This window comes from Franconibacter helveticus LMG 23732, assembly GCF_000463115.2.
GTDB classification, from domain to species: Bacteria; Pseudomonadota; Gammaproteobacteria; order Enterobacterales; family Enterobacteriaceae; genus Franconibacter; species Franconibacter helveticus.
The window spans coordinates 319,719-376,728 of the sequence record NZ_AWFX01000049.1 but is presented as its reverse complement, the minus strand read 5'-3'; the positions used below and the strand labels follow the sequence as shown (position 1 = coordinate 376,728).

53 protein-coding genes, 4 tRNA genes and 2 other RNA genes (1 of these 59 running past the window's edge) are annotated in these 57,010 nt (G+C 56.6%); 14 read left to right on the top strand and 45 right to left on the bottom strand.

The features are described from left to right. A protein-coding gene (locus DW56_RS16830) for a putative acyl-CoA thioester hydrolase (protein ID WP_024562006.1) crosses the window boundary here: on the top strand, window positions 1–809 show its 3' portion. It extends 502 nt beyond the left edge of the window; 809 of the gene's 1,311 nt are visible here — the last part of the coding sequence; the start codon falls outside the window, past its left edge; its stop codon occupies window positions 807–809. Window positions 810–885: 76 nt separating this feature from the next. On the opposite strand, the gene pgl is transcribed toward DW56_RS16830, so the two are convergent. Then, entirely contained in the window at window positions 886–1,881 is a 996-nt protein-coding gene (pgl, locus tag DW56_RS16825; protein WP_024552458.1) for a 6-phosphogluconolactonase, read from the bottom strand. A gap of 155 nt (window positions 1,882–2,036) precedes the next feature. On the opposite strand from pgl, the gene DW56_RS16820 reads away from it, so the two are divergent. Further along, window positions 2,037–2,855 (top strand): pyridoxal phosphatase, encoded by an 819-nt coding sequence (locus DW56_RS16820; RefSeq protein ID WP_024552457.1) that lies wholly within the window; start codon window positions 2,037–2,039, stop codon window positions 2,853–2,855. Here DW56_RS16820 and modC read toward each other — a convergent pair whose 3' ends face one another. The 4 genes from modC to DW56_RS21855 form a co-directional block, all read right to left on the bottom strand. Further along, entirely contained in the window at window positions 2,856–3,914 is a 1,059-nt protein-coding gene (gene modC, locus DW56_RS16815) for a molybdenum ABC transporter ATP-binding protein ModC (protein ID WP_024552456.1), read from the bottom strand. Between the two features lies 1 nt (window position 3,915). Further along, window positions 3,916–4,605 (bottom strand): molybdate ABC transporter permease subunit, encoded by a 690-nt coding sequence (gene modB, locus DW56_RS16810; protein ID WP_024552455.1) that lies wholly within the window; start codon window positions 4,603–4,605, stop codon window positions 3,916–3,918. Further along, window positions 4,602–5,378 carry a molybdate ABC transporter substrate-binding protein gene (gene modA, locus DW56_RS16805; RefSeq protein WP_024552454.1) on the bottom strand — a complete coding sequence of 259 codons (777 nt, stop codon included), beginning with the start codon at window positions 5,376–5,378 and terminating at the stop codon, window positions 4,602–4,604. The genes modB and modA overlap by 4 nt, the downstream gene beginning before the upstream one ends. Before the next feature lie 129 nt (window positions 5,379–5,507). Beyond that, entirely contained in the window at window positions 5,508–5,657 is a 150-nt protein-coding gene (locus tag DW56_RS21855) for an AcrZ family multidrug efflux pump-associated protein (protein ID WP_024552453.1), read from the bottom strand. Window positions 5,658–5,788: 131 nt separating this feature from the next. Between DW56_RS21855 and modE the strand changes: the two genes are divergently transcribed. The 7 genes from modE to gpmA all read left to right on the top strand — a co-directional run bounded on the left by modE (window position 5,789) and on the right by gpmA (window position 13,761). After that, on the top strand, window positions 5,789–6,580 hold the full coding sequence (modE, locus tag DW56_RS16800; RefSeq protein ID WP_029590039.1) for a molybdenum-dependent transcriptional regulator: 792 nt from the start codon (window positions 5,789–5,791) through the stop codon (window positions 6,578–6,580). A 76-nt stretch (window positions 6,581–6,656) separates the two neighbouring features. After that, window positions 6,657–8,126, top strand: coding sequence for a molybdate ABC transporter ATP-binding protein ModF (gene modF, locus DW56_RS16795; RefSeq protein WP_024552451.1), 1,470 nt, complete (start codon window positions 6,657–6,659; stop codon window positions 8,124–8,126). A 417-nt stretch (window positions 8,127–8,543) separates the two neighbouring features. Beyond that, entirely contained in the window at window positions 8,544–9,560 is a 1,017-nt protein-coding gene (gene galE, locus DW56_RS16790) for a UDP-glucose 4-epimerase GalE (protein WP_024552450.1), read from the top strand. Between the two features lie 9 nt (window positions 9,561–9,569). Further along, window positions 9,570–10,616: a galactose-1-phosphate uridylyltransferase gene (galT, locus tag DW56_RS16785; protein WP_024552449.1), complete on the top strand. Its 1,047-nt coding sequence runs from the start codon at window positions 9,570–9,572 to the stop codon at window positions 10,614–10,616. Between the two features lie 2 nt (window positions 10,617–10,618). Continuing rightward, window positions 10,619–11,767, top strand: a complete 1,149-nt coding sequence (galK, locus tag DW56_RS16780; RefSeq protein WP_024552448.1) for a galactokinase — start codon at window positions 10,619–10,621, stop codon at window positions 11,765–11,767. After that, window positions 11,761–12,801, top strand: a complete 1,041-nt coding sequence (gene galM, locus DW56_RS16775; RefSeq protein WP_024552447.1) for a galactose-1-epimerase — start codon at window positions 11,761–11,763, stop codon at window positions 12,799–12,801. Before galK ends, galM begins: the two co-directional genes overlap by 7 nt. A 207-nt stretch (window positions 12,802–13,008) precedes the next feature. Beyond that, window positions 13,009–13,761 (top strand): 2,3-diphosphoglycerate-dependent phosphoglycerate mutase, encoded by a 753-nt coding sequence (gpmA, locus tag DW56_RS16770; RefSeq protein WP_024552446.1) that lies wholly within the window; start codon window positions 13,009–13,011, stop codon window positions 13,759–13,761. 197 nt (window positions 13,762–13,958) lie between these two features. Here gpmA and aroG read toward each other — a convergent pair whose 3' ends face one another. Continuing rightward, a complete protein-coding gene (gene aroG / locus DW56_RS16765) occupies window positions 13,959–15,011 on the bottom strand; it encodes a 3-deoxy-7-phosphoheptulonate synthase AroG (protein ID WP_024552445.1) in 1,053 nt (350 codons plus the stop codon). A 328-nt stretch (window positions 15,012–15,339) separates the two neighbouring features. Here aroG and DW56_RS16760 point away from each other — a divergent pair, with 328 nt between their 5' ends. Further along, the gene (locus DW56_RS16760; RefSeq protein WP_024552444.1) at window positions 15,340–15,783 is read left to right on the top strand and encodes a protein YbgS; all 444 of its coding nucleotides are present in this window, start codon (window positions 15,340–15,342) and stop codon (window positions 15,781–15,783) included. Between the two features lie 141 nt (window positions 15,784–15,924). Then, window positions 15,925–16,875, top strand: a complete 951-nt coding sequence (gene zitB, locus DW56_RS16755) for a CDF family zinc transporter ZitB (protein ID WP_024552443.1) — start codon at window positions 15,925–15,927, stop codon at window positions 16,873–16,875. Here zitB and pnuC read toward each other — a convergent pair. The 21 genes from pnuC to mngA form a co-directional block, all read right to left on the bottom strand. Continuing rightward, a complete protein-coding gene (gene pnuC, locus DW56_RS16750; RefSeq protein WP_024552442.1) occupies window positions 16,872–17,591 on the bottom strand; it encodes a nicotinamide riboside transporter PnuC in 720 nt (239 codons plus the stop codon). The two genes, zitB and pnuC, sit on opposite strands and share 4 nt — an antisense overlap. 79 nt (window positions 17,592–17,670) lie before the next feature. Then, entirely contained in the window at window positions 17,671–18,714 is a 1,044-nt protein-coding gene (gene nadA / locus DW56_RS16745; RefSeq protein ID WP_024552441.1) for a quinolinate synthase NadA, read from the bottom strand. A 274-nt stretch (window positions 18,715–18,988) separates the two neighbouring features. Continuing rightward, window positions 18,989–19,121: non-coding RNA, RtT sRNA (locus tag DW56_RS21850), on the bottom strand. A gap of 22 nt (window positions 19,122–19,143) precedes the next feature. Continuing rightward, window positions 19,144–19,268: non-coding RNA, RtT sRNA (locus DW56_RS21845), on the bottom strand. A 30-nt stretch (window positions 19,269–19,298) separates the two neighbouring features. Then, window positions 19,299–19,374 (bottom strand) — tRNA-Lys (locus tag DW56_RS16735). 141 nt (window positions 19,375–19,515) lie between these two features. Further along, window positions 19,516–19,591: transfer RNA gene (locus DW56_RS16730), tRNA-Lys, on the bottom strand. Between the two features lie 4 nt (window positions 19,592–19,595). Continuing rightward, window positions 19,596–19,671: transfer RNA gene (locus DW56_RS16725), tRNA-Val, on the bottom strand. A gap of 34 nt (window positions 19,672–19,705) precedes the next feature. Next, window positions 19,706–19,781 (bottom strand) — tRNA-Lys (locus DW56_RS16720). 164 nt (window positions 19,782–19,945) lie between these two features. Further along, window positions 19,946–20,734 carry a cell division protein CpoB gene (gene cpoB, locus DW56_RS16715; RefSeq protein WP_024552440.1) on the bottom strand — a complete coding sequence of 263 codons (789 nt, stop codon included), beginning with the start codon at window positions 20,732–20,734 and terminating at the stop codon, window positions 19,946–19,948. 9 nt (window positions 20,735–20,743) lie between these two features. After that, window positions 20,744–21,265, bottom strand: coding sequence for a peptidoglycan-associated lipoprotein Pal (pal, locus tag DW56_RS16710; protein WP_024552439.1), 522 nt, complete (start codon window positions 21,263–21,265; stop codon window positions 20,744–20,746). 34 nt (window positions 21,266–21,299) lie between these two features. Next, window positions 21,300–22,592 carry a Tol-Pal system beta propeller repeat protein TolB gene (tolB, locus tag DW56_RS16705; protein ID WP_024552438.1) on the bottom strand — a complete coding sequence of 431 codons (1,293 nt, stop codon included), beginning with the start codon at window positions 22,590–22,592 and terminating at the stop codon, window positions 21,300–21,302. A gap of 129 nt (window positions 22,593–22,721) precedes the next feature. Then, complete coding sequence (gene tolA / locus DW56_RS16700) at window positions 22,722–24,047, bottom strand: cell envelope integrity protein TolA (RefSeq protein ID WP_024552437.1); 1,326 nt, start codon at window positions 24,045–24,047, stop codon at window positions 22,722–22,724. 41 nt (window positions 24,048–24,088) lie between these two features. Beyond that, on the bottom strand, window positions 24,089–24,517 hold the full coding sequence (tolR, locus tag DW56_RS16695; RefSeq protein ID WP_024552436.1) for a colicin uptake protein TolR: 429 nt from the start codon (window positions 24,515–24,517) through the stop codon (window positions 24,089–24,091). 3 nt (window positions 24,518–24,520) lie between these two features. After that, window positions 24,521–25,213, bottom strand: coding sequence for a Tol-Pal system protein TolQ (gene tolQ / locus DW56_RS16690; RefSeq protein ID WP_024552435.1), 693 nt, complete (start codon window positions 25,211–25,213; stop codon window positions 24,521–24,523). After that, window positions 25,210–25,614, bottom strand: coding sequence for a tol-pal system-associated acyl-CoA thioesterase (gene ybgC / locus DW56_RS16685; RefSeq protein ID WP_024552434.1), 405 nt, complete (start codon window positions 25,612–25,614; stop codon window positions 25,210–25,212). Before ybgC ends, tolQ begins: the two co-directional genes overlap by 4 nt. A gap of 135 nt (window positions 25,615–25,749) precedes the next feature. Further along, entirely contained in the window at window positions 25,750–26,043 is a 294-nt protein-coding gene (gene ybgE, locus DW56_RS16680) for a cyd operon protein YbgE (RefSeq protein WP_024552433.1), read from the bottom strand. Further along, the gene (gene cydX / locus DW56_RS16675) at window positions 26,043–26,156 is read right to left on the bottom strand and encodes a cytochrome bd-I oxidase subunit CydX (protein WP_049292487.1); all 114 of its coding nucleotides are present in this window, start codon (window positions 26,154–26,156) and stop codon (window positions 26,043–26,045) included. Before cydX ends, ybgE begins: the two co-directional genes overlap by 1 nt. A 14-nt stretch (window positions 26,157–26,170) precedes the next feature. Next, a complete protein-coding gene (gene cydB, locus DW56_RS16670; protein WP_024552432.1) occupies window positions 26,171–27,310 on the bottom strand; it encodes a cytochrome d ubiquinol oxidase subunit II in 1,140 nt (379 codons plus the stop codon). 14 nt (window positions 27,311–27,324) lie between these two features. After that, window positions 27,325–28,932 (bottom strand): cytochrome ubiquinol oxidase subunit I, encoded by a 1,608-nt coding sequence (gene cydA / locus DW56_RS16665; protein WP_029590034.1) that lies wholly within the window; start codon window positions 28,930–28,932, stop codon window positions 27,325–27,327. 665 nt (window positions 28,933–29,597) lie between these two features. Further along, complete coding sequence (mngB, locus tag DW56_RS16660; protein ID WP_024552430.1) at window positions 29,598–32,237, bottom strand: mannosylglycerate hydrolase; 2,640 nt, start codon at window positions 32,235–32,237, stop codon at window positions 29,598–29,600. Window positions 32,238–32,249: 12 nt separating this feature from the next. Continuing rightward, the gene (gene mngA / locus DW56_RS16655; RefSeq protein WP_024552429.1) at window positions 32,250–34,172 is read right to left on the bottom strand and encodes a PTS 2-O-a-mannosyl-D-glycerate transporter subunit IIABC; all 1,923 of its coding nucleotides are present in this window, start codon (window positions 34,170–34,172) and stop codon (window positions 32,250–32,252) included. A 189-nt stretch (window positions 34,173–34,361) separates the two neighbouring features. Here mngA and DW56_RS16650 point away from each other — a divergent pair, with 189 nt between their 5' ends. Further along, window positions 34,362–35,078 carry a GntR family transcriptional regulator gene (locus DW56_RS16650; RefSeq protein ID WP_024552428.1) on the top strand — a complete coding sequence of 239 codons (717 nt, stop codon included), beginning with the start codon at window positions 34,362–34,364 and terminating at the stop codon, window positions 35,076–35,078. Window positions 35,079–35,153: 75 nt separating this feature from the next. Here the strand turns inward: DW56_RS16650 and sucD are convergent, their stop codons facing one another. The 8 genes from sucD to sdhC all read right to left on the bottom strand — a co-directional run bounded on the left by sucD (window position 35,154) and on the right by sdhC (window position 44,929). Beyond that, window positions 35,154–36,023 (bottom strand): succinate--CoA ligase subunit alpha, encoded by an 870-nt coding sequence (sucD, locus tag DW56_RS16645; RefSeq protein WP_024552427.1) that lies wholly within the window; start codon window positions 36,021–36,023, stop codon window positions 35,154–35,156. Beyond that, on the bottom strand, window positions 36,023–37,189 hold the full coding sequence (gene sucC / locus DW56_RS16640; protein ID WP_024552426.1) for an ADP-forming succinate--CoA ligase subunit beta: 1,167 nt from the start codon (window positions 37,187–37,189) through the stop codon (window positions 36,023–36,025). Before sucC ends, sucD begins: the two co-directional genes overlap by 1 nt. A 102-nt stretch (window positions 37,190–37,291) precedes the next feature. Continuing rightward, window positions 37,292–38,521, bottom strand: a complete 1,230-nt coding sequence (gene odhB / locus DW56_RS16635) for a 2-oxoglutarate dehydrogenase complex dihydrolipoyllysine-residue succinyltransferase (protein WP_024552425.1) — start codon at window positions 38,519–38,521, stop codon at window positions 37,292–37,294. Between the two features lie 14 nt (window positions 38,522–38,535). Next, on the bottom strand, window positions 38,536–41,343 hold the full coding sequence (gene sucA / locus DW56_RS16630) for a 2-oxoglutarate dehydrogenase E1 component (RefSeq protein ID WP_024552424.1): 2,808 nt from the start codon (window positions 41,341–41,343) through the stop codon (window positions 38,536–38,538). A gap of 341 nt (window positions 41,344–41,684) precedes the next feature. Beyond that, window positions 41,685–42,401: a succinate dehydrogenase iron-sulfur subunit gene (locus DW56_RS16625; RefSeq protein WP_024552423.1), complete on the bottom strand. Its 717-nt coding sequence runs from the start codon at window positions 42,399–42,401 to the stop codon at window positions 41,685–41,687. A 16-nt stretch (window positions 42,402–42,417) separates the two neighbouring features. Beyond that, the gene (gene sdhA, locus DW56_RS16620; protein ID WP_024552422.1) at window positions 42,418–44,184 is read right to left on the bottom strand and encodes a succinate dehydrogenase flavoprotein subunit; all 1,767 of its coding nucleotides are present in this window, start codon (window positions 44,182–44,184) and stop codon (window positions 42,418–42,420) included. Beyond that, a complete protein-coding gene (gene sdhD, locus DW56_RS16615) occupies window positions 44,184–44,531 on the bottom strand; it encodes a succinate dehydrogenase membrane anchor subunit (RefSeq protein WP_024552421.1) in 348 nt (115 codons plus the stop codon). Before sdhD ends, sdhA begins: the two co-directional genes overlap by 1 nt. Next, window positions 44,525–44,929, bottom strand: coding sequence for a succinate dehydrogenase cytochrome b556 subunit (gene sdhC / locus DW56_RS16610; RefSeq protein ID WP_024552420.1), 405 nt, complete (start codon window positions 44,927–44,929; stop codon window positions 44,525–44,527). Before sdhC ends, sdhD begins: the two co-directional genes overlap by 7 nt. 639 nt (window positions 44,930–45,568) lie before the next feature. Here sdhC and gltA point away from each other — a divergent pair. Continuing rightward, window positions 45,569–46,855, top strand: a complete 1,287-nt coding sequence (gene gltA, locus DW56_RS16605) for a citrate synthase (RefSeq protein ID WP_024552419.1) — start codon at window positions 45,569–45,571, stop codon at window positions 46,853–46,855. A 56-nt stretch (window positions 46,856–46,911) separates the two neighbouring features. On the opposite strand, the gene nei is transcribed toward gltA, so the two are convergent. The 4 genes from nei to DW56_RS16585 all read right to left on the bottom strand — a co-directional run bounded on the left by nei (window position 46,912) and on the right by DW56_RS16585 (window position 50,597). Beyond that, entirely contained in the window at window positions 46,912–47,703 is a 792-nt protein-coding gene (gene nei / locus DW56_RS16600) for an endonuclease VIII (RefSeq protein ID WP_024552418.1), read from the bottom strand. Window positions 47,704–47,864: 161 nt separating this feature from the next. Next, the gene (locus DW56_RS16595) at window positions 47,865–48,860 is read right to left on the bottom strand and encodes a DUF2891 domain-containing protein (protein ID WP_024552417.1); all 996 of its coding nucleotides are present in this window, start codon (window positions 48,858–48,860) and stop codon (window positions 47,865–47,867) included. A 31-nt stretch (window positions 48,861–48,891) separates the two neighbouring features. After that, a complete protein-coding gene (locus DW56_RS16590) occupies window positions 48,892–49,878 on the bottom strand; it encodes a DUF979 domain-containing protein (RefSeq protein ID WP_024552416.1) in 987 nt (328 codons plus the stop codon). Beyond that, complete coding sequence (locus tag DW56_RS16585; protein ID WP_024552415.1) at window positions 49,875–50,597, bottom strand: DUF969 domain-containing protein; 723 nt, start codon at window positions 50,595–50,597, stop codon at window positions 49,875–49,877. The genes DW56_RS16590 and DW56_RS16585 overlap by 4 nt, the downstream gene beginning before the upstream one ends. Window positions 50,598–50,863: 266 nt before the next feature. On the opposite strand from DW56_RS16585, the gene DW56_RS16580 reads away from it, so the two are divergent. Then, window positions 50,864–51,412 carry a winged helix DNA-binding protein gene (locus tag DW56_RS16580; protein ID WP_024552414.1) on the top strand — a complete coding sequence of 183 codons (549 nt, stop codon included), beginning with the start codon at window positions 50,864–50,866 and terminating at the stop codon, window positions 51,410–51,412. 36 nt (window positions 51,413–51,448) lie between these two features. Here DW56_RS16580 and pxpA read toward each other — a convergent pair whose 3' ends face one another. The 6 genes from pxpA to DW56_RS16550 are packed head-to-tail and all read right to left on the bottom strand — an operon-like array spanning window position 51,449 to window position 56,918. Beyond that, the gene (pxpA, locus tag DW56_RS16575) at window positions 51,449–52,186 is read right to left on the bottom strand and encodes a 5-oxoprolinase subunit PxpA (RefSeq protein ID WP_024552413.1); all 738 of its coding nucleotides are present in this window, start codon (window positions 52,184–52,186) and stop codon (window positions 51,449–51,451) included. Continuing rightward, complete coding sequence (gene pxpC, locus DW56_RS16570; protein ID WP_024552412.1) at window positions 52,176–53,108, bottom strand: 5-oxoprolinase subunit PxpC; 933 nt, start codon at window positions 53,106–53,108, stop codon at window positions 52,176–52,178. The genes pxpA and pxpC overlap by 11 nt, the downstream gene beginning before the upstream one ends. Continuing rightward, on the bottom strand, window positions 53,102–53,758 hold the full coding sequence (gene pxpB / locus DW56_RS16565) for a 5-oxoprolinase subunit PxpB (RefSeq protein ID WP_024552411.1): 657 nt from the start codon (window positions 53,756–53,758) through the stop codon (window positions 53,102–53,104). Before pxpB ends, pxpC begins: the two co-directional genes overlap by 7 nt. 12 nt (window positions 53,759–53,770) lie before the next feature. Then, on the bottom strand, window positions 53,771–54,514 hold the full coding sequence (locus tag DW56_RS16560) for a type 2 GTP cyclohydrolase I (protein WP_024552410.1): 744 nt from the start codon (window positions 54,512–54,514) through the stop codon (window positions 53,771–53,773). Between the two features lie 10 nt (window positions 54,515–54,524). Continuing rightward, on the bottom strand, window positions 54,525–55,949 hold the full coding sequence (gene phrB, locus DW56_RS16555) for a deoxyribodipyrimidine photo-lyase (RefSeq protein ID WP_024562008.1): 1,425 nt from the start codon (window positions 55,947–55,949) through the stop codon (window positions 54,525–54,527). A gap of 12 nt (window positions 55,950–55,961) precedes the next feature. Continuing rightward, window positions 55,962–56,918, bottom strand: a complete 957-nt coding sequence (locus DW56_RS16550; protein WP_024552041.1) for a YbgA family protein — start codon at window positions 56,916–56,918, stop codon at window positions 55,962–55,964. Window positions 56,919–57,010 lie beyond the last annotated feature (92 nt).

Sequence of the window (57,010 nt, the reverse complement as noted above, 5' to 3'; positions counted from 1 at the left end):
CGGGCGGCAAATATATGCCGGGCAAACCGTCATGGTATATGTTCGACAACTGCCAGAACCGCCGCTCCGCCACCGTGGGCGTGATGTGCTCCGCCGTGGTCTGGTCACAAAACAACGGCCTGCAACTGCAAAACCTGACCATCGAAAATAACCTCGGCGACAGCGTGGACGCAGGCAATCATCAGGCCGTGGCGCTGCGCAGCGATGGCGATCGCGTGCAGATTGATAAAGTGAATATTCTGGGCCGCCAGAACACGTTCCTTGTCACCAACAGCGACGTGCAGAACCGTTTTCTGACCAACCGCCTGACCCGCACGCAGGTAACGAATAGCTATATTGAAGGCGATGTAGACGTGGTTGCCGGTCGCGGCGCGGTGGTGTTCGACAACACCGAATTCCGCCTGGTTAACTCCCGCACCCAGCAGGAAGGGTATGTCTTCGCGCCAGCAACGCAGCCGAACCTCTTCTACGGCTTCCTCGCCGTTAACAGCCGCTTCACCGCTTCCGGCAACAGCGTGGCGCAGCTGGGCCGCGCGTGGGACGTTGAAGCAAGCGAAGGCGGCTATACGCCAGGCCAGACCGCTAACGGCCAGGTGGTTATCCGCGACAGCGTAATCAACGAAGGTTTCAACGTGGCGAAGCCGTGGGGCGACGCGCTCGGCTCTAAGCGTCCGTTCACCGGCAACACCGGCGCAGCGGATGACAAAGGCAACGTACAGCGCGACCTTAACGACGCGAACTTCAACCGTATGTGGGAGTTCAACAACCGCGGCGCAGGCAGCCAGGTTGTGGCGGAGCCTAAGAAATAAGCTAAAGAAAAAGGGGGAAATATCCCCCTTTTTTATTGCTTTTTTATTGCTTTTTTATTGCCTTTTTAAAGCGGCATTACCCGGCGTTAATGGTGACCCACATCGGCCCCTGGCCTACGGCGTAACGCGCTTTTTCCTGCAACAGCCCCTGCGCGCCTTCAATCGCATACAGCGCGATATGGTGCGATTTCTGACCGGCGGCAATCAGGTACTTCCCGCTGTGATCGATATTAAAGCCGCGCGGCTGGGTTTCGGTCGGCTGGTGCCCTTCCACCGCCAGCACGCTGCCATCTTCCGACACGCTGAAAATGGTCAGTACGCTCGCGGTGCGATCGCAGGCATACAGATGGCGGCCATCCGGCGTGATGTGAATATCTGCCGCCCAGCGCGTATCGGCAAAACCGGCAGGCATCATATCCAGCGTCTGCACGCACTCGATATTGCCGTGCGGATCGCTCAGCGCCCAGACATCTACCGAGCTGTTGAGTTCGTTAACGCAATAGGCGAATTTGCGGTTCGGGTGGAAGACCATATGGCGCGGGCCTGCTCCCTCAACGGTTTTTACTTCCGCTGGCGTTTGCGCCACCAGCGTACCGTCTTCGCTCAGGGTAAACAGGCAGATACGATCCTGCTTGAGCGCCGGCACCCACAGCGTGCGGTTATCCGGCGAAATATTGGCGGAGTGGCAGCCTTCCAGCCCTTCGGCCACATCGGCAGCCTCGCCCGGCAGGCCGTCTGTTAAGCGGATAACCGCCACGCTGCCGGCGTTATAGGAGGCGCTGAACAGAAAGCGCCCGCTGTGATCGGTGGAGATATGGGTTGGGCTACCCGGCAGCGGCGCTTCGCCCGCCTCGCTCAGCGTGCCGTCGTCCGGCGCGATGCGGTAAGCGATAACGCGAAACTCAGGGCGCACGCCGACATACAGAAAACGCTTGTCCGGGCTGACGACCATCGGCTGCACCTGGCCTGGCGCGTCCACTACCTGCAATAATGTCAGATCCCCTTCGGGGTTAAGCCGCCAGACGTGGATCTGCTGGCTTTCCGGGCTGGCGGTATAAACGGTCTGTTTCATGAATACTCCTTTCCTCACTGCAACTTGAAGGTCTGCCACAAAGGGTAGCGTGTTTTAGCAAGCGATGCCGAAACGCGCCGCGGGGTTTCGCCCGCTGCGGCTTGCGGTGTACCATCAGGGCAACCTGTATGATTCGACAACTTCTGGAAACGTAAATGACGTACCGTGTAATTGCCCTGGATCTGGACGGCACCCTGCTGACCGCGCAAAAAACGCTGCTGCCGCAGTCGCTTGAGGCGCTTAAGCGCGCACAGGAAGCGGGTTATCAACTGCTTATCGTCACTGGCCGCCATCACATCGCCATTCATCCTTTTTATCAGGCACTGGCGCTGGATACACCTGCAATTTGTTGTAATGGCGCCTATTTGTATGATTATCCAGCGAAAAAGGTCATTTCCGCTAATCCGCTCGCGCCGGAGAAAGCGCTGCGGCTGATTGATTTGCTGGATGAACATCACATTAACGGGCTGATGTATGTGGACGACGCGATGCTGTATGAGAACCCGATGGGCCACGTGATGCGTACTGAAAACTGGGCGAAAAGCCTGCCGGAGCATCAGCGTCCTGTCTTTCGCCAGGTGCCTTCGCTGCGTGAGGCAGCGAGGGAAGTGGAATCTATCTGGAAATTCGCCCTCACGGACGGCGATATTCCGCGCCTGCAAACCTTCGCCCTCACGGTGGAAAAAGAGCTGGGCGTAGAGTGTGAATGGTCCTGGCACGATCAGGTGGACGTGGCGGCCCGCGGCAACAGCAAAGGCGCGCGTCTTGCTGAATGGGTCGCCTCGCAGGGGTTGCAGATGGAGCAGGTTGTGGCCTTCGGCGACAACCACAACGACATCAGCATGCTCAAAGCGGTGGGGCTAAGCTTCGCCATGGGCAACGCCGACGAGGTGGTTAAAGCGAGCGCGACCCACGTTATCGGCCCGAATACCGAGCCGGGCATCGCCCAGGCGATTTATCAGTACCTGCTTTGATCAGGTGGTAATCGACACGCTCTTAATCTGCGCGTACAGCCACAGGCCCGGTTTGATGGCCAGTTCATCCCGCGCCCACGGGCTGATGCGCGCCCACAGCGTGCGTGCGCCGACCTCAAGCTGCACTTCCACCTGGCCTTCATCGTCATAGCACTGCACGACTTTCGCCCGCAGCACGTTGCGAATGCTGCTGTGCGGCGAAGGTTGCAGCACCAGCGAAACGTCAGAAGCCTGAATGCGGATGCGCAGCGCCGTCTGCGAGGGCCTGTCGATGCGGTTGACCCACAGGTGCTGGTCGCCCAACGCCAGCGCCGTCATGGCGTAATGCGGGTGCTGCTCCAGCACCGTCACGCGCAACACGCTGCTTTGCTGCTCTTTCGGCAGCCACGGATTCATGACCCGGCTGCCCCATACCTGCTCCAGGCTGCCGAAGGCTTTCACTTCGCCGTTATCCAGCACCAGTACTTTGTCCGCCAGATGCAGAATCTCCTCCAGCGAATGGCTGACGTAAAGCATTGGCGTGTTGACCTCGCGGGCGAGGCGTTGCAGGTAGGGCAGTAACTCGCGTTTACGGGGAAGATCGAGCGAGGCGAGCGGTTCGTCCAGCAGCAGCAGTTCCGGTGCGGTAAGCAGCGCGCGGCCAATCGCTACCCGCTGCTTTTCGCCCCCCGACAGGCTGCCTGGAAAGCGTTCCAGCAGCGGCTCAATGCCAAGCAGCGCCACCAGCTTATCAAACTGCCCGGCCATGCTTTTCGCCATGCCGTACTTCAGGTTGCCGCGCACCCGGTAGTGCGGAAAAAGCCGCGCGTCCTGGAAAACGTAGCCGATGCGCCGCTTTTCCGGCGGCAGAAAAATATTCTGCGCCGTGTCGCTCAGTACGCGCTTGTTAAGCGCGATCCGGCCCTGCTCCGGGCGCGTGAGGCCGCTGATGGCGTTGATTAATGACGTTTTGCCTGCGCCGGAAACGCCAAACACCGCCGTGATGCCGCTGCCTGGCAACGTTTCATTAAGCGTTAACCTGTGCGCGCCCAGCGTCTGGGTGAAGTTAAGCTCCAGCATCTTATCCCCCAATCCGTTGACGGCTGCGGCGCGCCAGCCACTCGGAAACGAGCAGCGAACAGAGCGCCAGCACAATCGAAATCACGCACAGGCGGGCCGCCGCCCCTTCCCCGCCGGGCGTCTGGATAAGCGTGTACATGGCTGATGGCAGCGTGCGGGTTTCGCCAGGAATATTGGAAACAAACGTAATGGTGGCGCCAAACTCACCGAGCGAGCGGGCAAACGCCAGCACCGTGCCGACGATGATCCCCGGCAGCGTCAGCGGCAGCGTGATGGTGAAGAAAACCCGCCAGCGCCCCGCGCCCAGCGTGCGCGCCGCCTGTTCAAGCTTCAGGTCCACCCCTTCGAGCGCAAGGCGAATAGCGCGCACCATCAGCGGAAAAGACATCACCGCCGCCGCCAGCACCGCCCCGTGCCAGCTAAACGCAAAGGTGAAGCCGAACCAGTCGTAGATTCGCTCGCCGAGAAAACCACGGCGGCCAAACGCTATCAGCAATAAATAGCCGACAACCACTGGCGGCAGCACCAGCGGCAGATGAATAAGGCTGTCGACCAGCGCCTTGCCGGGAAACGTGCAGCGCACCAGCAGCCAGGCGAAAAGCACCCCAAAGGGCAAACTAAAAAGTACCGCAAGGGAAGAGACTTTCAGGCTCAGCAGCACCGCCTGCCATTCGGGGTCCGTCAACATCATTGGCTGGTTGTGAATCCGTAACGTTTAAAGATGGCAGCGGCCTGCGGCCCCTGCAAATAATTGTAAAAGGCGCTCACCGTGGGGTTGTTGTGCCCTTTGACTATCGCCAGCGGGTATTCCACTTTCTGGTGCGAGCTCTCCGGGAAGGTGCCAACCACTTTCACCCCTTTGCTGGCAACGGCGTCGGAGCCGTAAACGATGCCGAGCGGCGCCTCATTGCGCTCTACCAGCGCCAGCGCGTTACGCACATCTTCCGCGGGAGCGAGTTTCGGCGAGAGCGTTTCCCAGGCGCCGAGTTTCTGCAACGCCTCTTTCGCGTAAATGCCGGCGGGCACGTGCGCCGGGTCGCCTGTTGCCAGACGCCCGCCCTTGAGAAGGCTTAGCCAGTCGGTTTTATCGTTAATCGCGATCTCGCCTTGCGGGCTGGCTTTCGGCGCCACCACTACCAGGCTGTTGCCAAGCAGCGTTTTACGGCTGGGCGTGTCGATCGCTTTTTTATCTACCGCGTAGTCCATCCACTTCTGGTCGGCGGAGATAAAAATATCCGCTGGCGCGCCCGCTTCTATCTGGCGGGCAAGCGTTGAAGAAGAGGCGAAAGAAGAGACCACATCCACCTTCTGCTCTTTATTGTATTGCGCGGCGATATCCTGCATCGCGTTGGTGAGCGAGGCGGCGGCGAATACCGTTACCTTGCCATTCTCAGCCAGCGCGTGCCCGGTAAACGTAGCGGCCAGCGCAACGCCAAGCGTGAGTTTTGCCCAAAACTGTGCCATATGCTTCTCCTGTGAGTGTCGTTATATACGCAATAATATAACGGTCATCCACGGTTTTTCATAGTGATTATCGGCGAAGCGGGAGGGAGCTTTAGAGTAAAACGCCCGGCTTAACCGGGCGTTTCGAAATCAGCGATGCTGTTTTGAGCGGTCTTTATGACCCACAGAAGAGAAGACGTTGAACACTTCACCCAGTGCGTAAATCGCGCCCAGGATTATCGCCATCACGACGGGAACCATGATGACGGCGAAAACCAGACTTTTCAACAACTCGAGCATGGTTGTCTCCTGAAAATGAACAAAGGGTTATTCTAGCGGCATTCATGCAAAACGCACTGCTCTTTTGTGCCATTTGCGCCCGCTCACCGCTTTCCGCCACAATAGCCTTTTTGCTTGCGCAGGATGACCTTATGCACGCCGACATTCTTCTTACGCTGAAACTTCAGGACCGCCTGTTTGCCGATCCGCGCCGTATCGCCCTTCTTAAACAGATAGAACAGACCGGCTCGATTAGCCAGGGGGCGAAGCTCGCGGGCATTAGTTATAAAAGCGCCTGGGATGCCATTAGCGAGATGAACCAGCTTAGCGATCAGCTGCTGGTGGAGCGCGCGACCGGCGGCAAAGGAGGCGGCGGCGCAGAAGTGACGCGCTACGGCCAGCGCCTTATTCAGCTTTACGATCTGCTCGGGCAGATCCAGCAAAAAGCCTTCGATGTGCTGAGCGACGACCGCTTGCCGCTCGACAGCCTGCTTGCGGCTATTTCCCGCTTTTCCCTGCAAACCAGCGCCCGCAACCAGTGGTTTGGCACCGTGGTGAAGCGCGAACGCGAAGCGGTGCAGGAACAGGTGGAAATTTTGCTGGCGGACGGCGTAACGCGCGTTAAAGCGGCCGTTACCGCGCAAAGCGCCGCCCGGCTGGCGCTGGATGAAGGCCGCGAAGTGCTGATACTGCTCAAGGCGCCCTGGGTGCAGCTTACCCGCAATGATGACGAGGCGCGACAGGCCGATAACCAGCTTCGCGGCGTCATTGCCACCGTTTTCCACGACGGCGCCCACAGCGAAGTGTTGCTGCATTTGCCGGACGGGCAAACGTTATGCGCTACCCTGCCCGCTGCGCAGGCGCAGGCGCTGGCATTACAGGAAGGCGAAACAGTTACCGCCTGTTTCAATGCCGATAAAGTTATCGTTGCCACGCTCTGCTAAAACGCCGCCAGCGATTGACAACAAGGCCGACAGAACGTATCCCTGTAGTTTTCCGCTGCAATAAATGGGATAACAGATGTCATCATTGCAAATTTTGCAAGGCACGTTTCGCCTGAGCGATACGCGCGTCCTCGAACTTTCCGACCTGACCCTGCGCGCCGGCGAAAGCTGGGCGTTCGTCGGCGCCAACGGCAGCGGCAAGTCGTCGCTGGCCCGGGCGCTGGCGGGCGATCTTCAGCTTCTTAAAGGCGAGCGCCGCTGTGATTTCTCACGCATCGCCCTGCTCTCCTTCGAGCGGCTGCAAAAACTGGTGAGCGACGAATGGCAGCGCAACAATACCGACCTGCTTAGCCCGGGCGAAGAGGATACCGGGCGCACCACCGCGCAAATCATTCAGGATGAGGTAAAAGACGACGCCCGTTGCCGCGAACTGGCTGCGCTGTTCGGCATCGAGCCGCTGCTGGCGCGCCGTTTTAAATACCTTTCGACCGGCGAAACGCGCAAAACGCTGCTCTGCCAGGCGCTGATGTCGCAACCTGACCTGCTGATTTTCGACGAGCCTTTCGACGGTCTGGATGTCGCCTCGCGCGAACAGCTGGCTCATCTGCTCGGCACGCTTAACGAGCAAGGCTACACGATCGTCTTGATCTTAAACCGCTTTGATGAGATCCCCGATTTTGTGCAAAACGCGGGCGTGCTGGCCGATTGCGCGCTCATCGACACCGGCCCCAGGGCGAAGCTGCTGGAGCAGGCTTTAATCGCCCAACTGGCGCACAGCGAAACGCTGGCGGGAGTCAGCCTGCCGCAAGCGGACGATCCGGCGGCGCGCCATACTTTGCCTGAAGGCGAACCGCGCATCGTGCTGCGTAACGGCATCGTTTCTTATGACGACAAGCCTATCCTCAATAATCTGAGCTGGACGGTGAACCCCGGCGAACACTGGCAGATTGTCGGCCCTAACGGCGCGGGAAAATCAACGCTGCTGAGTCTGATTACCGGCGATCACCCCCAGGGCTACAGCAACGATTTAACGCTGTTTGGCAGACGGCGCGGCAGCGGCGAAACCATCTGGGATATTAAAAAACATATTGGCTACGTCAGCAGCAGCCTGCATCTGGATTACCGCGTCAGCACCAGCGTGCGCAACGTTATTCTTTCCGGCTATTTTGACTCCATCGGCATTTATCAGGCGGTTTCCGATCGCCAGCAGAAGCTGACCCGCCAGTGGCTCGATATACTCGGCATGAGCAACGCCGCCGCCGACGCGCCTTTCCACAGCCTGTCCTGGGGACAACAGCGCCTTGCGCTTATCGCCCGCGCGCTGGTGAAACACCCGACGCTGCTGATTCTGGATGAGCCGCTACAGGGTCTTGACCCGCTGAACCGCCAGCTGGTGCGCCGCTTTGTCGATATTCTGATTGGCGAGGGCGAAACGCAGCTGTTATTTGTCTCTCACCACGCAGAAGATGCGCCGCAATGTATTACCCACCGGCTGACGTTTGTGCCGGACGGCAAGGGTTATCGCTATGAGCTGGGCCCCAAATAATGGCAGGCCCGGGCGCTAACCGTTTATGTTTTAATTACCCGCCAGGACGCTGAAAAGCGTGAATCACAGGCCGTCACTTTTTAATCGGGTGCGGCCAAACCTCATTTATGGCAAGCAAAACCTCTGTCGCCAGGCGCGCTGACTCATTTTTGTATTTTGGTCTGATTGTCTGGCTGTCATTAATGGCCTTTAATCTGCATCAACAACGGACCGCATTTCGTTAACCCGTCGGGCGGCGGTTCGCTTTTAAGATTTTTCACAACGGGGTCAGAATGCCGCGTCGGACGGGGCTTTCACGGGAGAATAAAACCGCCGGGAATCCAGTGTAAACGATTTCACTAATTTATCGCATATCACACTTTTTGCCTCTCTGTTATGCTAAGGTTAATAGATACCATAAGCCTAATGGAGCGAAAAATGCGAGTTCTGGTAACAGGTGGTAGCGGTTACATTGGCAGCCATACGTGCGTGCAATTACTGCAAAGCGGTCACGACGTCATCATTCTTGATAACCTGTGCAACAGTAAGCGCAGCGTACTGCCGGTGATTGAACGTCTTGGCGGCAAACATCCGCTGTTTATCGACGGCGATATTCGCAACGAAGCGCTGCTTTCTGAAATTTTTCACGATCACCAAATCGACGCGGTGATCCATTTCGCCGGTCTGAAGGCCGTTGGCGAATCGGTCAGCAAGCCGCTTGAATATTACGATAATAATGTTAACGGCACCCTGCGTCTGGTCTCCGCCATGCGCGCGGCTAACGTCACCAATTTTATATTTAGCTCTTCCGCCACCGTTTATGGCGATCAGCCGCAAATTCCTTATGTGGAAAGCTTCCCGACCGGCACGCCGCAAAGCCCATACGGCAAAAGCAAGCTCATGGTCGAGCAGATCCTGGCGGACATTCAGAAAGCGAACCCGGACTGGAGCGTGGCGCTGCTGCGTTATTTCAACCCGGTTGGCGCCCATCCGTCAGGCGATATGGGCGAAGATCCGCAGGGCATTCCAAACAACCTGATGCCGTACATTGCGCAGGTCGCCGTAGGCCGCCGCGAGTCGCTCGCTATTTTCGGCAATGACTATCCAACGAAAGATGGCACTGGCGTGCGCGATTATATCCACGTCATGGATCTTGCGGATGGCCACGTCGCCGCCATGCAGAAGCTGGCAGGCAAAGCCGGCGTGCATATTTACAACCTCGGCGCAGGCGTTGGTCACAGCGTGCTGGATGTCGTGAACGCCTTTAGCCAGGCGTGCGGGAAGCCTGTCGCTTACCACTTTGCGCCGCGTCGCGACGGCGATCTTCCCGCCTACTGGGCAGACGCCAGCAAAGCCGATACCGAACTGGACTGGCGCGTAACCCGCTCGCTTCAGGAGATGGCCGATGACACCTGGCGCTGGCAGTCGCGCCACCCGCAGGGATATGAGGAGTAAGCCGCAGAGATGGAAACGTTCAACCCTGTCGATCACCCGCATCGTCGTTATAACCCGCTGACCGGGCAATGGATCCTGGTTTCTCCTCACCGCGCCAAACGCCCCTGGCAGGGCGCGCAGGAAACGCCGGCTAAACAGACGCTGCCAACCCATGACCCGGATTGCTTTTTGTGCCCGGGCAATACCCGCGTGACCGGCGATAAAAACCCGGATTACACCAGCACCTATGTTTTTACCAATGACTTCGCCGCGCTGATGACCGACACGCCGCAAGCGCCGCAGAGCACCGACCCTCTGCTGCGTCTTGAAAGCGCACGGGGCACCAGCCGCGTGATTTGCTTCTCGCCCGATCACAGCAAAACGCTGCCTGAACTCTCGCTTTCTGCGCTGGAAGAGGTAGTGAAAACCTGGCAGCAGCAAACCGCAGAGCTTGGCGAAAGCTACCCCTGGGTACAGGTTTTCGAAAATAAAGGCGCGGCGATGGGCTGTTCCAACCCGCATCCTCACGGCCAGGTATGGGCGAACAGCTTCCTGCCTAACGAAGTGGCGAAAGAAGATGCGCTGCAACGCGACTACTTCGCGCAGCAAGGTTCGCCAATGCTGGTGGATTATGTGCAGCGCGAGCTTGCCGACGGCAGCCGTACCGTAGTGGAAACCGAACACTGGATCGCCGTTGTGCCTTACTGGGCGGCCTGGCCGTTTGAAACGCTGCTGCTGCCGAAAACGCACGTGCTGCGCATTACCGATCTCAGCGAGGCCCAGCGCAGCGATTTGGCGCTGGCGCTGAAGAAACTGACCAGCCGCTATGACAACCTGTTCCAGACCTCTTTCCCCTACTCTATGGGCTGGCACGGCGCGCCGTTTAACGGCGAAGAGAATCCGCACTGGCAACTGCACGCCCATTTTTATCCGCCGCTGCTGCGTTCTGCTACGGTGCGTAAATTTATGGTGGGTTATGAGATGTTAGCGGAAACCCAGCGTGACCTGACGGCGGAACAAGCCGCCGAGCGCCTGCGTGCGGTCAGTGACATTCATTTTCGCGAATCAGGAGAATAATAATGAGTCTGAAAGAGAACACCGAAACGCTGTTTGCTGAAAAATTTGGCTACCCCGCCACCCATTTTGTACAGGCGCCGGGACGCGTTAACCTGATTGGCGAACACACCGACTATAACGATGGCTTCGTGCTGCCCTGCGCAATTGATTATCAGACGGTAATCAGCTGCGCCAAACGCGACGATCGCCGCGTGCGGGTTATCGCTGCGGATTATGAAAATCAAAGCGATGAATTTTCACTTGATGAAGCCATTCTGAGCCATGAAAGCCAGCAGTGGTCTAACTACGTTCGCGGCGTGGTTAAACATCTGCAACAGCGCGACGGCAGCTTTGGCGGCGTGGATATGGTTATCAGCGGCAACGTGCCGCAGGGCGCGGGCTTAAGCTCTTCCGCCTCCCTGGAAGTGGCGGTCGGCACGGTATTCCAGCAGCTTTATCACCTGAACCTTGACGGCGCGCAAATTGCCCTTAACGGACAGGAAGCGGAAAACCAGTTTGTTGGCTGCAACTGCGGCATTATGGATCAGCTTATTTCCGCCCTCGGTAAAAAAGATCACGCGCTGCTTATCGACTGCCGCTCGCTTGGCACTAAAGCGGTGCCGATGCCAAAAGGCGTCGCTGTGGTTATTATTAACAGTAACTTTAAGCGCACGCTGGTGGGCAGCGAGTACAACACCCGCCGCGAGCAGTGCGAAACCGGCGCTCGCTTCTTTACGCAGAAAGCGCTGCGCGATGTGAGCCTCGATCAGTTCAACGCCGTAGCGAATGAGCTGGACCCGGTGGTGGCCAAACGCGTTCGCCATGTGCTGACAGAAAACGCCCGTACCCAGGAAGCGGCGCAGGCGCTGGAAAAAGGCGACCTTAAGCGGATGGGCGAACTGATGGCGGACTCCCACGCCTCTATGCGCGACGATTTTGAAATCACCGTGCCGCAAATCGACACGCTGGTCGATATTGTGAAAGCCGCGATTGGCGACGAAGGCGGGGTGCGCATGACGGGCGGCGGCTTCGGCGGCTGCGTCGTCGCGCTGGTGCCTGAAAACCTGGTGCCTGCGGTGAAAGAGGCCGTAGCGAGCCAGTATGAAGCGAAAACCGGGATTAAAGAGACCTTTTATGTGTGCAAACCTTCAGAAGGAGCAGGTCTGTGCTAAAAGAGACACCGCAACTCGCCCCTGACGGGCAGCCTTACCGCCTTTCCACCCTGCGCAACAGCGCGGGGATGGTAGTGACGCTGATGGACTGGGGCGCCACCCTGCTTTCCGCTCGCGTGCCGATGAACGACGGCACCGTGCGTGAAACGCTGCTGGGCTGCGCCAGCCCGGAAATTTATCCGCAACAGGATGCTTTCCTTGGCGCCTCGATAGGCCGTTACGCTAACCGCATTGCCAACGCGACCTTTCAGCTGGATGGTCAAAGCGTCTCTTTGCTGCCATCCCAGGGAGAAAACCAGCTGCACGGCGGGCCGGAAGGCTTCGACAAACGCCGCTGGCGCATTGTGCGCCAGAACGAGCATGAGGTGCTTTACAGCCTCGACTCGGCGGACGGCGACCAGGGTTTCCCGGGCGAATTGCGCGCGACCGCGCATTTCCGGCTAACGGATGAAAACGCGCTGTGCATTGAGTACCGCGCCAGAGTGAATAAACCTTGCCCGGTAAACCTCACTAATCATGCCTACTTCAACCTGGATGGCGCGCAGGACGATGTGCGCGAACACCGCTTGCAGCTTTTCGCTGACCACTATCTGCCCGTAGATGCTCAGGGCATCCCGCGCAGTGGGCTAAAAGCGGTGGACGGCACCAGTTTCGATTTCCGCCAGCCGAAGAAAATCGCTGCCGATTTTCTGGCCGATGAAGATCAGCAGTTGGTTAAAGGTTATGACCACGCCTTTTTGCTCCAGGCGCAGGGCGACGCCAGCCAGCCTGCGGCGCAGGTCTGGTCGAGCGATGACAAGCTGCAAATGAGTGTCTATACCACCGCCCCCGCCCTCCAGGTCTATACGGGGAATTTCCTTACTGGCGTACCCGCTCGCGAGCAGGGTAATTATCAGCCTTACCAGGGGCTGGCGCTGGAGAGCGAATTTTTACCTGACAGCCCGAACCATCCGGAATGGCCGCAGCCGAGCTGCATTCTGCAACCGGGCGAAGACTACCTTAGCGTCACGGAATACCATTTCCTGCCGCTATAACAGCAAGGCCCTCTGCGGAGGGCTTTTTTTCGCCACATTGCTGATAAACCCGCCATCTCGCCCTAAAAAACTAACCCCTGCTTCACAACCGCCTTACACTACGCCGCTATTTTCGCTATGTTAAAGGTTTAGCGTTGCCGCTGGCTTCAACACGGCAATATAATGATAACTGTTATCATTCAATCAGGCTTATGAAGGAGTAATACTATGGCTGTTACTAAGCTGGTTCTGGTTCGTCACGGTGAAAGCCAGTGGAACAACGAAAACCGCTTTACCGGTTGGTACGATGTTGACCTGTCTGAGAAGGGCGTGAGCGAAGCCAAAGCGGCGGGCAAACTGCTGAAAGATGAAGGCTACAGCTTTGATTTTGCTTATACCTCCGTGCTGAAACGTGCCATCCACACGCTGTGGAACATCCTGGACGGGCTGGATCAGGCCTGGCTGCCGGTTGAAAAATCCTGGAAACTGAACGAACGCCATTACGGCGCGTTGCAGGGCCTGAACAAAGCGGAAACCGCTGAGAAATACGGCGACGAGCAGGTTAAACAGTGGCGTCGCGGCTTTGCGGTAACCCCGCCGGCCCTGACGAAAGATGACGAGCGCTTCCCGGGCCATGACCCGCGTTACGCGAAGCTGACCGAGCAGGAGCTGCCGCTGACTGAAAGCCTGGCGCTGACCATCGATCGTGTTATTCCTTACTGGAACGAAACTATCCTGCCGCGCCTGAAAAGCGGCGAGCGCGTTATTATCGCAGCCCATGGCAACTCCCTGCGCGCGCTGGTGAAATACCTGGACAACATGAGCGAAGAAGAGATCCTCGAGCTGAACATCCCGACCGGCGTGCCGCTGGTATATGAGTTCGACGAAAACTTTAAGCCGATTAAACACTACTATCTGGGCAACGCAGAGGAAATCGCAGCGAAAGCCGCAGCCGTAGCGAACCAGGGTAAAGCGAAGTAATTCGCGAGATAAGATGGACAAAAGGCGCGGTGAAAACCGCGCCTTTTTATCAGGGTGAGAGCATGACCAGTAACGTTGCGCTTACCGGCCCGGTGATGATGGCCTGAGACCATGTTCAGAGCTTTAGCGCCACTCGCCTTTTCTCTTCATCGTTGCACACAAGCCGGATCAATCTCACCACCGCTCCAGATGCAGCCTTAACCGCGACGCGCCTTCACCGCGTCGGCAAGCTGACGCAGGATCGTCTCGGTATCTTCCCAACCGATACAGGCATCGGTGACGCTTTTCCCATAAACCAGCGGTTCACCGCTCTCAAGGCTCTGGTTGCCTTCTACAAGATGGCTTTCAATCATCACGCCGATAATCGCGTTTTCGCCACTCGCTATTTGCTGGCACACATCCGCGCCCACTTCCATTTGCTTTTTGTATTGCTTGCTGGAGTTCGCGTGGCTGAAGTCAATCATCACCTGCGGCGCCAGGCCCGCTTTAGTCAGCCCGTCTTTCACTTGCGCAACGTGGCTGGCGCTGTAGTTAGGCTCTTTGCCGCCGCGCAGAATAATATGGCAGTCGCCATTGCCGCTGGTATTCACAATGGCGGAATGGCCCCACTTCGTCACCGAAAGGAAGCAGTGCGGCGCGCCCGCTGCATTAATGGCGTCGATAGCCACTTTGATGGTGCCGTCGGTGCCATTTTTAAAACCCACCGGGCAGGAAAGGCCAGAAGCCAGTTCGCGGTGCACCTGAGATTCCGTGGTACGCGCGCCAATAGCGCCCCAGCTCATCAGGTCCGCCATGTATTGCGGGGTGATCATATCGAGAAACTCTCCCGCAGCGGGCAAACCGGTATTATTGATATCCAGCAGTAACTTACGCGCGATCCGCAGACCATCGTTGATCTGGAAGCTGTTATCCATGTGCGGATCGTTGATAAGCCCTTTCCAGCCAACCGTGGTGCGCGGCTTTTCGAAATAGACGCGCATAACCACTTCCAGCTCGCCTTTCAGCGCTTCACGCAGTTTCAACAGGCGAGACGCATACTCTTTCGCCGCTTGCGGATCGTGAATGGAGCACGGGCCGATAACCACCAGCAGGCGGTCGTCGTTACCCCGCAGGATTTTATGGATGGCCTGGCGGGCGTGAGAAACGGTCTGCGCCGCTTTTTCCGTCGCCGGGAATTTCTCTAACAGGGCGACAGGAGGGAGTAATTCGTTAATTTCTTTGATACGTAAGTCGTCGTTCTGATAATTCATGATCGTTCCGGTCGTACTCTATAGTTTTTGATAAGTTTCAATACCCCCAATCTATCTTGTCGCGCCAGAAGTGTAAACGCGCTTTTACACTTTGGCAGGAAAATTCCTGGAAATGCGCGATTGTTCGCCATCAGGTAGCGAAAAAAGAGATCCCGGCTACACTTTTTAACTGTTAACACTATGTTTTTACTTTATTTCCCGATCACATTCTGCTTTACGAAGCGGAAGTGGTTATTTCAACCACCTTATGGGTGCTGAGCAAACAAACCTGTCTCAGTGCACTGTTGGAAGCGATGTCCAACAACTACGATCAGAACAGGAGCATGCAATGAATAAATTAGCCTCTTTAATCCTGACGACGACAATTATGGCTAGCGGCGCGGCATTTGCGGCTTCCGGCGGTTCAGCAGCAGGCGGCGCAGGCGGTAATAACAATGGACAAGCTAACTCCAGCGCCGAAGCGGGCCAGGTCGCACCGGATGCGAAACAAAACCTTGCGCCGAATGGCGTGAACAACAACAACATTAATAGCGGTAGCGGTACTACCGGAACCACTGGCGGTGCGATGGGTTCCGGCACGGGTACCAACTCCAGCAGCAACACTAACTCTGGCTCTACCGGCACCCTCTCCGGTGACGGCATGACCACTGACGAAGTGCATAAAAACACCATGTGTAAAGACGGTCGTTGCCCGGACGTGAATAAGAAAGTGGAAACCGGCAGCGGTAACAACAACGACGTCAACACCAAAACTGACGGCACGACGCACTAAACCGCCAGACTATAGCAAGTCGCCGAAGGAGAGCTTATGCTCTCCTTTGTTTTTTCTGTTTTTGACGCGCGCTGGCGCCTGGCAGACTGAAAGAGCATCATAAAGTTAAAACGAAAACAGCACATCAGAGGCTTATTTGCTATGGCGCATTCCCATTCTCACTCCCCTGCTTCGCATTCGCAGGATGCTAACGCTCGCAGGCTTTTTATCGCTTTTGCCATTACGGCCGCCTTTATGGTGCTGGAGGTTATTGGCGGACTGCTTTCCGGCTCGCTGGCGCTGCTGGCGGATGCAGGCCACATGCTGACGGACGCCGCCGCCCTGCTGGTGGCGCTACTGGCCGTGCGGTTCGCCCGCCTTCCGCCTAATTCGCGACACACTTTCGGCTGGCTGCGCCTGACGACGCTCGCGGCTTTTGTGAATGCGCTGGCGTTGCTGGTGATTACCGTGTTGATTGTCTGGGAAGCCATAGAGCGTTTTTATGCGCCCCGCCCTGTCGCAGGCGGCGCCATGCTCGCCATCGCCTTCGCCGGGCTTATCGCTAACCTGCTCTCTTTCTGGATTTTGCATCGCGGCAGCGAAGAGAAAAACATGAACGTTCGGGCAGCGGCGCTGCACGTGCTGGGCGATTTACTGGGTTCTGTGGGCGCTATTGTCGCGGCGCTCATTATTCTCACCACCGGCTGGACGCCCATCGACCCCATTCTGTCGATTCTGGTCTCCTGCCTGGTGCTGCGTAGCGCCTGGAGTTTGTTGAAAGAGAGTCTGAACGAATTGCTGGAAGGCGCGCCGAAAACCCTGGATGTCCGCGCCCTAAAGCGCGAGCTTTCCAACGCTATCCCGGAAGTGCGCGACGTGCACCATGTTCACGTCTGGCTGGTGGGCGAGCGGCCATTAATGACGCTTCACGTGCAGGTCATTCCCCCGCACGATCATGACGCCCTGCTTGGCCGCATACACCACTTTCTTTCGCATAAGTATCAGGTTGAACACGCCACCGTTCAGATGGAATACCAGCCCTGCGCTGGCATAGATTGTCATCTTAACGAGCCGCAGGCAGCGCATTCGCACCACCACGGCCATCATCATTAATGCGCCAGCGCGCGTGACCCTTGCTCGCGCGCGCTTTTCATCCACATACGGCTGCCATTCAGCGCGATAAACGTCAGCAGCAGGTATTCAAGCGACATAGCGTAAACACCCTGGCGTGCGAAAATCACCACGCTAATCACGTTGATGATCACCCACAGCAGCCAGTTTTCCACATATTTGCGAGTCATCAGGATCTGCGCCACGATGGAAAGCACCATCAGACAGGAATCCCAGAACGGGAAGGCGTCCGGCGCAAGCGTCGGCATGGTGACATTCAGCCCAAACGTCTGCATGGCTGTCACAGCCACGCGTGTCAGTACAGCAAAGACCGGATCTATCCAGACAGTCATGGCGCCAATCGCTATGACGCATGCTGCCAGCCAGGCTATTGCCTTAGGCACAGGTAGCCAGCGTATGCGCAACGCCGCCTGGTTATCGGCGGTTTGCCGTGACCAGGCGTACCAGCCATAAATATTGGCGGCAAAAAAGAAAAGCTGAAGCAGCAGGCTGGCATAAAGCTGGATCTGGAAAAAGATAATCGCGAAAAGCGTTACGTTGATTAAACCAAACGCGTAGTTACTGATTTTTTCAAGACTCGCCAGCCAGATACAAAGCAACCCGGCAAGGGTGCCCACCGCCTCTATCCACGACAGGTTATAACCGCCCGTGCCGAGCGGGATGTGAACGAGAATATTGTTAACGCTAAAAAAATCCATATCTTCCCCTGAGCGAAAACCGCTTTTGCGTTACCTGGCCTGTAAGTTGGCCTGACAGGCTGTTGATATAAAACCGAACCTAGCCCCGAAGTGTAGCGGCAAAATCCAGCATGCGGTTAAGCGGCAACAAAGCCCCTTCACGCAGTTTTGCGTCAACATGGATTTCATGCATCGCTCCACCTTGTTCCAGGCCCTCAGCGATAGCTTTTAAGCCGTTCATCGCCATCCATGGACAATGGGCGCAGCTGCGGCAAGTTGCCCCTTCGCCGGCAGTCGGTGCTTCAAATAACTCTTTATCCGGCACCGCCTGCTGCATTTTGTAAAAAATCCCGCGATCGGTCGCCACGATAAGCTGCTTATTCGGCAACGTTCTGGCGGCGTTGATAAGCTGGCTGGTGGAGCCCACCGCATCAGCCATATCTACGACCGCCTGCGGAGATTCAGGATGCACCAGCACAGCCGCCCCGGGATAGAGCGCTTTCATGCGCGCCAGCGACTGTGTTTTGAACTCATCATGCACGATACAGGCGCCCTGCCAGCAGAGCACATCTGCGCCGGTTTGCTTTTGCACATAGTTTCCAAGATGGCGATCCGGCGCCCAGATAATCTTTTCGCCAAGGCTGTCGAGATGTTCAATCAGTTCAACGGCGATGCTTGAGGTGACGACCCAGTCCGCCCGGGCTTTAACCGCAGCAGAAGTGTTAGCGTAGACCACCACGGTGCGATCCGGATGCGCGTCGCAAAAAGCGCTGAATTCATCAACCGGACAGCCTAAATCCAGCGAGCATTCCGCCTGCAAGGTAGGCATGAGGATCGTTTTTTCCGGGCTAAGAATTTTGGCCGTCTCGCCCATAAAACGAACGCCGGCAACCAGAAGGGTCTTCGCAGGATGTTTAGCCCCAAAGCGGGCCATTTCCAGCGAATCGGAGATGCAGCCCCCAGTCTCCTCAGCCAACGCCTGAATTTCCGGGTCGGTGTAATAATGCGCGACCATGACGGCGTCGCGCTCTTTAAGCAGGCGCTTTATTTTTTTGCGGTAGAAATCTTTCTCGTCTTGTTTCAGTGGCGCAGGTTTAGGCGGAAAGGGATAAATAGCGGCTTGCGGATCGAACATCACGCTCATCATGCTCTCTCGTTTTACTGGCTTAACAAAATTGCCTTTCTCAAGCGCGATAAGACAAAGATAAGCCATGGATGTTTTATATACTAAACAAGATAGCGGATTGGCAATGAAAAGTCACTTTCTATTCATCGAAACCGTTTTAGCCGGGTACGTTTCGCTTGTGCGAGCCCCAACGCCGGAGAAGCGTGAAAAGAGAGGCGTTTTCAACGAGACGACAGTAATGCTGCTTGAGAGGTTAGTTGCGTTCTGGACAGCCAAAAGCCGCTTTTTACACTGGTGGGTCGTGCAGGATAACTCGCTTCGCTCGCCCTTCGGGCCGCCGCCGCAAGCGGCGTTGTTGTCTCACTACGTTCGACCCGAACCTGCGCAGGGCCGAATCTTCCTGACGTACAGACAGCAAAAAGGCGCCTTTAGGGCGCCTTTTTACACTGGTGGGTCGTGCAGGATAACTCGCTTCGCTCGCCCTTCGGGCCGTCGCCGCAAGCGGCGTCGTTGTCTCACTTCGTTCGACCCGAACCTGCGCAGGTTCGAATCTTTCTGACGTACAGACAGCAAAAAGGCGCCTTTAGGGCGCCTTTTTACACTGGTGGGTCGTGCAGGATTCGAACCTGCGACCAATTGATTAAAAGTCAACTGCTCTACCAACTGAGCTAACGACCCCTTGCGGGTATTGCATGAAATATTTACTGCTATGCCACTGATTAAGTGGTGGGTCGTGCAGGATGGCTCGGCTTCGCCTCGCATGCCGTTGCTGCGCAACGTTATCCTTCACGATTTCGCTATTCAAACTACTTTAGCGAGTGGTGGGTCGTGCAGGATTCGAACCTGCGACCAATTGATTAAAAGTCAACTGCTCTACCAACTGAGCTAACGACCCGAAGTGGTGGGTGATGACGGGATCGAACCGCCGACCCCCTCCTTGTAAGGGAGGTGCTCTCCCAGCTGAGCTAATCACCCGATACTACGCTGGAAAGGTGTTTCCACCTTTAAGTGGTGGGTCGTGCAGGATTCGAACCTGCGACCAATTGATTAAAAGTCAACTGCTCTACCAACTGAGCTAACGACCCACTTTTTTGCCGCTACAGGCTTGTTTCATATCCCGTGGCAACGGCGGCATATATTACTGATTTAAGAATCTGACGCAACATAAATTTCGATACAGATCACTTAACTGCTTAGTAATCGCACGGCAAGACCAGAAAAACAGCGCTTACTGGTCAAGCCGTACGCATCACATTGCATTCAGACGTTTTTGCGCCTGTTTTGCGCCGTCGGTACCAGGATATTTGGTAATAACTTGCTGATAAACCGCCTTCGCTTTTGCCGTATCGCCTTTGTCCTGCATGATGACGCCTACCTTAAACATGGCGTCAGCCGCTTTCGGCGATTTAGGGTAATTTTTCACCACCGAGGCAAAGTAAAACGCGGCGTCATCTTTTTTACCCTTGTTGTAATTCAACTGCCCGAGCCAGTAATTCGCATTAGGCTGGTAGGTTGAATCCGGGTATTGCTTGATGAAATTCTGAAACGCGGCGATGGCTTCATCCTGGCGCGACTTATCCTGCACCAGCGCGATAGCGGCGTTGTAATCGGTATTAGCATCGCCGCTTTGCACTGGCGCCGCCGCGGCTGGCGCACTCGCAGAAGGATTCGGTGCCGCAGCCGCGCTGCTTTGCTCGCCGCTTGCGCCCTGCGTAGCGGCCGCCCCACCGCTGCTCAGACTGTCAATCTGCAAAAGGATTTGCTTTTGACGTTCGACAATTTGATTCAGCTGATACTGGTTTTCCTGAATCTGACCGCGCAGGGAATCAATATCGGACTGATTATCGGAAAGCTGCTGCTGGAGTTGAGTTAAGAGTTGGCTGTGAGCGTTAGAAATACGCTCAAGTTGTGTGACGCGGTCTTCGACCGAGCCTGAGCCGACGCTACTGATTGGCGCCTGAGCAAAAGCGGCCCAGGGGGCCGCTATGCCAACCAGCAACGACAGACCCAACAGGTGATGTCTGAAGTTACTGCTCATGCGATTCTCTTAGTAAACCAGTACGGCGCGACGGTTTTTAGCGTAAGCCGCTTCGTCGTGACCCAGTACTGCGGGTTTTTCTTTACCGTAAGAAACGATGGAGATCTGATCAGCGGAAACGCCTTTACCTTGCAGGTACATTTTAACGGCGTTAGCACGACGTTCACCCAGGGAGATGTTGTACTCCGGAGTGCCGCGCTCATCCGCATGACCTTCTACGGTGACTTTGTAAGACGGGTTGCTACGCAGGAAGTTAGCGTGCGCATCCAGCATCGCAGCAAAGTCAGAACGAATGTCATACTTGTCCAGATCGAAGTAAACAATGTTGTTCTGTTGCAGCTGCTGCATCTGCAAACGAGCCTGCTCTTCAGAAGACATGTTGCCGCCGCCGTTAGCATCCATACCAGTGCCGGCACCCAGCATGCCTTCGCCGCTCTGGTCGTTGCTTGCGTTCTTGTTGGAAGAACACGCCGCGATTGCCATAACAGGCAGAGCCAGCATCAGCCCTTTCAGCACTTTGTTCAGTTGCATTTCTTTGATTCCTTTAATAATCAATTATTTATTATCACAGATACGGCGACCAGGCCGGGAATTTAACCTGACCATCAGTTGCCGGAAGACGCGCTTTGAAACGCCCATCTGTAGAAACCAGATTCAGCACGGATCCCATCCCCTGAGAAGAGCTGTAGATTACCATGGTGCCGTTAGGTGCCAGACTCGGCGTTTCATCCAGGAACGTTGACGACAAAGTTTGTACGCCACCCGTTGCCAGATCTTGTTTAGCGATGTTCTGAGCGCCGCCGTTGGAGCTCACCATCACCAGGAATTTACCGTCAGAGCTGACATCCGCATCCTGATTCTGAGAGCCTTCCCAGGTCAGACGCTGCGGCGCGCCGCCATTAACGTTAACTTTATAAACCTGCGGACGACCTGCCTGGTCGGAGGTATAGGCCAGAGTCTGGCTGTCCGGGAACCAGGTCGGTTCGGTGTTATTGCTGCGGCCATCCGTCACCTGACGAATCTGGCCAGAGCCGATATCCATCACATAGAGGTTCAGGCTACCGGTTTTAGAGAGCGCGAAAGCGAGCTTGCTGCCATCCGGCGAGAAGGCCGGCGCCCCGTTGTGACGCGGGAACGAAGCAACCTGACGCACAGCGCCGTTGGAAAGCGTCTGGATAACCAGCGCGGAACGGCCGCTCTCAAATGTCACGTAGGCAAGCTTGCTGCCGTCCGGGGACCATGCCGGAGACATCAGCGGTTGCGGAGAACGGTGAACAACGAACTGGTTATAGCCGTCGTAATCCGATACGCGAAGTTCATAAGGGAACTGGCCGCCATTGGTTTGCACTACATAGGCGATACGGGTGCGGAATGCGCCTTTAATGCCCGTCAGCTTTTCAAAGACTTCATCGCTTGCGGTGTGGCCCGCATAACGCAGCCACTGCTTGTTCACTTTATAGGAGTTCTGCGCAAGCACGGTGCCCGGCGCGCCGCCGGTATCCACGAGCTGATAAGCAACCGTGTAACTGCCGTCGCCGTTCGGGGTAACCTGGCCGACTACAACCGCATCAATACCGAGCGCCGACCAGGCGGCAGGCTGCACTTCCTGTGCGGAAGCAGGCTGCTGCGGCAGACGAGAGCGGTCGAGCGGGTTGAATTTACCGCTGTTGCGAAGGTCGGCTGCCACAATGCCGCCGATATCTTCAGGCGCGGCGCCAGGACCTGCCCATTTAAACGGCGCAACGCCGATAGGACGCGCCGAGTCTACCCCCTGGGTAATCTCAATACGGACTTCTGCGTGCAGCACCGCTGCCCACAGCATTAAAACACTGAATGCTAATCGTAATGCCTGCTTCATCGTATCTCCCTTATCTGGACGCGACGCCCACGATAACTTAGCAGAAGGTTAACAAACTTCATTTCAAACACTCTCACCTCTGAGACTCACCTTAGTACGATTTTCCCCGCTTGCGCGGGGAAATTGTGATTAAGGCTTAAAGTCCAACGGTGCGTTTTTAAAGACTTCATAGACAGCCTGGCTTGGCGGCTTCGGAATTCTCGCCTGGCGAGCGGCTGAAATCGCCGCCTGGCAGAGCGCCGGGTCGCCGCCTTCTGACTGAATATCAAGCAGCAGCCCATCGGGCGCCAGTTTTATACGCAGCGTACAGGTTTTGCCTGAGTACGAAGACGCATCGTAAAACTTGCTCTCAATGGCAGATTTGATCTGCGAAGCATAGCTGTTGATTTCAGCGCCAGAAGCGCCATTGTTTTTACTATTACCCGTCCCGGCAGGCGCTGCATTAGTTCCCTTAGCCCCGCCGCCGGATTTCGGCGCATTCTTACCAGAGCTGAGATCGCCAAGCAAGTCATCAACGCCCGCTGCCGCTGCGGCTTTTTCCGCTGCGGCTTTCTTCGCGGCGGCGGCTTTGTCTGCGGCCGCTTTCTTCGCGGCAGCCGCTTTTTCAGCCGCCGCTGCTTTTTCTGCGGCGGCTTTTTCCGCAGCCGCTTTCTCAGCCGCTGCGGCCTTTGCAGCGGCCGCTTTTTCAGCTTTTTCGGCGGCGGCTTTCTCCGCGGCGGCTTTCTTCGCAGCTTCCGCGGCCGCTTTTTTCTCCGCCTCTTGCTGCGCTTTTTTAGCGGCCGCTTCCTGGGCTTTCTTCTCAGCGGCTTTCGCCGCTTTCGCCGCCTCTTCCTGCGCTTTCTTTTGTGCGTCGGCAGCGGCTTTTGCAGCCTCTTCCTGCGCTTTTTTCTGAGCATCAGCGGCCGCTTTCTTCGCGGCTTCTTCCGCGGCTTTCGCCTGCGCATCCGCCTTCGCTTTAGCTTCCGCCGCCGCTTTAGCCTGTGCTTCGGCTTGTGCTTTAGCGTCTGCCGCCGCTTTCGCCGCCGCTGCCTCGGCTTGCTTCTGCTGTTCCTGCGCACGCTTCGCCGCCTCTTCAGCCTGCTTCTGCTGTTCGGCTTGCTGGCGCGCTTGTTCCTGCGCTTCGAGACGCTCTTTTTCAAGCTGCTTCAAACGCTCCTGCTCGGCGGCCTGCTTCTCCTGAAGCTCTTCCGCCTGCTGTTGCGCCTGCTTTTCACGCTGCTCGGCGGCGCGGCGCGCGCTCGCCTGTTGTTGTTGCTGACGATTATATTGCTGCACCACCGCGCCAGGATCGACCATTACCGCATCAATGGCCGACCCACCGCCGCCGCCGGCAGCTTCGTCAATGTGCTCATCAAACGAGCTCCAGACCAGCAGTGCAATCAGCAAGACGTGCAGCACTACTGAAATGATTATCGCTCGTTTCAGCTTATCGTTTTGTTCGGTTGCCTTTGACACTCTCGGTTCCCAAAAAACTGTTCACCCGTTGCACACAACGCTTAGATTGGCTGCGTCATTAAACCGACAGATTTCACACCCGCCTGATGCAACAGGTTCAGCGCTTTAATAATTTCATCGTAAGGGACATCTTTAGCGCCACCGATAAGAAAGACCGTTTTCGGATTCGCCTGCAAACGACGCTGAGCTTCCGCCACTACCTGTTCGGAAGGCAGTTGATCAAGACGATCTTTTTCCACCACCACGCTGTACTGCCCTACCCCGGACACTTCAATAATGACCGGTGGGTCATCGTTGGTGCTGACCGTTTTAGAGTCCGTGGCGTCCGGCAGGTCCACTTCAACGCTCTGGGTGATTATCGGCGCTGTTGCCATAAAGATGAGCAGCAGCACCAGCAATACGTCCAGCAGCGGCACGATGTTGATTTCAGACTTAAGATCGCGACGACCCCGTCCACGTGTTCTGGCCATGGTTTACCCCTTGCTGCTTTCGCTGCTGGTAAATGCCTGACGATGCAAAATAGCCGTGAACTCTTCCATGAAGTTGTCGTAATTCAGTTCCAGCTTGTTTACACGCTGGTTCAGGCGGTTATAAGCCATAACGGCGGGAATAGCCGCAAACAAACCGATAGCGGTTGCGATCAACGCTTCTGCGATGCCCGGCGCCACCATTTGCAGCGTCGCCTGCTTCACAGCGCCAAGGGCGATAAAAGCGTGCATGATGCCCCAGACGGTGCCGAACAGACCGATATAGGGACTAATGGAGCCGACAGTGCCGAGGAAAGGAATATGTGTTTCCAGCGTTTCCAGTTCACGGTTCATGGAGATGCGCATGGCGCGCGACGCGCCCTCGACAATCGCCTCTGGCGCATGGCTGTTAGCACGGTGCAGGCGAGCGAACTCTTTAAAACCCGCGTAAAAGATTTGCTCTGAACCGCTCAGGTTTTCACGGCGGCCCTGGCTTTCCTGATAAAGACGAGAAAGTTCGATACCCGACCAAAACTTGTCTTCAAACGCTTCCGCTTCGCGGCTCGCCGCGTTAAGAATGCGCGTTCTCTGAATGATAATGGCCCAGGATGCGATAGAAAAACCAATCAAAATCAACATGATAAGTTTAACCAGAAGGCTCGCCTTCAGGAACAAATCAAGGATATTCATGTCAGTCACTGCTTGAACTCCGCGACAATAGACTTGGGAAGCGCTCGAGGCTTCATTATGAGTGGATCAACGCAGACAATTTTAACCTCGGCTTCGTTGAGGAGAACATTGTCGGCATTGACTATCCGCTGCGTGAAGATCAGTGAAGTCCCACGCATCGATGTAATTTCAGTCTGGATTTCGAGTAAATCGTCGAGTCGGGCAGGCGCAAAATACTCAAGCGTCATCTTGCGTACGACGAAGGCCACGCGCTCAGCCAGCAATTCCTGCTGACTAAAGTGGTGATGGCGCAGCATCTCTGTGCGTGCTCTTTCATAAAAAGCGACATAACTGGCGTGATAAACCACACCACCGGCATCGGTATCTTCGTAATAGACACGGACCGGCCATCGAAACAGCGTTGTGCTCACTCTACATCCCGGTAATGCAATTAAACGGTGCTTACTATACGCAAGAGGTTGTAGGTTTGGAATGGGTTGAAGTAAACGGAGAGTAAATATTTATGGGTCGTTAACGACCCATAAATAACAGTGGTGAGTTGTTGCTCAGAAGAAGAAAAACAGCAGCCCGGCAAGCAAAATCAGGTCTGCGATAAGCGGGGAAAAGAGCCCCTGCCAGCGAGGGGTACGAAGCCGGAATCCCGTGCCGTGGATCACCCCTGCGCAGACGGCCCAGATGATCAGCAGACCATGCCAGATTTCAAGCTCGCTGGTCTTCGCCGCAAAGCGGCTCGGATCCCAGAACACGCAGCCGGCAAGCGCCAGCGCCATTATCAAGGAAAGAGCCCGCAAGGGGCCCTTATCCATTACTGCGTAAAGCGTTGTGATGAGGTTATTCATCAATGCTCTTCTTTGCCGGCTTTGGTCGCTTCAACATGTTCAAGCGCCAGCGCGGTGATGATCCCAAAAGCACAGGCAAGAAGCGTTCCTAAAATCCATGCGAAATACCACATAATCAGCTCCTTACTTAGTACAGAGAGTGGGTGTTGCTTTCAATATGCTCTTTGGTGATGCGGCCGAACATTTTCCAGTAGCACCAGCTGGAGTAGAGCAGAATAATCGGTACGAACACGGCGGCCACGTAGGTCATCACGGTCAGCGTTAGCTGGCTGGAGGTGGCATCCCACATCGTCAGGCTGGCGTTCATCATAACGCTGGAAGGCATAACGAACGGGAACATCGCAATACCTGCGGTCAGGATAACGCACGCCAGCGTTAGCGAAGAGAAAACAAACGCCCACGCGCCTCTTTCCATACGCGACGCCAGAATAGTCAACACCGGCAGCGCTACGCCAAGCGCAGGCAGAGCCCACAGGACTGGCGTATTGTTGAAATTGGCAAGCCATGCGCCAGCTTCACGCGTTACTTCTTTCGTCAGCGGGTTCGACGCCGCATGAACGTCAATCGTTGAAGTCACAACATAACCATCGATGCCAAACACCACCCAAACGCCCGCCAGCACGAAGCAGACCATCATCACCAGCGCAGAGAGCTGCGCGGTATTACGGGAACGCAGGTGCAGCTCGCCAACGGTACGCATTTGCAGGTAAGTCGCGCCCTGGGTGATGATCATCGCTACGCTGACGATACCTGCCAGCAGGCCAAACGGGTTCAGTAGCTGGAAGAAGTTGCCGGTGTAGGTTAAACGCAGGTATTCATCGACGGTAAACGGCACGCCTTGCAGCAGGTTGCCAAACGCCACGCCGATAACCAGCGGCGGCACAAAGCTGCCGATAAAGATGCCCCAGTCCCACATATTGCGCCAGCGGCTGTCTTCAATTTTCGAACGGTAGTCGAAACCAACCGGGCGGAAGAATAGCGAAGCCAACACCAGGATCATCGCAACGTAAAAGCCGGAGAACGCTGCCGCGTAGACCATCGGCCAGGCGGCGAACAGCGCGCCGCCAGCAGTGATAAGCCACACCTGGTTGCCGTCCCAGTGCGGCGCGATGGTGTTAATCATTACGCGACGTTCAGTATCGGTACGGCCCAGTACGCGTGTCAGCATGCCGACACCCATGTCAAAACCATCGGTGACAGCGAAACCAATCAGCAGAATGCCAACCAGCAGCCACCAGACAAAACGCAATACTTCATAATCAATCATTTCTCTCTCCTCGCTTAGCGTGCCGGCTGAGAAGCCACGGTGGACTGCTGATACGCATCAGTTTCCCCGTTGGGTTTATCAGACTGCTCATGATGGTAGCGACCGGTTTTCAGGCTGCTTGGTCCCAGACGGGCGAATTTGAACATCAGGAAAAGTTCCGCCACCAGGAACAGCGTATAAAGGCCGCAAATCAGCACCATAGAGAAGATGATGTCGCCTGCCGTCAGGGTTGAGTTCGCGACCGCTGTTGGCAGCACTTCGCCGATGGCCCACGGCTGACGACCATATTCCGCCACAAACCAGCCCGCTTCGACCGCTATCCACGGCAGAGGAATGCCGTAAAACGCCGCGCGCAGCAGCCATTTCTTCTCGCCGATGCGGTTACGAAGAACGCTCCAGAACGCCGCGCCGATAATCAGCAGCATTAATACGCCGCAGGCCACCATAATGCGGAAGGAGAAGTAAAGCGGCGCCACTGCCGGAATGGAATCCTGCGTTGCCTGCTTAATCTGCTCTTCTGTGGCGTCAGCCACGTTCGGGGTGTAGCGTTTAAGCAGCAGCCCATAACCCAGGTCTTTCTTGACGCTATTGAATTCGTCGCGAACGGCCTGATCGGTAGCGCCGCCGCGCAGCTGCTCCAGCAACTGATAAGCTTTCATGCCATTACGGATACGCGCTTCATGCTGCACCATCAGATCTTTCAGGCCGATAACCGGCGTATCGACGGAACGGGTCGCGATAATGCCCAGCGCGTAAGGAATTTGAATAGCGAAGTGGTTTTCCTGCGCTTGTTGATCGGGAATGCCGAACAGCGTAAACGCCGCAGGCGCCGGCTGTGTTTCCCATTCCGCTTCAATCGCCGCCAGTTTGGTTTTCTGAACGTCGCCCATCTCGTAGCCGGATTCATCGCCCAGTACGATAACGGAAAGAACAGCCGCCATGCCGAAGCTCGCCGCAATAGCGAAAGAACGTTTAGCGAAAGCGAAGTCGCGGCCTTTCAGCATGTACCATGCGCTGATGCCCAGGATAAACATCGCGCCGGTACAGTAACCTGCTGCGACGGTGTGAACGAACTTCACTTGCGCAACCGGGTTCAGGACCAGTTCGGAGAAGCTCACCATCTCCATGCGCATGGTTTCGAAGTTGAAATCAGAAGCAACGGGGTTTTGCATCCAGCCGTTGGCTACCAGGATCCAGAGCGCGGAAAGGTTGGAACCCAGCGCAACCAGCCAGGTCACAGCCATATGCTGCACTTTGCTCAGGCGATCCCAGCCAAAGAAAAACAGGCCGACAAAAGTGGATTCAAGGAAAAACGCCATCAAGCCTTCGATGGCCAGGGGCGCGCCAAAAATATCGCCCACATAATGAGAATAATAAGACCAGTTTGTTCCGAACTGGAACTCCATGGTCAAGCCGGTCGCCACGCCCAGCGCAAAGTTGATTGCAAACAACTTGCCCCAGAACCTGGTCATATCTTTATAGATTTGTTTACCAGAGAGGACGTAAACCGTTTCCATAATAGCCAGCAGGAACGCCATACCCAGCGTCAGCGGCACAAACAGAAAGTGATACATCGCGGTCAAGGCAAACTGTAAGCGCGACAGTTCGACTATATCTAACATCTTGACTCCTTGCTCTTCGCATGAAGACTTTGAATGCGGCTCCCGTTACCGGTTTCCACAACGCATGCCCCAATAGAAATACATTTGCTTCCGACGCGCCAAAGCCGCATCACTGGCGTGATGTAAAAAAACAATGGCGAAAGGTTACAAATACGTTAAATAAAACAAATTGATTCGACAAATATATTACGCCGCAAATCCCTTACAATAAACAGCTTTTTACAGCGTGTTATTTGCGTTTTTCGACGGTGATCAATTTATAGCGAAATGGGGCCAGGCACCAGATTGATTTGGCGCAAATTTACAAAAATATTTATCTAACGCCATATGCTAACTATTGATCTGGCTCAATTTATGGCATTCATGTTAACAATGTTTCACCATGCTATCCCTGGTGATCTTATTGTTAAATATTTGTTCCTTTAAAGCCTGCGAGAGTTAATTGACAGTAATAATTTCTGTAATCGATTATTTACCAGGAGGGCGAAACAAAAATAAAGAGAGGGAAAGATAAAGAGTGTTAAATACATCACGAAATTTTATTTAAATACCGTTTGTAGAGTTTATACATAAAATAAGTTAATCAAATTATCATTTAATTAACATTTAACGACGATTTAAAAAAGCGACGCCTGGCGGGATTATCCTCAGACGCCGCTTTTTATTCAGGCGCGCGGATGTAACGTTATTTTAAACGTTCGCGACTGGCCGGGCTTTAACAAGCCCGTTGCGGCGGATTGATGTTGAACATGCGGACAGACCCTTTCCCGCATATCTGTTTCCTGCCACTGCGCGATGTGCGAGGTAAACGCCAGTTGCCCTTCACAGGTTTCATTGTGAGAAGGATTGTAAACCCGCAGGATCAGCGCCTCGTCATCTTCCGCTTTTTTCAGCGCGCTGAGCTGGCATTCCACTGGCGACATGGTCATCAGCGAGTAGTGTGATGGTGTGGTGAAGGGCACGCTGTTGAGCTTCATCGCATCCCACGGGATTTTGTTATAGCACTGTACCGGCGTTAACCATGCGCGGGCCTGCTGCGCAACGCCTGCCCCTGCGGCCGTTCCGGTATAGCTGAACAGGCTGAAGCGACAGCGCAGCTTACCGCGCATTTGCGAATCGGGAACCGGTAGTTTGATACCGGAAGGACGGCCCGGTCTCAGCAGTAAATTCTCTTTGCCCAGCAACCCGACGCCGCGCAACAGGGTCAGCGCAAAGGTTTTTTGTTGCTCGCCGAGGATTTCTACTTCCCGCAGCCCTTCGCTAAACAGCGCCAGCCCCTGACGCTGCGACTCCAGCGCGCAGTAGTTAAGGAAATTCCACACCGGTACCGGCGCTTCTTTCCACCCCTCCTGCTGCCAGGTCTCCATGGCGCTCTCTTTTACCGGACGCTGGATAGCGCCAAACTGGGTATCGCACAGTACGCTGTCGCAATGAAACGGCGTCGGGATCAACACCCGCAGGCGATGGTCAGCAGCCTGATTATCAATCACCATTTCTATATCCACCCGCCGCTGATGGTGCGCAAGGGTAATGCGACATTCCGCCTCAACGCGCCCGGTGGCTTCACGACGCGCCCGCTGCGCCAGATCTTGCGGCACCGCCATCGTTAGCCGCAGCACCGCCGTGCTCTGCCAGGCCTCATGGATCACCTCAACCTGATGTTCGCCCTCGGTTGAGCGGATAATCCACTCTTCGCGCGCCGGTGAATAATCGTATTCGTCGCCGTCGTCGGATCCCTCCTCCAGGGTCAGCACCCGGTCGTATATCAGCCCGGTTTGCTTATCGCGCATTTTCAGGGTGCCGTCAGGGTTGATGTCGATACGCCAGAAGCCATTCTCCAGCAGCGCATCGCCAGGCGCCGGCAACGTGGTTTGAAGCCCTTTCTCCGCGATCACCTCCAGCGTCAGATAGCCCATGGCGGGCAACACCTGGCATAGCTGGATGTCGTACTCCCTAAACGGCTCGTAGTTGCCATAGTGGACGATTTGCCGGTCCACCAGCCCCGGGTCGATTTCCCGTGCCGCGCGGATGAAATATTCCACCGGGTTGCCCGCGCAATCCCGCAGCGCAAACTGCGCGGCGCGGATACGCAGCGTGGTGTTAATCACCTCCTGGCGCGGATAAGGCATCAGGTTAAACAACACCAGCTTATCGCCCTCGCCTTGCGGCATGGCATCGACGATTTTGCGTTGGGTAAAGCGCAGCAGGTTGTCCGCCATGTCCTCGGCCAGTTCAAAACGCGCCATGATCTCCCGGTGTACTTTGTCGCTACAGCAGCAGCCGATGCTGTCATGGGCGTGATTTTTTAAGATCTCTTTCCACATTTTCTCCAGCAGGCCATGGTGATAGTCAAATCCCAGGCGCCAGGCGATGGATTTCAGCGGCTCCAGCAGATTGACGATTTTGTTCTCGATGCGCGCGTGGGCAATTTTAATATCCATTCGCGTTGAGCCGATGGTGCGATGAACGCGCATATATTTGCCGTCGATAAATTCGCCTTTCAGCGTGTCGAGGCGCTCACGCTGCTGTTCAATTCGCTCAAACACCGTTTCGAAGCGGCTCATCACAAACTCGCGCTCGGGGTAAATTTCCCGCAGCCTGGCGATCACGCTGAAAATATTTTGCTGCAACGGCATCTGGTCGTGACCGTTCGGCAACAGGATCTCTTTGGTGAGCGAAGCTTTCTCCAGCACCGCAAAGTAGCTGTCGAGCCGTTTGCGCAGACCCGCTTCGTCATCAGGCAGATATTTGCCGATGGCGTAACCGAGCGGCAGCACCTGGACCGCCACTTCACTGCCCTCCCCGCTCTGCCAGAGAAATTCGGTTTTATCGCTGCCGTGGCGCTCGGAACAGCCGCGCCAGAACATAGCGCGGGTAATGCCAAAACCGTTAAAGATATGCGGAAGCTGCCCCGACATGCCGAAAGAGTCCGGCAGATAGCCAATCATCATCGGCTCGCCAAATTCCCGGCAGTCGCGCAACCCGTACATCAGGTTACGGACTATCGATTCTCCCGCCACGATGGTGGTGTCGGTCTGGGTATACCAGGGACCGATGATCAGCCTTCCCGCCTCGACCAGCGCTTTGACCCGCTGCCGGTTTTCCGGCTTCACGGCGAAATAGTCTTCGAGGATCGCCGTCTGGCCGTCGAGCACGTAAAAGGGATACGCCGGGTCCTGCTCCAGCCGGGCGAGGATCTCCTCCATATTGTTGACCAACAAAATACGCGACTCTTCGGTGGTGAAATACCATTCCCGATCCCAGTGCATATGAGGCGTAATATGAACACGCGATACAGCTTTCATTGTGGTTTCCTTTTATTCCGTCTCAGCGTAAACGTCATACTGGCCATGCTTCACCCCATGGCGACGCCAGAGCAGTAAAATCGAGGTGGAGATAGCCGTGCCGACCAGCGCCGCGCCGAACCAGACCGCCGCCGCCATCACGCCGCCCAGACCTGCGTCATGCAGCAAAAACAGCGAGAAAATTCCCGCGCCAGGGGTCGACAGGCCGATATGCATCGCCCCCACAATGGCCCCGGTCGCCATCGACCCCAGCACGAAGGAACCAATCACCCGCAGCGGATCTTCAATCGCCATCGGGATCGCCCCTTCGGTGATCCCCGCCAGGCCGAGCAGCCAGGTGGATTTCCCGGTCTCGATTTCAAATTGTTTAAACAGCTGCGGGGCGATCAGCGTCGAGGCGGTCACCGTGAACGCCGACACCATTTTTACCGAGGCGAAAATGGCGTACGGGCCCAACACGCCGTTCGCCATCGCCCCGAGGCAGAAGGCGTAGGAGGCTTTGTTTACCGGTCCGCCCAGGTCAAAAGAGCACATAAAGCCGATAATCGCGCCGAGCAGCAGCGCGTTGCTGCCAGACAGCCCGTTCAGCCACTGCGTCAGCCCGTTATTCAGCCAGGCTACCGGCGCGCCGACAGCAAACAGCATCAGGCTGCCCGCCGCTAACGTGCCGATCACCGGGTAGAGATAGAAGGTCAGGAAGCCGTTGAACTGGCTGGACAGGCGCAGATGACGCTTCACCCAGCGCATCAGATACCCGGCGATCAGGCCGCCCGCCACGCCGCCAAGAAAGCCCGCGCCGATCATATTGGCGGCCAGTCCCGCCGCGAATCCGGGCGCTAACGCCGGTTTATCCGCCAGCGAACAGGCGGTATACGCCGCCAGCACCGGCACCATCAGCGCGCCGAGCATGCCGCCGCCCAGTTTGCGGTACATCCACAGCCATGAATTTTCCAAATCGAACAGATGCTGTAAGCCGAAAATTTGCACCAGCAGCACCGCCACCGCCAGCACCGTCCCGCCCGCGACAATCAGCGGCACGGCGTACGAAATGCCGCTCAGCAGCGCCTGTTTCAGCTCCGCCTTTACGCCGCGCGCGGCGGGCGTTGACGCTACCGGGCGCTGCTGAGCGGCAAGCGGTTCCAGCGCCAGCGCCTGCCGGAGCAGTTCCGGCGCACGGCGAATCGGTTCGGCAACCGGAACAGACAGACACGGCAGATGGGCAAAACGCTCCGCTTCTTTCACCGCCACTTCAGCGGCAAAAATACAGGCGTGAGCATCGCGCAATTGTTGCGCCGTCAGCCGACCTTCAATGCCGTTTGCCCCCTGGGTTTCCACATGCACGTGAACACCCAACTGGCGTCCGGCTTTTTCCAGATACTCTGCCGCCATAAAAGTGTGGGCGATGCCTGCCGGACAGGCGGTGACGCAAACAATCGTCGGCTTATGGCGCTCGGGTTGCGGCTCGGCGGATTGCGCCGGGGGTTGGGCATTCAGCAGCGCAAACACCTGTTGCGCGCTTGTCGTCGCCAGCAGCTGTTCGCGTACCTCGTCATCCACCAGCCGCGAGGTTAACGCCGTCAGCAGTTGCATATGCGTGGTGCCTGCCTCCTGCGGCGGGATCGCCAGCAGAATAATCAAGTTGACCTGTTCATCGCCGTCAACCCCCTGCCAGGCAAGCGGCTCCGCCAGCGTCGCCAGGGCAAAGCTTGCAGAAGTGACGGCTGAAGATTTCCCGTGCGGCACCGCCAGCCCTTCGCCTAATGCCGTCGGGCCCTGCGCCTCACGCGCCAGCACATCAGTCAAAAAAAGATCCACATCCTGCAATTTTCCCTGCTGCATCAGGCTCTGCGCCAGGATCCGCAACGCCTGATCGCGGTCGCTAAACCGCTGGTGGAGGAAAACAGAGTCAGGATGGGTTAACGCGGTCAAATCCATACGTGCCTCGCTGAGAGTGAGTCGCGGCCTCGGTTGCCGCTTTGGCGGATCCTGACACAACCGATAATACCTTTATGTGATCACTTTCAACTTCACCAAAATTTGTATTCTATTTGTATTGTTTACTATTCAACGTAATCTGCCAGAATCGTTAAATTGTGTGCAAAGGGTATTAAGCGGGAGGATGTGATGGCCCAGAAGCCGATGTATCGCCAGATAGCTGATGCGATTGGTCATCAGATCGAACGCGGGGAATTAAAACCTGGCGATGCGCTGCCGACCGAATCGGCGCTCCAGGCGCAGTTTGGCGTCAGCCGCGTTACGGTGCGCAAGGCGCTGAAGCAGCTTACCGAGCAAAATAGTATTGAGAGCATCCAGGGCAGCGGCACCTATGTGAAACAGGAGCGCGTCCATTACGACATTTATCAGCTCACCAGCTTTTACGAGAAACTGGCCGACCGGAAGGTGGAAACCCACAGCGAGGTATTAACCTTCGAAGTGATTACTCCCTCCCCGCACCTTGCCGGGCAACTGAATCTGAGCGAAAGCGATAAGGTGTGGCACGTAAAGCGGCTGCGCTTTATCCAGCAAAAACCGGTTACGCTGGAGGAAACCTGGATGCCGCTGGCGCTGTTCCCGGATCTCACCTGGGAAGTGATGGAAAAATCCAAATATCACTACATCGAAGCGGTAAAAAAGTTGGTGATCGACCGCAGCGAACAGGAGATTCTGGCGGTGATGCCTACCCCGGAGGTGGCGAAAGCGTTGGGTCTCGATCCGGCGCACCCGACGCTTGAGAAAGTGTCGCGCGGTTTTTTGAAAGACGGCAGCGTATTTGAATACAGCCGAAATATTTTTAAAAGCGACGATTACAAATTCACGCTGGTCGCCCGGCGTCAGCATTAAAAAAGGCCACCCGAAGGTGGCCAACCATGTCGAAAGATGGAACCGAACGTCTTGTTCTCTTCTGACAAGAGCGTTTTATTTCAGAATAGTGCTCAGCGCGTCGCCAATATCGGCCAGGCTGCGAACGGTTTTAACGCCAGCCGCTTCCAGCGCAGCGAATTTTTCATCCGCAGTGCCTTTGCCGCCCGCGATAATCGCGCCCGCATGGCCCATACGCTTGCCTTTAGGCGCGGTAACGCCCGCGATGTAGCCCACAACCGGTTTGGTGACGTGATCTTTAATGTACGCCGCCGCTTCTTCTTCCGCGCTACCGCCAATCTCGCCGATCATGACGATCGCTTCGGTCTGCGGATCTTCCTGGAACAGTTTCAGGATGTCGATAAAGTTAGAGCCCGGGATCGGATCGCCGCCGATACCTACGCAGGTAGACTGGCCGAAACCGTAATCCGTGGTCTGCTTAACCGCTTCATAAGTCAGCGTACCGGAGCGGGAAACAATGCCCACTTTGCCTGGCTTGTGAATGTGGCCCGGCATGATGCCGATTTTGCATTCGCCTGGGGTGATAACGCCCGGGCAGTTCGGGCCGATCATGCGTACGCCCGCTTCATCCAGCTTCACCTTAACGGTCAGCATATCCAGTGTCGGAATGCCTTCGGTGATGGTGATAATCAGCTTAATGCCTGCATCGATAGCTTCCAGAATGGAGTCTTTGCAGAACGGCGCCGGAACGTAGATAACGGACGCGGTCGCGCCAGTCGCCTCCACTGCTTCGCGAACGGTGTTGAATACAGGCAGGCCCAGGTGCGTGGTGCCGCCCTTGCCCGGCGTTACGCCGCCGACCATCTGGGTGCCGTACGCGATCGCCTGCTCGGAGTGGAAAGTCCCCTGGCTGCCGGTGAAACCCTGGCAGATAACTTTGGTGTTTTTATCAATTAAAACAGACATTATTTCCCCTCCACCGCAGCAACAACCTGCTGCGCAGCATCCGTCAGGCTTGTCGCCGCAATAATATTCAGGCCGCTTTCCGCCAGCTTCTGCGCGCCAAGTTCGGCGTTGTTGCCTTCAAGACGCACCACCACCGGCACGTTGACGCCAACTTCTTCCACCGCGCCGATGATGCCGTCAGCAATCAGGTCGCAGCGTACGATACCGCCGAAAATGTTCACCAGAACGGCTTTCACTTTGTCGTCCGACAGGATGATTTTGAACGCTTCGGTTACGCGCTCTTTGGTTGCGCCGCCGCCCACATCGAGGAAGTTCGCCGGCTGGCCGCCGTGCAGCTTAACGATGTCCATGGTGCCCATCGCAAGGCCCGCGCCGTTAACCATGCAGCCAATGTTGCCATCCAGCGCCACGTAGTTCAGTTCCCACTGCGCAGCGTGCGCTTCGCGAGCGTCTTCCTGGCTGTGGTCGCGCATTTCGCGCAGATCCGGCTGGCGGAACAGCGCGTTGCCGTCCGCGCCCAGTTTGCCGTCGAGGCAAATCAGGTCGCCTTGTTTGGTGATAACCAGCGGGTTGATTTCGACCAGCGCCAGGTCACGCTCCAGGAACAGGTTGGCAAGGCCCATAAAGATTTTGGTGAACTGCTGAACCTGTTTGCCTTCCAGACCGAGTTTGAACGCCAGCTCGCGGCCCTGATAAGGCATCGGGCCGGTCAGCGGGTCGAGCGCCATTTTGTGGATCAGGTGCGGCGTTTCTTCCGCGACTTTTTCGATTTCCACGCCGCCTTCGGTAGAGGCCATAAAGACCACGCGACGCGTGCCGCGGTCGACAACGGCGCCCAGGTAAAGCTCTTTATCAATGTCTGTCGCGCCTTCAACCAGGATTTGGTTAACCGGTTGACCATTGGCGTCTGTTTGATAGGTCACCAGACGCTTGCCCAGCCACTGCTCGGCAAAAGCGCGGATCTCTTCCTTGCTCTTCACCACTTTCACGCCGCCCGCTTTGCCGCGACCGCCTGCGTGAACCTGGCATTTTACTACCCACGGACCTGCACCGATTTTAGACGCGGCTTCTTCTGCTTCACGCGGGGTAGTACAGGCATAACCCACCGGCGCCGGTAAGCCATACCGGGCAAACAGCTGTTTCGCCTGATATTCGTGTAAGTTCATGTGTTCTATCCATTAAGACTTAAGAGCCATTAAGCTCGGGTACTGACGCCGCCCCTTACGGAGCGGCCACAGGGTAAAAGTCGGGAGCGCGCTCCCGCGCGACTACACGTCCAGCAGCAGACGGGTCGGATCTTCCAGCAGCTCTTTAATCGCTACCAGGAAACCTACCGACTCGCGGCCGTCGATCAGACGGTGGTCGTAGGAGAGCGCCAGATACATCATAGGCAGGATCTCGACTTTGCCATCTACCGCCATCGGGCGATCTTTAATGGCGTGCATGCCGAGGATCGCGCTCTGCGGCGGGTTGATGATCGGCGTGGACATCAGCGAGCCGAAAACGCCGCCGTTAGTGATGGTGAAGTTGCCGCCGGTCAGGTCTTCAACGGTCAGTTTGCCGTCGCGGCCTTTTACCGCCAGCTCTTTGATGCGTTTTTCGATATCAGCCATGCCCAACAGGTCTACGTCGCGCAGCACTGGCGTTACCAGACCGCGTGGCGTGGAAACCGCCATGCTGACATCAAAGTAGTTGTGGTAAACCACATCTTCGCCGTCAATAGAGGCGTTCACTTCCGGGTAGCGCTTGAGCGCTTCCACTACGGCTTTCACGTAGAAAGACATAAAGCCCAGGCGGATGCCGTGACGCTTCTCGAAGGCATCGCCGTACTGCTTGCGCAGATCCATAATCGGCTTCATGTTCACTTCGTTGAAGGTGGTCAGCATAGCGGTAGAGTTTTTCGCTTCCAGCAGACGCTCCGCCACACGCTTACGCAGACGGGTCATCGGCACGCGTTTCTCTGAGCGGTTGCCAAGCGCAGGCTGCGCGCTGGCAGGCTGCTGCTCAGGCGCTTTCGCGCTTTGCGCCGGTGCGGCTTTCGCTTTCGCCAGATGGTTTTCCACATCTTCGCGCGTCAGACGGCCGCCAACGCCGGTGCCTTTAATTGCGCTGGCGTCCAGGTCATGTTCGCTCAGCAAACGGCGGATAGCCGGGCTCAGCGCGTCGTTGTTTTGCTCTTCCAGCGAAGCCTGCTGGCGCTGCGCCGGGGTCGATTCTTTAGCGTCGGATTTGGCGCTGCTCTCTTTGCCTGCGCTGTTGCCCTCACGCAGGCGGCCCAGGATCTGGCGAGAGGTCACGGTAGTGCCCTCTTCTTCCAGCACAGCATCCAGAATGCCGTCAGCCGACGCCGGTACTTCCAGTACCACTTTGTCAGTTTCGATTTCTACCAGCACTTCATCGCGAGTGACCGCATCGCCCGGTTTTTTATGCCAGGTGGCGACAGTTGCGTCAGCAACGGATTCAGGCAGGTCGGGAACAAGAATATCTACGCTACTCATTATTTATCCTTTTATTAATCGACGTTCAGCGCGTCATTAACCAGATCTTGTTGCTGTTTCTGGTGAACGGACATATATCCTACCGCCGGAGAGGCGGAGGCCGGGCGGCCTGCATAACGCAGCGCAGACCCGAACGGAATCACTTCACGGAAGTGGTGCTGGCTACAGTACCATGCGCCCTGGTTGAGCGGCTCTTCCTGACACCAGACGAAGTCATGTACGTGGGCGAACGGCTTGAGCGCTTCCTGCACCGCCTGGTGCGGGAACGGATAGAGCTGTTCGATACGGATAATGGCCACATCTTTTTGATCGTTTTTACGACGCTGTTCCAGCAAGTCGTAGTAAACCTTACCGGAGCAGAGCACCACGCGTTTCACCGCCTGCGGATCCAGCTCGTCGATTTCGCCGATGGCCGGCATAAAGGTGCCGTTCGCCAGCTCATCAAGACTTGAGATCGCCAGCGGATGACGCAGCAGGGATTTCGGCGACATTACCACCAGCGGGCGACGCATGCCGCGCAGCGCCTGACGGCGCAGCATGTGATAAACCTGCGCTGGCGTGGAAGGCACGCATACCTGCATATTCTGCTCAGCGCACAATTGCAGATAACGCTCCAGACGCGCGGAAGAGTGTTCCGGCCCCTGGCCTTCATAGCCGTGCGGCAGCAGCATGACCAGACCGCACATACGGCCCCATTTCTGCTCGCCGGAGCTGATGAACTGGTCGATAACCACCTGCGCGCCGTTGGCGAAATCGCCAAACTGCGCTTCCCAGATAGTCAGGGTGCGCGGTTCTGCGGTGGCGTAACCGTATTCGAACGCCAGCACCGCTTCTTCAGACAACACAGAGTCCCAGACTTTGAACTGGCCCTGGCCGTTATGTATATGCTGCAACGGCGTGTAGGTAGAACCGTTAATCTGGTTGTGCACGACCGCGTGGCGATGGAAGAAGGTGCCGCGACCGGAGTCTTCGCCCGACAGACGCACCGGAATGCCTTCATCAACAAGCGTTGCGTAAGCCAGGTTTTCCGCGCCGCCCCAGTCGAACGGCTTCTCGCCTGCCGCCATTGCCTGGCGGTCAGCATAGATTTTCGCGACGCGCGACTGCATTTCAATGCTGTCCGGCACAGTGCTGATGCGTTTCGCCAGCTCCTGCAAACGCTTCATCTCTACTTTGTTCGGGTAGCTTTCGTCCCACTCGTGGTTCAGATACGGCGACCAGGTGAAGGAATGCATGTTCATCGGACGCCACTCTTTCACTACGCACTCGCCGGCATCCAGCGCATCGCGGTAGAGATTGACCATTTCGGTGGCGTCTTCAAGCGTCGCGACCTTTTCCTGCTCCAGCTGGTCGGCATAGAGTTTGCGCGGAGTCGGATGCTTTTTGATTTTCTGGTACATCAGCGGCTGGGTTGCGCTCGGCTCGTCGGCTTCGTTGTGGCCGTGACGGCGATAGCAAACCAGGTCGATGAAAACGTCGCGTTTGAAGTTGTTACGGAACTCCAGCGCCAGACGGGTCACAAACGCCACCGCTTCCGGGTCGTCCGCGTTTACGTGGAAAATCGGCGCCTGCACCATCTTGCCGATGTCGGTGCAATACGGCGTGGAGCGAGCGTCCAGCGGGTTAGAGGTGGTAAAGCCCACCTGGTTGTTGATGACGATACGTACCGTACCGCCAACCTCATAACCGCGCGCTTTGGACATGTTCAGCGTTTCCTGAACCACGCCCTGGCCGGTAACGGCGGCGTCGCCATGAATCGTAATCGGCAACACTTTATTGCTGCTCGGCTCGTCAAGACGATCCAGACGCGCGCGCACAGAACCCATGACTACCGGGCTGACAATTTCAAGGTGCGACGGGTTGAACGCCAGCGCCAGGTGCACCAGGCCGCCTTCGGTTTCGATATCAGACGAGAAGCCCATATGGTATTTCACGTCACCGGTGCCGAGGTGCTCTTTGTGCTTGCCCGCGAATTCGTCAAACAGATCCTGCGGTTTTTTGCCCAGTACGTTAATAAGCACGTTCAGACGACCGCGGTGCGCCATGCCCAGCACCACTTCACGGGTGCCGCTCTTGCCAGCGTGGCGGATCATCTCTTTAAGCATCGGGATTAACGCATCGCCGCCTTCAAGCGAGAAACGTTTCGCCCCCGGGAACTTAGCGCCCAGGTAACGCTCCAGCCCTTCCGCAGCGGTCAGTTCGCCAAGGAAGCGCTTTTTCTCTTCCACGCTAAAGCTTGCGTGCCCTACCACCGACTCGATGCGCTGTTGGATCCAGCGCTTCTCTTCCGTGGAGGTGATATGCATGTATTCCGCGCCGATGGAGCCGCAGTAGGTCTGCTTGAGCGCGTCGATAAGCTCGCCAAGCTGCATCGCTTCTTTGCCGCCTGCGAATGACCCTACGTTAAAGGTTTCCTGAAAATCGGCCTCGGTCAGGTTATGAAACGCCGGGTCGAGATCGGCTACGCGATCTTGCTTCCACAGACCCAGCGGGTCCAGATTGGCCTGTTGATGGCCGCGGAAACGGTAGGCGTTAATCAGTTGCAGGACTTTAACCTGCTTAACATCGGTGTCAGGGTCGGTAATCGAGGAAGTGTAACGTGAGGCATCCTTCGCCAGGCGACGAAAATAATCACGCGTTTTGGAATGGAATTGATCCGGTCTGGCTCCGGTGCCAGGCAACTGCTGGAACATGGAGCGCCAGTGGGCGTCCACTGAATCAGGATCGGTTAGGAAGTCTTCATAAAGCTGTTCTATCCAACTCTGGTTTGAGCCAGAGAGATAAGAAGAATCCAGCCAGGCTTGCATTGCGCCGTTCTGCATCGTGATCCCTTAAGCATCATTATGCTTATTTCGCCGTGGATAACTACAACGTACGCGGTAAGACGCACGTCCCAGGGTTCACTTGCGAGCTCTTCTTCATGGGGCCCGCGAAGGAACCTTTAAAAACTGCCATTAATCTTCCGCCTTCAGGCTGCGGCTGCATTGACTGCCTGAGCTTACCCCGGTCACATCGTTGACGATGTTCCCGGGGATGCGCCCGGTCGCCGCCTTGCCTCGCGCTGAACGCATCGATTACTGCTAATACAATTAGCGGTTTTTAAAGGTTTCCTGCTTACTCTCTATACTGCCGGGAGCCTAAGCTCCCGGCGTATTTCGGTCAGTTAAGCGCTGCGCTGTAGCAGCATTGACTTGATATGACCGATGGCGCGCGTCGGGTTCAGGCCTTTAGGACATACGCTGACGCAGTTCATGATGCTGTGGCAGCGGAATACGCTGAAAGCATCGCTCAACCCATCCAGACGGTTGTCGGTTTCCGTATCGCGGCTGTCGATAAGGAAACGGTACGCCGCCAGCAACCCGGCCGGACCAATAAACTTATCCGGGTTCCACCAGAATGACGGGCAGGAAGTCGAACAGCAGGCGCACAGAATACATTCGTACAGGCCGTCGAGCTTCTCACGTTGATCCGGCGTCTGAAGATGTTCGCGCGCTGGCGGATTCTGCCCATTATTCAACAGGTAAGGCTTAATCTTCTCATATTGGGCATAGAATTGCCCCATGTCCACCACGAGGTCGCGAATAACCGGCAGGCCAGGCAGCGGGCGGATAACAATCTTCTGTTTGCCTGCGCCCAGCGCCGAGACGGGCGTAATACAAGCCAGACCGTTTTTGCCGTTCATGTTCAGGCCGTCGGAGCCGCAAACGCCTTCACGGCATGAGCGGCGAAAAGAGAGGCTTGGGTCCTTCTCTTTCAGCAGCATCAGGGCGTCCAGCAGCATCATGTCACGCCCTTCTTCCTGCTCAAGGGTGTAATCCTGCATGCGCGGCGCGTCGTCGACATCCGGGTTATAGCGATAGATAGAAAATTCGAGTTTCATCACCGTCTCTCCGCAATTAATAAGTACGCACTTTCGGCGGGAACGCCGGACGCAATTTCGGCTCCATGTTCACCTCGCGGCGGGTCATGGATTCGCTTTGCGGAAGGTACAAAGAGTGGCACAGCCAGTTTTCGTCATCGCGATCCGGATAATCGAAGCGGCTATGGGCACCACGGCTTTCAGTACGGAAGTTCGCGGACACGGCAGTGGCGTAAGCGGTTTCCATCAGGTTATCCAGCTCCAGGCACTCCACGCGCTGGGTGTTGAACTCGCTGGAAGTGTCATCCAGACGGGCGTTTTTCAGGCGCTCGCGGATCACTTTCAGTTGCTCAAGCCCTTTCGCCATGGCATCGCCTTCGCGGAATACGGAGAAGTTGTGCTGCATGCACTCCTGAAGCGCTTTGCGAATCTCCACCGGATCTTCGCCGTTGCGGTTGTTGTTCCAGCGGTTAAGACGCTCAAGTGACATTTCCACATCAGAGTCGCTCGCATCGCGCAGCGGCCCCTGCTCGGCGATAGATTCCTGCAAATGCAGACCCGCCGCGCGGCCAAAGACCACCAGGTCGAGAAGCGAGTTGCCGCCGAGGCGGTTGGCGCCGTGAACCGATACGCAGGCGATTTCACCTACGGCGAACAGGCCCGGGATCACCACATCTTCACCCTGTGCGTTAACGGTCAACGCCTGACCGGTCACTTTGGTTGGAATGCCGCCCATCATGTAATGGCAGGTCGGGATAACCGGGATAGGCTCTTTTACCGGGTCGACGTGCGCAAAGGTGCGGGAAAGCTCCAGAATGCCCGGCAGACGGGATTCCAGCACCTCTTTGCCCAGATGGTCGAGCTTCAGCTTGGCGTGCGGGCCCCACGGGCCGTCGCAGCCGCGGCCTTCGCGGATTTCAATCATGATAGAGCGCGCAACCACGTCGCGACCCGCGAGATCTTTCGCGTTCGGCGCGTAACGCTCCATAAAGCGCTCGCCGTGTTTGTTCAGCAGATAACCGCCTTCGCCACGGCAGCCTTCCGTTACCAGAACGCCTGCGCCTGCGATACCCGTCGGGTGGAACTGCCACATCTCCATGTCCTGCACCGGTACGCCCGCGCGCAGCGCCATGCCAACGCCGTCGCCCGTGTTGATGTGCGCATTGGTAGTGGACTGGTAAATACGCCCTGCGCCGCCAGTGGCCAGCACCGTCGCGCGAGCTTTAAAGTAGACCACTTCGCCGGTTTCAATGCACAGCGCAGTACAGCCCACCACCGCGCCATCCTGGTTTTTCACCAGATCAAGGGCGTACCACTCAGAGAAAATCGTGGTGTGGTTTTTCAGGTTCTGCTGATAAAGGGTATGAAGCAGCGCGTGGCCGGTACGGTCCGCCGCCGCCGCGGTGCGCGCAGCCTGTTCGCCGCCGAAGTTTTTAGACTGGCCGCCGAACGGGCGCTGGTAAATACGGCCGTCATCCAGACGGGAAAACGGCAGCCCCATGTGTTCCAGCTCCAGAATCGCTTCCGGGCCGGTTTTACACATATATTCGATAGCATCCTGGTCGCCGATGTAGTCGGAACCTTTTACCGTGTCGTACATATGCCATTCCCAGTTATCTTCATGGGAATTGCCGAGCGCTACGGTAATGCCGCCCTGGGCGGAAACGGTGTGCGAACGGGTTGGAAAAACTTTAGAGAGCAGCGCGCACGTCTGGCCGCTCTGGGAAATTTGCAGCGCCGCGCGCATACCTGCGCCGCCTGCGCCAATCACAACAGCATCAAATTCTCTGACTGGTAAATTCATTACACACCCCACACCACAACGAATCCATAAATGACGTAAACCGCCAGCGCAACCACGATAGCCAGTTGCAAAAACAGACGAAGAGCCAGCGATTTAACGTAGTCCGTTAACACCTGCCACATGCCAATCCACGTATGGACCAGAATGGAGATAAGCGTGAGCAGGGTAAAAACTTTGGTGAAGGTGGAAGAGAAGAAGCCGCTCCAGACTTCATAGGTCAGATCGCCGTTCATGGCGAAAAAACCAATCATATAAATGATGTAGAGCGTAATAACGATAGCAGTAGCGCGAACGAGGATGAAGTCATGTACGCCATTGCGTCCCAATGCGGAGGCGTTGCTTACCATACGAGGACTCCTGCGAGAATTGAAAGCACGACAGTGATACCAAAAGCGACGCGCGCAGAGCGCTGGCCCGCGGCGAAGGTTTCTTCCAGGTAGTTAAAGTCCATCAGCATGTGGCGAATGCCTACTACCACGTGGTAAGCCAGCGCGGTCAGGATGCCCCAGAGAATGAATTTAACGAAGAAGCTGTCCATGATATCGGACGCGGCCAGGAAGCCTTCCTGAGAAGAGAGCGAGAGCCCAAGCAACCAGAGCAGAATGCCGACAGCGACGAACGTGATCACGCCGGAAACGCGGTGGAGGATAGAAGCAATCGCGGTGACAGGAAACCGGATCGTTGTCAGATCCAGGTTAACAGGTCTTTGTTTTTTCACCTTTTTTATCATGAATAGCGCCCACATGCTTTTCTTATTGTTTCCTTCCTCCGGTCTGCAGGCGGGTCAGACAGCGTCACTTTTCTATAACTCTGCGTCATGCAAAAACAACTGCTTCCAGTGTTAAACGAAGGGTTACTACGCTGGGTGGCTCGCGGTGGCAGGGTGTTCCGGAGACCTGGCGGCAGTATAGGATGTTCACAATATCATTACAATTAACATACAAATACTTTGGCCGCTTTTGGTCTGAACAGTGACCAGGATCACGATAACAACATAATTTTAATTTTTAATCATCTGATTTGACAAATGTTAAACAAAATTGTTACAAACATCACCAGAAAAGGCATATAATTCGCAAAAGTTATGGCACTACACTTTCTGCTGACAATAAGTTATGTAACAGTGTAGTGCTATTGACCGAATTTATTTAGCCCGGTATTAGTGATACTCAGATTTAAAGAATCCCGACTGCTAACACGCTGATTTGCGGTAGTTTCACCGGGTTCTGAATAGTTGCCTGCAAGCCGCCCATCGCTCTGTACCCTGGTTTCCTCCTCACACAGAGCTGCGCGCCCTACAACAAACTGGCAATATTCTCCCTGACTGTGAATGTAAAAAAGTTGTTAGGAGTCTTAAGCAAATAAGGCGCTAAGGAGACCGTAAATGGCTGACAAAAAGGCAAATATCACTTACAACGGTGATTCTGCTATTGAACTGGATGTGCTACAGGGCACGCTCGGTCAGGATGTAATTGATATCCGTAGTCTTGGTTCTAAAGGTGTTTTTACTTTCGACCCTGGTTTTACCTCTACCGCATCTTGCGAATCGAAAATCACCTTTATCGATGGTGACGAAGGTATCCTGCTCCATCGCGGTTTTCCCATCGACCAGCTGGCCACCGAATCGAATTACCTCGAAGTTTGCTACATTCTGCTCTACGGCGAAAAACCGACGCAGGAACAGTATGATGAGTTCAAAACCACAGTAACCCGCCATACCATGATCCACGAGCAGATCACGCGTCTGTTCCACGGCTTCCGTCGCGATTCCCACCCGATGGCGGTGATGTGCGGCGTGACCGGCGCGCTGGCGGCGTTTTACCATGACTCGCTGGACGTCAATAATCCGCGTCACCGCGAGATTGCCGCGTTCCGCCTGCTCTCCAAAATGCCTACTATGGCGGCGATGTGTTACAAATACTCTATCGGCCAGCCGTTCGTGTACCCGCGTAACGACCTTTCTTACGCCGGCAACTTCCTGAACATGATGTTCTCCACCCCGTGCGAGCCTTACGAGGTCAACCCGGTGCTGGAGCGCGCTATGGATCGCATCCTGATCCTGCACGCGGACCATGAGCAGAACGCCTCCACCTCCACGGTGCGTACTGCGGGCTCCTCCGGCGCGAACCCGTTCGCCTGCATCGCGGCGGGTATTGCCTCCCTGTGGGGACCGGCGCACGGCGGCGCCAACGAAGCGGCGTTAAAAATGCTGGAAGAGATCAGCTCCGTAGAGCACATTCCGGAATTCGTCCGTCGTGCGAAAGACAAAAACGACTCTTTCCGCCTGATGGGCTTTGGTCACCGTGTTTACAAAAACTACGACCCGCGCGCCACCGTGATGCGCGAAACCTGTCACGAAGTGCTGAAAGAGCTGGGCACCAAAGATGACCTGCTGGAAGTGGCGATGGAGCTGGAAAACATCGCGCTGAACGACCCGTACTTTATCGAGAAGAAACTTTACCCGAACGTAGACTTCTACTCCGGTATCATTCTGAAAGCGATGGGCATCCCCTCTTCCATGTTCACCGTTATCTTCGCCATGGCGCGTACCGTAGGCTGGATCGCCCACTGGAACGAAATGCACAGCGAAGGCATGAAAATTGCGCGTCCGCGTCAGCTTTACACTGGCTACACGCAGCGTGATTTCAAATCGGACCTGGAAAAGCATTAATCCTGGTGATGTAGTAAAAAACGCGCTTCCGGGCGCGTTTTTTTATGCCTGCGGTTTTACTGCTGGCACGCCGGGCACCAGTAAAAAGGCCGGGAAGAAAGCGTTGTTTTTTCAATGATACCGCCGCAGCGCCGGCATTTTTTCCCGGCGCGGTGAAACACTTCAAAGCGGAACAGCGCGCCGTGGTGTTTGTTTTCATCCACCTGCCCGCGCGTCTGGTAAGAGAGACGAGGGATGGCGAGACAGGCTTCGGCGAGCGCATCGAGCTGCGCCTCGCTCAGTTCGGCGGCTTTATGTCGTGGCGAAAGCTGCGCCTGCCAGAGGATCTCAACCCGCAAATAGTTGCCAAGCCCCGCCAGAAACGCCTGGTCGAGCAGCAAGCCGCTGAACTGGCGGCGGCGAAATCGCGGGCTCAGCAGGCGTGCTTTCACCGTTTGCACGGTTAGCGACATATCCAGCACGTCCGGCCCGACCCGCTGCAAAAAAGCGTGCGCCGCCACGCCGTCGGCGTTCAGCATTTCTATATCCGAGGCGCTGTACAGCAGCACGGCGGCCTCTGCCGTCTCCAGCCGCACGCGCAAACTCCGGGTGGTCTGGGGAATTTCGCCCGCTTTCACGACGCGCCAGACGCCATAGAGCTGGTTGTGGCTGTAAAGGGTGAGTCCATTTGAGAAATGGGTCAGCAGCGCCTTTCCCCGGGTTTCCAGACGCTCGACACGCTCGCCCACCAGGGTCTGTTCGAAAGCTTTCAGTTCAGGAAAGGCAAACCAGACGTGCGTTAACGGTTTACCTGCTACGGCTTGCTCAAGCTTATCCGCCGCGCGGCGAATTTCCGGCCCTTCCGGCATGCTTCATCCTTTTCTTTTGCGGCCTGTAAACCGGCCCTTTGTTTTACGGTTTCGTTGTGAAGAGTAACCTTAGCCGTAAAACGCAGCCCGTGCTTAGCAGCTAACGCCGTCTCAGCATCTGGCCAAAAAAAACCGCCGTACAAAGACGGCGGTACAGGACATTATTCCAGCGCCAGGAGCGCGAAGCTTGCCAGCCAGTGTCCGCCGCTGTAGTGGCTGCCCACGACATGCTCTACGCTTGCCGACAGATGACGCGCCACTGCCTCTTTTAACGGCGCCTGCGCCGCGTGGTTTTCCGGCAATGCGCGGGCAATATGCTTCATGCACCACGCCCGGCTAAGGTTCAGGCCGTCAAGATGCGCGATTTTCGGGTCGGTGCGATCGCTGACCTGCGCCGGATGCAGCAAAGCGGAAACCGAAGCGACCTCTGGCAGGAAAGCATCAAACCAGGCCGGGAAATCCTCTGCCGTCTTGCTCATTAATAACGCTTCCGTCAGCGCGCCCGAAATATACTCATCGCCGCCCGGCTCGTAGTGCGCAGGGTAGTTTGTATCGTTGAGATAAAAGCGGTTCGCCGCATTAAGAATCGCCTGCTCAAGGGCGTTATCTTTTAGCGCGCGGGCATAATCCAGCCCCAGGGCCAGCGCGAAAGCGGTGTTGTAGTGCGTGCCCACGCGGATGGGATAGGTCAGCTTGCTGAGGTAATCCACAAGCCTTGCGCGAATATCCTGCGTCAACGGTTCAAGGGTCTTATGCCAGCGCGCCGCCTGCGGCAAAGCAGACTGGTTCAGCTCTTGCGCCAGCGCCAGCAGCCAGCCGTAGCCATAGGGGCGCTCAAACGAAGCGCGGAACGGCGCGGTAAAATAGGCCAGCTCCTGTGCGACTTTCTCATCAGTAAAATGCGCATCAAACAGGGCGATAATCTCGTCGCGACACGGCAGTTCCGGGTAGATCCGCAGGCAGCGCAGCAGCAGCCAGTAGCCATGTACGGCGGAGTGCCAGTCAAAGCAGCCATAAAAAATGGGGTGAAGTTCGCGGGGCGGCAGCACGTCGCCATCATCATTCAGCAAATGCATAATGTGATTGGGGTATTCCTGACGCAAATAGGTCAAGGGCATCCGGGCGAAGGCGTCGGCCTGGTGTTGCGTTAATTCCATAACAGCTCCTTAGGTAGTCACCGCGCCGCGCTTAGCGAAACACGAGGAAGTACATTAAAAAGACGTTCACCACCAGCAGCGGCAAGGCGGTCGGGATCTGAACCTTAATCACCTGATATTTGTCTTTCAGCTCCAGCAGCGCCGCCGGGACAATATTGAAATTCGCAGCCATCGGCGTCATCAGCGTGCCGCAATAGCCGGCATACATGCCGATCGCCAGCAGAGGCGCCGGGTCGCCATGGTGATGCTGAATCAAAAACGGCAAGGCGATGCCCGCGCTAAGCACCGGGAAAGCGGCGAAAGCGTTGCCCATGATCATGGTGAAGAGCGCCATACCGATGCAGTAGATAACCACTAACATAAAGCGGTTTTCCGGGTCGACGAACAGGCTCACCACTTTTTGCACCGAGTCGCCGGTATTCGCCGTAACAAACACCCCGCCAAGCATCGCCAGCATCTGCGGTAAAATCACCGCCCAGCCAATGGTATCCACGAGCCGGCGCGACTGACGAATAGCATGCAGCGGCGTGCCGCGCGTCAGCCACCAGCCGGTCAGGATAGCGGCGACGCAGGCTACGCACAGCGCCGCCAGCGTCAGCTGTTTCTGGTCGAGCAGGAACACGCCGCCGACAGATACGCCTTTAAGGAAAAGCGTGCCCAGTACGGTCACCACCGGGATCATCAGCGCCGGTAAAAAAAGCCAGTTTCCCAGCCGCTTCGAGGAGGCGACGCGCTCAGGCTCAGTAGACATCTTGTAATGTCCCTTGCCGACCAGGCCAAACCCGGCCAACAGAGCGATAACAATGACGCAGCCGCCGATAACCCGGTAGGCCAGCGATTTGCCCAGCTCCTGCACCATGAGATCGCCAAACAGAAAAATTCCGCCGAACAAAAACCAGAACAGCGCCGTGGTAAAGCGTTTCGGGTTGCCCCGGTCGCGCAGCGTCATAACCACCAGCAGCATCACGATGAAGCCGATAAGGTAATAAACGCGGTTGATGGTGATAAGCGTGCTCATGGCGCCACCTCCTGATTGCCCTGCTCCGCTTTCCAGGCCATCACGTCGCGACGGATGCTGGCGTCAAGGCGCAGCAAGCGAATCATATGGATAATCAGCGCCGCAATGGCGGTAGGAATCGCCCACAAACCGATATGCAGCGGTTCAATGCCCGCAATACCATTTTCTTTCAGGAACGCGTCTATCAGCAGCACGGCGCCGAAAGCGATGAAAATATCTTCGCCGAAGAACACGGCGATATTGTCGCAGGCGGCGGCATGGGCTTTGATTTTGTCGCGGATTGACTGCGGCAGCTCGCCATAATCATTGAGCGCGGCGCCTTCCGCCATCGGCGCCAGCAACGGACGCACCGTTTGCGCATGCCCGCCAAGCGACATCAGGCCCAGCGCCGCGGTGCCTTCGCGCGCGACGAAGTAAAGCATTAAAATACGCGCCGAGGTTGCGCTGGCTATTTTCGCCACCCAGGCCTGGGCGCGCTCTTTGAGCCCGTAATATTCCAGCAGGCCAATGACCGGCAGAATCAAAATAAACGTCGCCAGCGAACGGCTGTTAACGAACTTCTCGCCGAACGTTTCCAGCAACATGCCGAAATCCATGCCAACCAGCAGACCCGTGGCAAGCCCGGCGACCACAACCACCAGCAGCGGATTGAAACGCAGTGCAAAACCAATAACCACTATCGGGATCCCGATGAGCGGCAACAGTGTGGAACTGTCCATAAACTTTTACCCTATCCAAAGTGAGCGTTGCGCGCCGAAGGCGTTTTTTTTAATACTTCGTCATCAGGACAAAGCGTGGGCATTGCGGCGAACGGATGTTGTGTAAACGACAGGCCCTGTGAATGCGCGAAAACCGCGCAGGCCCTGAGTCAAAAAGCTATATCTGAACGACAATAATATGTAAACAATTTATCAATAAAATGTTTTTATTTTACCCGTTCAGTTTTATATTTTTTGCTAATAGTCACACTTGAGTAAGGGGAGTTATGGCACGGAAAACTGCTTCTGCATCAACAGATAGCGACGATATCAGCGACGGTCGCATTGTCTCTTCCAGGCATCTGGTTTCTGAGCGCTGCGCGGAATTATCAGAACTGGAATATGCGCTGATCATGACCAGCAACGCCTTTAACAAATGGATGGTGCGCTGCATGACCGCGGCGGGCGAACCCGATATGGGCGCGTTTGACGTTTCGCTTCTGCATCACGTTAACCACCGCAACCGCAAGAAGAAGCTGGCGGATATCTGCTTTGTGCTGAACGTAGAGGACACGCACGTGGTGACCTATGCGCTGAAAAAGCTGGTAAAAGCGGGCTATGTGACCAGCGAAAAGGTGGGCAAAGAGCTCTATTTCTTTACCACCGACGAAGGCAAAGCGCTGTGTATGAAATACCGCGACGTGCGTGAAGCCTGCCTTATCGCCATTCAGGTAGAAAGCGGTATTCCGGGAGCGTCTATTGGCGATACCGCCCAGCTGCTGCGTACGATTTCTTCGCTTTATGATACCGCGGCGCGGGCGGCGGCGTCGCTCTGAGGCTTCGCCTTCCGCCTGCAAAGGGCAGAAGCGTTTTTATTCAGCGCTGACCTGAATCTGGCGCTGCGTAAAAGCCTCGCGCAGCCGACGGGCAAACGCCAGCGCATGCGCGCCGTCGCCGTGCAAACAGACCGTCTGGGCATTGACTTTCGCCCAGCCGCCTTCCCGGCTTCGCACCTGGCCTTTCAGCACCATCTCAAGGGTGCGCGCTACCGCTTCGTCATCATCCTCAATCAGCGCGCCCGGTTCGCTGCGCGGCACCAGCGAGCCATCAGCAAGGTATCCCCGGTCGGCGAAAACCTCTTCGCGGGTCGCCAGGCCATAATGCTTCCCGGCGCGGATAAGCTCGCTGCCGGCCAGCCCCACCAGAATCAGGTTCGCATCCAGCGCTTTTACCGCCCGGGCGATGGCGTCGGCAAGCGGCGGTGATTTCGCCGCCTGGTTATAGAGCATGCCGTGGGGTTTAACATGCTTCATGACCCCTCCTTGCGCACGCACGATAGCGGCTAATGCGCCGGTCTGGTAAAGCGTTTGCGCATAAACGGTTTGCGGCGGCAACGACATGGCCGTACGACCGAAATTCTCGCGGTCCGGAAAGGAAGGATGCGCGCCGATAGCAACCTGGTGCGCCAGCGCCAGCCGCACGCTTTCCTGCATGGTCAGGGCATCGCCCGCATGAAAACCGCAGGCGATATTGGCCGAGGAGATAAGCGGCATCAGCGCGCTGTCGTCGCCGCAGCCTTCGCCCAGATCCGCGTTTAAATCAATCTTCATCGTTGAGTCGCCAGGCCAGTTGATCAAAATAGCGCAGCTGATCTTCCCGCGCCGCCAGCGCCTCTTCCAGCGTACATTGCACAAAGTGGATCGGCTCGCCGAGACGAAGCTGCGCCAGCTTGTAGAGATCGGCATCAATAACGCTTGCAATGCGCGGGTAGCCGCCTGTGGTCTGGGCATCGTTCATCAGCACGATCGGCTGGCCGTTATGCGGCACCTGCACCACGCCCGGCATCAGGCCGTGAGAAGCGAGCTCGCGCCCGGTAGTGCGCGTGAGCGGCTGTCCGTTCAGCCGGTAGCCCATCCGGTTGCTTTGCGGGCTTAGCTGCCACGGCGCGCGCCAGAACGCTTCCTGCGAGGAAGAAGAAAACTCATGGTATTCCGGCCCCGGCAGCGCGCGAATGCGGTTGCCCCAGAACAGCGGCTTCACGCCGCGCGTTTCACGAAAGTGGTGCGAGGAAGGCAGCAACGCCAGCTCGTCGCCATCGCGCAGCGCTCGCCCGTGAAAGCCGCCGAAACCCGCTTTCAGGTCAGTGCTGTAAGAGTTCATCACCTTCGGCACATCCAGCCCACCCGCCACCGCCAGGTAGCTGCGCATGCCGTGCTGCGGCGATTTGAGCGTAAGCGTCTGCCCGGCTTTCGCTGCGATGCGCCAGCTCGTCCATACCGCGTGTTCGTCCAGATGCGCGTCGCAGCCTGCGCCGGTTAAAGCAAACCAGCAGTCTTGCATAAACTGCACGCGAAACTGCCCGAGCGTTATCTCCAGCGCCGCCGCGTCCGGATCGTTGCCCACCAGCAGGTTGGCGATACGCAGCGCCGGGGTATCCATCGCCCCGCTGCGGCTTACGCCGAACTGGCGCCAGCCAAACCGGCCGCTGTCCTGCACCGTGGTGTGCATTCCGGCCCGCACTATTTTTAACATACGCCCTCCTTCTGCGGCACAAAGCGCACACTGTCGCCGGGCAACAACAGCCCCGGCGGTTCCTTTCCAGGGTCGAACAGCGCTTTCGGCGTACGGCCGATAATCTGCCAGCCACCAGGGGTCGGCAGCGGGTAAATTCCCGTCTGGTTGCCGCCAATCCCTACGGAGCCTGCCGGTACGCTCAGGCGCGGTTCGCCCCGTCTTGGCGTTGCCAGCGCCTCAGGCAAACCGCCCAGATACGGAAAGCCTGGCTGGAAGCCGATAAAGTAAACCACATAGTCTACCGCCGCGTGCTGCTCAACCACCTGCTTCTCGCTCAGCCCGGTGTGGCGCGCCACCTCAGCGAGGTCCGGCCCCTGTTCGCCGCCATAAACCACCGGAATGGAGACCTGCCGCGAAGGCGGCTCCATCGCTTCGCTCTCTTCCCACCAGCGCTGCAACCGCTCAATGGCGTCCAGCGCTAATGCTTTCGGATCCCGCAGCACCACGGTGATGTTGTTCATGCCAGGGATGGTTTCCACCACCGAGGGCACATCCGCCAGACGCTGCGTCAGCCACCAGATACGACGCTGGCTTTCCAGCGTGACGGGCGGCTCCAGCTCCAGCACTACCGCGCTTTCACCCAACAGATAACAACGTGCTCTTTGCACTTACGCTCCCCTTTATGCCGGGTTTGGGATATCGATGAAGGTCACATCGAGATCGGTTTCTTCCTGTAGCCACTCGCTCAGGGCGCGAATGCCGCCGCGCTCAGTGGCGTGATGGCCTGCCGCATAGAAATGCAGATTCTGTTCGCGGGCGGAGTGAATGGTCTGCTCGGAAACTTCGCCCGTGATAAACGCATCTACGCCAAAGCGTGCGGCCGCATCGATAAAGCCCTGGCCGCCGCCGGTGCACCAGGCTACCCGCTTCACTTCCGCCGGGCCGGTATCGCCGCACCAGAGCGGACGGCGCCCGAGCCGCGCCTCAAGCCAGGAGGCGAACTCCAGCCCCGGCACCGCCATAGAGAGTTCGCCCCAGGGCACCAGCGGCTCTATCTCCCCTTTCACCTCAATGCCCAGCAGACGCGCAAGCTGCACGTTATTGCCAAGCTCCGGGTGAGCGTCCAGCGGCAGATGCCAGCCGTAAAGATTGATGTCGTTTTCAAGCAACGTCTTTAAACGATTACGCTTCATACCGCGAACAACGGGCGATTCGCCTTTCCAGAAATAGCCATGGTGGACAATAACGGCGTCCGCCTGCTGGCGCACCGCTTCGTCGAGCAGCGCCTGGCTTGCGGTCACGCCGGTAATGATTTTGCGGATCTCGTCGCGTCCTTCGACCTGCAAGCCGTTGGGCGCGTAGTCGCTGAAGCTTGCGCTATTGAGCTTCTGGTTGATCAGGTTTTCCAGTTCGGTGTTTTTCATCATCGTTCTCTTAATGCGTTTTCCGGGCAGCCTCATACGCCGCAAGCGTGGCGGCGCGGGCAGCTTTGTGATCGACTATCGGACGTGGGTAATCAAGCTTTACGCCCTGTTTTTCCGCCCATGCCCAGGGTTGATGCACCGCTTTGCCGGCAATGTTTCGCAGCTCCGGCAGCCAGCGGCGAATAAAATCGCCCTGCGCGTCAAATTTTTCGCCCTGGGTGGTGGGGTTGAAGATGCGGAAATAAGGCGCCGCGTCGGTGCCTGTTGAGGCGGCCCACTGCCAGCCGCCATTATTCGCCGCATAATCGCCATCAATAAGTTGCGTCATAAAATAACGCTCGCCCCGCCGCCAGTCGATAAGCAAATCTTTCACCAGAAAACTGGCGGTTATCATGCGAAGCCGGTTATGCATCCAGCCGGTTTCGTTCATCTGGCGCATTGCGGCATCCACGATGGGATAACCGGTTTTGCCTTCGCGCCAGGCCTGAAAATGGTCGTCGCTTTGCTGCCAGCGCACCTTTTCCGTCCAGCCGATAAACGGCTTATGACGGCTGAGCTTCGGCCAGGCGATCAGCAAATGCCGATAAAAATCGCGCCAGATAAGTTCATTAAGCCAGACCGCGCCTGGGCCGCCGGTAAGCGCGCCCGGCTGCTCGGCCAGCAAACGGTGCAAACACTGGCGCGGCGACAGCACGCCCAGCGCCAGACAGGCGGAGAGCCGGCTGGTGGCGTCGAGGACGGGGAAATCGCGCGCATCAGGGTAGCCTGCCGCTTTTTGCTGACAGAATTGCCGCAACCGCGTCAGCGCCGCCTGCTCTCCTGCCGGAAACAGCGCGTCATCCACCTTTTCCTGCGGATAATCGAATGGAGTGAGCGCTGGCGGTTCGCTGAGCGCCCCGCCTTCCCGGGTTTTCGGCGCATGTACGCATTCCGGCAACCCTTCCTGCAAACGGCGGATAAACGCGTTGCTGAAAGGGGTGAATACTTTGTACATTTCGCCGCTGCCGGTCGTTACGCTGCCGGGCGGCAACAGCACGCTGTCGTCAAATCCCTGGCAGACGACCTTGCCTTCCAGGCCGCGTTCAACGTTCAGATCCCGCCGGTGTTCGTTCAGTTCATACTGATAGTTATAAAAAAGCGCATCGACCTGATGCTCCTCGCAAAAGGCCTTCAGCAGGGGAAGCGAATCATCAAACGTGCCAGTTTCACGCAAATAAAGCGGAATGCCCCGTTGCGCCAGCGCTGCATGCAGCGCCTGGAGATTTTGCCAGAGAAACGCCGCCTGACGGGGCGCCATCGCATGCGCTTCCCACTGTTGCGGCGTGGCGATAAACAGACCAATCACGACGGCGTTTTTGTCACGACAGGCAGCGGCCAGCGCCAGATTATCGTGAATGCGCAAATCCGCGCGAAACCAGACCAGATGGGTGGTCATAACACTCCTGTTTTAATGGCCGTAACGCAGGCGCAATGCTTCGGGATAGGGTTCGAAATAGCGCTGCTGGTCAAGATAAGCGTCGGGGTATTCTGCCATATAATGTTTCAGCAATGTTACCGGCGCGAGCAGGGGCTGCGTACCCTGCCGGTAGCGATCGATAAGCTCCGCGAGCTCCTGGCGCTGGCGCGCGTTAAGGTGGGGGCGGAAATAGCCCTGAACGTGCATCAGCACATTGGTGTGATTTCGCCGCGTCGCCTGGTGTGACAGTAAATCCATCAGCCGCTGCCGATACTGCGCAAAGTAGTCTTCCAGGTTTTCCCACTTATCGATAGCGGCGACAAAACGCCCCAGTTCGCGGTATTGCGCCTGCGAATGGGCGAGCAACAGCAGCTTATAACGGCTGTGGAAGGCGATGAGTCCGCCACGGGTCAGCCCGTTTTTACGTAATTGGTTGAGCTCAAACAGGGTATAGATGCGCTCAACAAAATTTTCCCGGATAAGCGGGTCGTGCAGCCTTCCGTCTTCCTCAACAGGCAGCCAGGGAAATTTATGCATCAGCGCTTCGGTGTAGATGCCGCGTCCTGCTTTACGGTTATTTTTCCCCTCTTCGTCATAAACCCGCACCCGCTCCATGCCGCAACTGGGCGATTTGGCGCAGACGATATAGCCGCACAGGTGCTCAAAACGGGAGATACGCTCTTCGGCGAAATGCTGCATCGCGGCGGTCAGGTCGCCCTCTCGTTTATCGCTGAAACGCAACGCCACCTCTCCCGTCGCCTGTTTGACCAGCCTCAGCGCAGGGCGCGGCACCGGCAGGCCAATCGCCATCTCAGGGCAAACGGGCTCAAAACGAACCCAGGGCGCCAGTTCATCGACAGCAAAAACCAGACGTTTATGGCCGCCATCAAATCTTACGTTGTCCCCTAATAAACAGGCGCTAATGCCAACCGGGATTTTCTCACTCATAACCGCTCCTTACGCGCTCCATCTTCCAATTGTAGCCAGGCCAAAAAGAAAAAGGCCGCCCGAGAGGGCAGCCCTAACGCTACTTGACTTAT

Excerpts from the sequence above, each read along its gene's own strand:
- DW56_RS16625 (WP_024552423.1), bottom strand. The coding sequence starts at position 42,401 with ATGAAACTCGAATTTTCTATCTATCGCTATAACCCGGATGTCGACGAC.
- pnuC (WP_024552442.1), bottom strand. The coding sequence starts at position 17,591 with ATGGATTTTTTTAGCGTTAACAATATTCTCGTTCACATCCCGCTCGGC.
- sdhA (WP_024552422.1), bottom strand. The coding sequence starts at position 44,184 with ATGAATTTACCAGTCAGAGAATTTGATGCTGTTGTGATTGGCGCAGGC.
- DW56_RS16590 (WP_024552416.1), bottom strand. The coding sequence starts at position 49,878 with ATGAGCACGCTTATCACCATCAACCGCGTTTATTACCTTATCGGCTTC.
- pxpA (WP_024552413.1), bottom strand. The coding sequence starts at position 52,186 with ATGAAGATTGATTTAAACGCGGATCTGGGCGAAGGCTGCGGCGACGAC.
- DW56_RS21855 (WP_024552453.1), bottom strand. The coding sequence starts at position 5,657 with ATGCTCGAGTTGTTGAAAAGTCTGGTTTTCGCCGTCATCATGGTTCCC.
- modE (WP_029590039.1), top strand. The coding sequence starts at position 5,789 with ATGCACGCCGACATTCTTCTTACGCTGAAACTTCAGGACCGCCTGTTT.
- DW56_RS16650 (WP_024552428.1), top strand. The coding sequence starts at position 34,362 with ATGGCCCAGAAGCCGATGTATCGCCAGATAGCTGATGCGATTGGTCAT.
- sucA (WP_024552424.1), bottom strand. The coding sequence starts at position 41,343 with ATGCAGAACGGCGCAATGCAAGCCTGGCTGGATTCTTCTTATCTCTCT.
- modC (WP_024552456.1), bottom strand. The coding sequence starts at position 3,914 with ATGCTGGAGCTTAACTTCACCCAGACGCTGGGCGCGCACAGGTTAACG.
- pxpC (WP_024552412.1), bottom strand. The coding sequence starts at position 53,108 with ATGTTAAAAATAGTGCGGGCCGGAATGCACACCACGGTGCAGGACAGC.
- cydX (WP_049292487.1), bottom strand. The coding sequence starts at position 26,156 with ATGTGGTATTTCGCATGGATTTTAGGAACGCTTCTTGCCTGTGCTTTT.
- mngB (WP_024552430.1), bottom strand. The coding sequence starts at position 32,237 with ATGAAAGCTGTATCGCGTGTTCATATTACGCCTCATATGCACTGGGAT.
- modB (WP_024552455.1), bottom strand. The coding sequence starts at position 4,605 with ATGATGTTGACGGACCCCGAATGGCAGGCGGTGCTGCTGAGCCTGAAA.
- DW56_RS16580 (WP_024552414.1), top strand. The coding sequence starts at position 50,864 with ATGGCACGGAAAACTGCTTCTGCATCAACAGATAGCGACGATATCAGC.
- cydA (WP_029590034.1), bottom strand. The coding sequence starts at position 28,932 with ATGTTAGATATAGTCGAACTGTCGCGCTTACAGTTTGCCTTGACCGCG.
- gpmA (WP_024552446.1), top strand. The coding sequence starts at position 13,009 with ATGGCTGTTACTAAGCTGGTTCTGGTTCGTCACGGTGAAAGCCAGTGG.
- modA (WP_024552454.1), bottom strand. The coding sequence starts at position 5,378 with ATGGCACAGTTTTGGGCAAAACTCACGCTTGGCGTTGCGCTGGCCGCT.
- ybgE (WP_024552433.1), bottom strand. The coding sequence starts at position 26,043 with ATGAATAACCTCATCACAACGCTTTACGCAGTAATGGATAAGGGCCCC.
- sucC (WP_024552426.1), bottom strand. The coding sequence starts at position 37,189 with ATGAACTTACACGAATATCAGGCGAAACAGCTGTTTGCCCGGTATGGC.
- sdhC (WP_024552420.1), bottom strand. The coding sequence starts at position 44,929 with ATGTGGGCGCTATTCATGATAAAAAAGGTGAAAAAACAAAGACCTGTT.
- galK (WP_024552448.1), top strand. The coding sequence starts at position 10,619 with ATGAGTCTGAAAGAGAACACCGAAACGCTGTTTGCTGAAAAATTTGGC.
- galE (WP_024552450.1), top strand. The coding sequence starts at position 8,544 with ATGCGAGTTCTGGTAACAGGTGGTAGCGGTTACATTGGCAGCCATACG.
- odhB (WP_024552425.1), bottom strand. The coding sequence starts at position 38,521 with ATGAGTAGCGTAGATATTCTTGTTCCCGACCTGCCTGAATCCGTTGCT.
- pal (WP_024552439.1), bottom strand. The coding sequence starts at position 21,265 with ATGCAACTGAACAAAGTGCTGAAAGGGCTGATGCTGGCTCTGCCTGTT.
- nadA (WP_024552441.1), bottom strand. The coding sequence starts at position 18,714 with ATGAGCGTGATGTTCGATCCGCAAGCCGCTATTTATCCCTTTCCGCCT.
- sucD (WP_024552427.1), bottom strand. The coding sequence starts at position 36,023 with ATGTCTGTTTTAATTGATAAAAACACCAAAGTTATCTGCCAGGGTTTC.
- DW56_RS16820 (WP_024552457.1), top strand. The coding sequence starts at position 2,037 with ATGACGTACCGTGTAATTGCCCTGGATCTGGACGGCACCCTGCTGACC.
- DW56_RS16585 (WP_024552415.1), bottom strand. The coding sequence starts at position 50,597 with ATGGACAGTTCCACACTGTTGCCGCTCATCGGGATCCCGATAGTGGTT.
- tolB (WP_024552438.1), bottom strand. The coding sequence starts at position 22,592 with ATGAAGCAGGCATTACGATTAGCATTCAGTGTTTTAATGCTGTGGGCA.
- cpoB (WP_024552440.1), bottom strand. The coding sequence starts at position 20,734 with ATGAGCAGTAACTTCAGACATCACCTGTTGGGTCTGTCGTTGCTGGTT.
- nei (WP_024552418.1), bottom strand. The coding sequence starts at position 47,703 with ATGCCGGAAGGGCCGGAAATTCGCCGCGCGGCGGATAAGCTTGAGCAA.
- DW56_RS16760 (WP_024552444.1), top strand. The coding sequence starts at position 15,340 with ATGAATAAATTAGCCTCTTTAATCCTGACGACGACAATTATGGCTAGC.
- cydB (WP_024552432.1), bottom strand. The coding sequence starts at position 27,310 with ATGATTGATTATGAAGTATTGCGTTTTGTCTGGTGGCTGCTGGTTGGC.
- sdhD (WP_024552421.1), bottom strand. The coding sequence starts at position 44,531 with ATGGTAAGCAACGCCTCCGCATTGGGACGCAATGGCGTACATGACTTC.
- modF (WP_024552451.1), top strand. The coding sequence starts at position 6,657 with ATGTCATCATTGCAAATTTTGCAAGGCACGTTTCGCCTGAGCGATACG.
- zitB (WP_024552443.1), top strand. The coding sequence starts at position 15,925 with ATGGCGCATTCCCATTCTCACTCCCCTGCTTCGCATTCGCAGGATGCT.
- pgl (WP_024552458.1), bottom strand. The coding sequence starts at position 1,881 with ATGAAACAGACCGTTTATACCGCCAGCCCGGAAAGCCAGCAGATCCAC.
- aroG (WP_024552445.1), bottom strand. The coding sequence starts at position 15,011 with ATGAATTATCAGAACGACGACTTACGTATCAAAGAAATTAACGAATTA.
- phrB (WP_024562008.1), bottom strand. The coding sequence starts at position 55,949 with ATGACCACCCATCTGGTCTGGTTTCGCGCGGATTTGCGCATTCACGAT.
- gltA (WP_024552419.1), top strand. The coding sequence starts at position 45,569 with ATGGCTGACAAAAAGGCAAATATCACTTACAACGGTGATTCTGCTATT.
- mngA (WP_024552429.1), bottom strand. The coding sequence starts at position 34,172 with ATGGATTTGACCGCGTTAACCCATCCTGACTCTGTTTTCCTCCACCAG.
- DW56_RS16560 (WP_024552410.1), bottom strand. The coding sequence starts at position 54,514 with ATGAAAAACACCGAACTGGAAAACCTGATCAACCAGAAGCTCAATAGC.
- DW56_RS16595 (WP_024552417.1), bottom strand. The coding sequence starts at position 48,860 with ATGGAATTAACGCAACACCAGGCCGACGCCTTCGCCCGGATGCCCTTG.
- tolR (WP_024552436.1), bottom strand. The coding sequence starts at position 24,517 with ATGGCCAGAACACGTGGACGGGGTCGTCGCGATCTTAAGTCTGAAATC.
- galT (WP_024552449.1), top strand. The coding sequence starts at position 9,570 with ATGGAAACGTTCAACCCTGTCGATCACCCGCATCGTCGTTATAACCCG.
- DW56_RS16550 (WP_024552041.1), bottom strand. The coding sequence starts at position 56,918 with ATGAGTGAGAAAATCCCGGTTGGCATTAGCGCCTGTTTATTAGGGGAC.